The sequence below is a fragment of the Seongchinamella unica genome (genome assembly GCF_004354085.1).
In the GTDB taxonomy this organism is placed as follows: Bacteria; Pseudomonadota; Gammaproteobacteria; order Pseudomonadales; family Halieaceae; genus Halioglobus; species Halioglobus unicus.
In genome coordinates this window covers 344,651-402,321 of sequence record NZ_SMSE01000004.1, presented here as the reverse complement: position 1 = coordinate 402,321, position 57,671 = coordinate 344,651, and the positions used below count along the sequence as shown (strand labels likewise).

Here is a 57,671-nt window from a genome sequence, read left to right as displayed (position 1 = left end):
GGGCAATGATGTGAGTATTCTGTCGATGATCGGGATGATTGGATTGACCGGTATTGTGGTAAATGACAGCCTGGTGCTGGTAGATCACATTAACCATCGCCTGGAGAAAGGGCGCGAAGCCTGGCAGCAGGCGGTGGTCAATGGCGCGGCAAGGCGATTCAGGCCGGTTGTGCTCACCTCTATCACGACATTCATAGGCCTGGTGCCAATTCAGCTGGAGACGGCGATCCAGGCCCAGTTCGTCAAGCCGATGGCAATTTCCGTGGCCTTTGGCGTCCTGTTCGCCACCTTCGTCACCCTGGTCCTGGTGCCGGTGTTGTATTTTGTCGGACGTGATATCAAAGCTTTGTTCGTCAGGGAGGCTCCAGCATGTTGACCCCATTCCACATAGCCGTAGCGGTGCGTGACATCGAGGAAGCCAGGGCATTTTACGGGGCGGGGCTGGGGTTCGCCGAGGGCCGCAGTAGTGAGCAGTGGATTGACTTCAACATGTTCGGACACCAGTTTGTGACTCACCTGAATCCCCGGTTGGGCGCACGAGGCTCGGTCGCATCCATTTCCAATGCGGTAGACGGGCATGGCGTACCGGTGCCACATTGTGGCGTGGTCCTGGAATTCGAGCCCTGGCTGGCGTTCGCCGAGCGGGTGCGGGGTGTAATCAGCGAGTTTATTATCGAGCCCTACATCCGCTTCGAAGGACAACCGGGTGAGCAGGGCACCATGTTCTTTGCCGACCCTTCGGGAAATGCCCTGGAATTCAAGGCTTTTCGTAACATCGCTGCACAACTGTTCGCGCGCTAGCGCGACACGCTATAGACAAAAGGCGCCTGCTGGATATAGGTGGGATCTGCTACCTGGTCTAAGAGGAAATCCGCCAGCTCTCCGGCATTCAGGCTAAACCTTGCCGGCGTCTGCAGCGATGACCGGGCTTTTCCGCCCGCAAACCCCGACCCGATGAGCGGACAACGCACGACGGTCCAGTCGATCCCAGTCGCTGCAAGTAGCGAATATTCTTTCTGCCGGTCCCGCAGCAAGGTTGGATAACGCAGTCGCGCCAGTTGCCGAGTGGCCCAGCCGACGACATTTCTCCGGTCCTGCGGCGTCACCACGCCGGCACCAGAGACCACCAGATAGCGCTGTATTCCCTGATCATGCATTGCCGCCACCACGTTACGGCTGACCGAAGTGGTCAGGTCCGCCGGCGCGTTGGCGCCAGGCCCGATGGCGCTGATGACCACATCGCTTCCCCGCAGCAGGGTATTGATGACTTGCGGATCCCTGGCGTCGCCCACAACAACGGTAATCCTGTTATTCAGGTAGTCGAGCTTTTCCGGCGAGCGTGACAGGACACGCAGGGGATATCCCCGCGCTATCGCCCGCTGAAGAATGTGGCCACCGACCATACCCGTGCCACCCAGCAGGGCGATCGTGGTGGGTTGCGAAACGGGTGCAAGCCCGCTGGCGATTTGCTCCGGTGCAAGCTTTTGCTGACTGCTGCAGGCAAGCAGCTGCAGGATTAGCAGGAAGGCCGCGGCCCGTTGTAGCCGCTTTTTCATGCGGGCTGGGCGGTCAGCTCCCGCCAGAACATGCTCGCCGCCTGTTCACAGACGGGATCCATTGCCCCCGACTCAAGATAGATGCCGTCTATCAGCAGCCGGCTGAGGCCGTGCAGCGTGCTCCAGGTCACCTGGGCGTAACGCAGCGGGTCCAGATCGGGATTGACAAAGTCCTGGCCCAGCCATCCCCGGGCCTGGTCGAGATAAAAGCGAAAGGCGCCATGGGCCTCCTTTTGCAGGGTCCCGGTGATGTGTGATGATTTCCACAGGTGGCTGCCGAACATCAGGTCATAATACTCGGTATTCTCAATCGCAAATTGCAGGTAGTCGCGGATAAACCGTGCCAGCCTGTCCCTGGACAGCTCCCTGCCGTCGAGGGTCAGGACACCCACGAAGCGACGAAAGCCCTCCTCGGCGATGGCGCAGAGCAGGTCCTGCTTGTCCTTGAAGTGGTGGTAGGGCGCTGTGCGGGAGACCCCGGCTCTTGCCGCCAGGCGGCGCATGGACAGCCCCTGTTCACCTTCTTCGCGCAGCAGCAATGCCGCTTCATCCAGCAGCGCACGGCGCAGGTCGCCGTGGTGATAGCTGTTTCTTGAGTTCATGACCGCAAGCTAGCAAGGTATCTTGACACTGTCAAAATACATCTGTACATTCCCCTTCTAACTTGACACCGTCTAGATAGCCCTGGAGCCAGCCATGAGTCAATACCCGAACCTGTTACAGCCCCTGGATCTCGGTTTTACCACCTTGAAAAACCGGGTCCTGATGGGGTCCATGCACACCGGCCTGGAGGAGGCCCCTGACGGCCACCAGCGCATGGCGGCTTTTTTTGCCGAGCGCGCCCGTGGTGGTGTCGGCCTGATAGTGACCGGCGGCTTTGGTCCCAACCAACGGGCTGCGACCCACGAACATACCAAAATGCTGTGGAGTGAGGCGGACTGTGCAGATCACCGGGTGATCACCGATGCAGTGCACGCGGAAGGGGGCAAAATCTGCATGCAAATCCTCCACACGGGACGCTATGCGTTCAACGAAAATCCCATCGCCCCGTCGGCGATCCAGGCGCCGATCAACATGTTCAAACCCAGCGCGGCGACCGAGGAAGAGATCGAAGAACAGATCGAGGACTTTGTTCGCACCTCGATGCTGGCGCAAAAGGCCGGTTACGACGGTGTCGAAATCATGGGTTCAGAGGGTTACTTCCTGAACCAGTTCCTGGCCCGGCGCACCAACCATCGAGATGACGCCTGGGGCGGCAGCTATGACAACCGGATGCGCCTCCCGGTGGAAGTCGTGAGGCGGGTTCGCCAGGCCGTGGGTGAAAAATTTATCATCATCTACCGCCTTTCCATGTTGGACCTGGTCGAAGGGGGCAGCAGTACGGAAGAAATCATCAGGCTGGGCAAGGCGGTAGAGGAGGCCGGCGCGACCATTATCAATACCGGTATCGGTTGGCATGAGGCGCGTATTCCGACCATTGCCACCAAGGTCCCCCGGGCGGCCTTTACCTGGGTCACTGGCCGCTTCCGCAAAGAGCTCTCGGTGCCCGTGGTCACTTCCAACCGTATCAATACGCCGGAGGTTGCCGAGGACGTCCTGCGGCGTGGAGAGGCGGACATGGTATCGATGGCCCGCCCGTTCCTGGCGGACCCGGATTTTGTGGTCAAGGCCAGTGAGGGTCGTGCAGACGAAATCAACACCTGCATCGGTTGTAACCAGGCCTGCCTGGACCATGTGTTTACCGGCAGGATGACCAGCTGCCTGGTAAACCCCCGCGCCTGCCATGAAACCGAACTGGTGATCGAGCCGGCCGCGAAACGCAAAAGGCTGGCAGTCGTGGGAGCCGGTCCCGCCGGCCTGGCGTTTGCAACCACCGCGGCCGGTCGAGGTCATGCGGTTACGCTGTTTGACGCCGCCGACGAAATCGGGGGGCAGTTCAATATTGCCAAGCAAATTCCAGGCAAGGAGGAGTTTTACGAGACCCTGCGCTACTTCGCTCGCCAGATCGAGTTAACCGGGGTGGAGCTGCATTTGGGCAAGCGGGTATCCGCAACGGAGCTGGTCGATGCCGGTTTCGATGAGGTGATACTGGCCACAGGTATCGTTCCGCGGACGCCGGATATCGAGGGTGTAGATCACCCCAGCGTGTTGAGTTACCTGGACGTGCTGCAGAACAAAGTGCCGGTGGGCGATAAGGTGGCGATCATTGGCGCCGGGGGCATTGGCTTCGACGTCGCCGAATACCTGACCCACGGTGACGAATCACCCTCCACCGACATTGTCCAGTTTATGGCCGCGTGGGGTGTGGACATGACCCTGCGGGCGCGCGGCGGTATCGAGGGCGTGGAAGCCCGATTTCCTCCCTCTCCACGAGAGGTCAGTCTGCTGCAGCGTAAATCAAGCAAGGTGGGAGGCGGACTGGGTAAAACAACCGGTTGGATTCACCGGGCGGGACTGGAGAAGAAAGGAGTCCAGATGATTCCCGGTTGTGAGTACCGTCGAATTGATGACGCCGGATTGCATATCGTGGTGGGCTCAGAGGAGAAACTGCTGGCGGTGGATAACGTGGTGCTGTGCGCAGGCCAGGACCCGCGGCGCGAGCTGGCTGACGCGCTGGGTGATTTGCCCGTGCACCTGATAGGGGGCGCCGATGTGGCGGCGGAACTGGATGCCAAGCGGGCCATCGATCAGGGCACCCGATTGGCCGCGGCCATCTGACAGCAGGCCGCTCCTGCCTGTGCCGTGATGCAACTTTTTGCAACAACGGCGACAGGGTCTATGCTGTTATGACTTGATAACACTGGAACAGGCCATGGCACTTGCCCAGGCAATCATGACGTCGCTGCTCGACGCCGACCTTTCCGGCTCAGAGCTGGCACGTGATTTCGAAAAGTCCATGGGCTTCTTCTGGCAGGCCTCACACCAGCAGATCTACCAGGAACTGCGCAAGCTGGCGGCGAAGGGCTGGCTCAACAAGCGCGAGGTCAACCAGTCGGGTAAGCCCAACAAGATTGTGTACGGCCTCACCCTGGCGGGCCGGGAGTCTCTCGCCGAATGGGTGTACGGCCCGACCCGGGTGCAGCCCACCAAGGACGAATTGCTCCTCAAGCTTTACAACCTGAACGAAGACAATGTGGAGCACATCGTTGGCGAGATCACGGCCCGTCGGGAAGAGGTGATGAAGCGCCTGTATCTCTACGAGGCCGTCCGCCGTCGGCACTATGACGACCCGGCGTCCCTGCCGGTGCGCCACAAGGGGGTATACCTTGCCCTTGAATCCGGCATACACCAGGGTGAACAGTTCCTGGCCTGGTGTGATGAGGCGCTGTCCCTGTTGGCTTCTGTGGAGAAACGGAAAGCCTGAGGCGGATCAGGTGGCCAGAAACTCCAGCGCTTCCTCCTCCATATTCCGCACCGGCGCACAGTGGCGTGGGATGCCGAATAGCAACCGCGCCATTGCGGCCAGGTGGTTACCGAGCACCGGCTTGCCGCTGTTGAGAATGGCCACCGAAATATCCCGCTGCGGATCTGCCCAGACAAACACATTCGATAACCCGATGTGGCCGTAGGCGTAATGACTGTCGCTGCCGTAGATGCCCGCGGGGCTGCCGCCGAGCATAAACCCCGGGCTGTAACGCATCGGAATTTTGAGCGACGCATCAATGCTCGCCTTGCCCGCTTCCTGAATGGCCCGATGAACAGTCAGCGGTTGCATAATACGCGCGTCTTTATAGCGACCATAATCCAGCAGCATCTGAAAGAATCTGCCCGCTTCTTCCGCAGTCGCGTAAATATTACCCGCCGGCAGGATGGCCTGCTTGAAGTCATCGCTGTTGGTGATATCCATCACCGCCATGTAATCGATCCCCAGCGCGTTTTTCAGTGTGGCACCCACAACTTTCCCCGGAACCAGACCAGTGAAACGGTTAACCGCTGCTCGCTTCATGTCCCTTTTGCCAAGGCCATAGCGAAAGTAGCGCATGCCCATGGGCTTGCGAATATGTCGATCGAGGAACTGCTGGACGGTGAGGCCCGTGGTGCGGCGTATCAGCTCGTCGATAAGAAAGCCACCGGTGATGGCGTGATAGGCGGAGGTGCGGCCCAGGCGATCGATGGGTTTGGCCGCGCAGATTCGTGCGACTGCCTGTTCGCGGTCGAAGAGCACCTTCGGATCCACGTCGTCGCCCAGCCCGGGAACACCAGCCCGGTGAGCGAGCAACTGGTAAATAGTGATATAGCCTTTGCCGTGGGCGGCAAACTCGGGAATGTAATAGCTCAGCGGATCCATCAGGTGAATTTTTCCCTGTTCGGCCAGCAAGTGAACCAGCATGGCGCTGATCGCCTTGGAGGCAGAAAACAGGCAGACCGGCGTGTTCAGGTCAGCAACAACGGCCTGCTCACTGGCGGCATCGCCGTGCTGGTAGCCTATCGTGCGATTGAGCAGCAGCTGTCCACCCCGCCTGATGCAGAGACCTAGCATGGGGTGCATACCCGTGCGGTAGAGATCGAGAGTGGCGCCCCAGATGGCGTCTACAGAGCGCTCGGTCAGTCCGAGGTCCCCGGGTGACACTTCGGCAGGATCGATGTGGATAATCCTGTCCAGGTCCCGCGGGATCGCTATTCGGTTGAGTTTGTTATCGACCCTGTTGCGAACCATGCGTACGATCATTGCTTTTCTCCCGGGGCAGTGCCTGATGCGATCAGGAATACCGACAGTGTGAAGAATGCTGCCGCCGGCATCAACTGCAATGCTACCCGGTTCAGCGAGGTGAAGCGGACGGCACCGTGGGCATTGTCGGTAACGAGATACAGGGTGAGGTAAAGGCATATCGCCGCGATCACCACCGCCGCCAGCGGGATCATTGCCCTCGCTTTCATCGGCACCAGCAGCAGGGCGATCAGCAACAGGTAAACAAGCAGGTGCCAGTTGGCGTGGACCAGGGTGCTGAGGTAGATCGATAGCCAGCTCTCGGGCCGGTAGCCGAATTCCATCGATGCCAGGCTGTGTCCGGCAATGGCAAAATCTCCCGGTAGCCAGTAAAGCGTTAACAGCAGGGCAAGCGCCGCTGCTGCCAGTACCGTGAGGCCCCTGCGCAGCCCGGCAACCGCCAGCAGCAGACCGGGGCCCAGGCTCAGCAGCCAGTAAAAGCCCTCGTTCTTGACCAGCAGGCAGCCGGCGCCGCTGGCCAGCGCCAGTATCATCTGCCAGCTCGCCCTTGACTGCAGCCAGTTACCCAAGGCAGCCACTGCTCCGAGGTAGCTCAGGGCCAGCAACAGGTCGGCATAGCCGGCCAGGGCCACGTGTATGTTGAGGTAGGGCAGAGACAACACCATGTAACAGGCGGCCAGTGCCACAATGATGCTGGCACCGGCGAGTCGCGCCTGGGCAAAAAACACCAGCCCTATCCCCAGCCACATCAGCAGCCAGGGGGCATTGACCAGGCTGTTGTCCCAGTATCCCAGGGCAACGGCAATCCAGGCCTGTAGCAGGGGAGTGGCAATGGGGTAGTCCGGGTGCAGGTTGGTGTAAACACCGTCGCCTCCCAGTGCCAGCCATTGTTCGAGACTGACAAAAGGCGCCGTGCTTTTCAGGTCGAAGAATACCTTGGCCTGCCTGGCCCAGTGCTGCTTGGCGTCCCAGGCCGTGATCGGCCGGGTTCCGAGTTCCAGGCCCAGGGCGATAAGGCGACTGGCCAGCAGTGCCAGGCACAGGGCAACCAAAACCTGTTGCGGGCGTGACAGTTGTCGCCTGACCCGGCCTGGCACGGGATCGCCAACCCCATCCCCGCTGGCGGGACAGACAAAAGCGAGTAGCGCGATAACCAGGCTGACCAGAGCCATTCCCGGGAGCGACCAGGAGACGCCGAGCAGGCTGAACACGCGCATGATCAGCGTGGTTCCCAGTAAGCCGAGCAGGCAGGCGTATCCGCTGACCAGCGGGACTCGGGCGGGAATCCCGGCGGGAATTATTCGCCACAGCCAGGCGGCCGCAGGCAGCCAGCTGATAGCCAGGGCGAGCGCGAGCAACACCAGGTTCACCGCATCACCTCCAGCAACAGACCCGTGCGGTCCTGGTAGCGAATGGCGATCGGCAACGGGTTGCCACGGCCGTCAATAAGCAGGTTTTTTTCGACGTCCAGGCGCAGGGCTGAAGGTCGAAGCAGGAGAATAAAGTTGCCCGCCGCCAGCGTGTCAAGGTCGGGCAGTTCCGGGCCGTGGCGATGCCAGTAGACGTTCAGGGGGGCCAGGTAATAGGCAGTTTTCATGCCTGCTGAATCGGAGCGGGTGGCAATGAACACCTGTGCCTGCGGATTTCCGATGAACTCGCTTGCCTTCCTGGCCAGGTTGCTGAAAGCGGCATCATCCGCGCGTGCCAGTTTTTCATCATTGGACGCGCCGGAGAAGGTTGACCACGTGAGCTCAACCTGTTGCCAGAGGCGAACCTGCCAAAGGCCGTCAAGCATCAGCCAACCGCAGAATACAATCAGCCCGACGCCGGTCCAGCTGGCATTGCGCCGGGCCAGCAGCAGGTAAACCGCCACTGCGGCGAAAACCAGGGTGGCGAAAACGGGAGTAGGGAAGGGGCCGGAACTGAAATCACGTGTGCCGGTATAGACATTGATGTCTGCGGGTTTCCAGCCGCTGAAGGCACCCCAGTTCTGCCATAAATCCCGCAGGTGGTCGGCGAGTCCTGGCTGGTAAATCGCCATGTCGATAAAATGAATTTTCTGCCCCGGGGGTCCGCGGAACCCCAGTTGCAACAATTGCGCCTCGCCCTGCCAGTTCGCGTGGTCGGCCATATCGATGATGGGGGTCGGGTTATCCCTCGGCAGGTATTTGAACTGGTGTAAGGGGGCACCGTCGATGCTGTTGCGCCACAGCAGGTAGACCTGCAGCGGGGGAGGACCATCGAAACGCAGTCGCACCCGGGGGTTTGCTGCCAACGACAGCTGTTCGACTGGGAACTCCAGCAGCACCTGACCGGCTGCATTCGGCTGCAGGATAATGCCTTCTCCCTGGGGCGTCGCCGTGCCCATAAGCGGTTTCGCAAGCCCCGCTGGCCAGACCTCAGCGCGTGCGTCGAGAGTTGCCAGGCCGAAGGCGACAAGGACAAAGATTCGGGTAAATAAATGCAGCACGCGCCTGATCCAACAGCCCCGCTGGCTGATGAAGCGGGGCGCAACTTCTCCTGTGTTACGACGATGGTAACATTTGGACGCTGGTGCGGGTAGCGGCCGCTAGAACTTGTAACGGCCTATATCAATGCCGAAAGCACCGGGCTCCAGGCTTTTGGCAATGGAAATGGGCTTGTCCTGGTAGCGGCCCTGGGTGTCCTGCAGGTCGACCAGCTTGGGTTTGGGGTAGGCTTCCTTGCGGCGATTGAGCACCAGAATCACCTTGGGCAGCAGGCGACGGGTGCGGCTTTCCGCGACCACGATCCCTACCTCCCCGGAGGTCAGTTCGACAATGGTTCCGGCAGGATATATGCCCACGGCCTGGATAAAGGCTTCGACCAGTTCTGCCTGGAATTCCTTGTCACGGGCCTCATAGAGTACCTTGATCGCATCCGCGGGCGCCTTGGCGTCGGCGTAGGAGCGCTGCGAGGTGATGGCATCGTAAGTATCGACAATGGCAGCGATACGGGCGAAGGCAGGAATTTCATCACCGCGCAGGCCCCGGGGGTAGCCGCTTCCGTCATAGCGTTCGTGGTGAAAGGCCACCATGTCCAGTACGTCCTGGTTGATGATGCCGCTTTTTTTCACCAGGTGGACGCCATGGGCCACGTGGTGGCGCATTTCCCGGGTCTCCTCCTCGGTCAATTCCCGATTGGCTCGCAGCAGTTCCGGGTCCACCAGGATTTTGCCCACGTCCATCAGCATCCCGCCAATGGCCAGTGAGCGCAGGTCGCGTTTGTGCAGACCGATTTGCCGGCCCAGCGCGACACCCCAGATCGCCACGCTCAGGGAGTGCTGGTAACTGTAGGCGTCGTGCTGCTTGAGGCGTCCCAGCCAGAGGCAGGCATCGGGATTACGGCTGATACTGCCGATGATGGGATCAGCGGCGGTTTTCAGGCGCACCGCGTCCAACTTGCCGGAGTCGGCGACCCGGTCAAAAATATCGGTGATGTCGTCAAGCAGGGTATCCAGGGCGCGGCTCGCCCGGGGATGTTCTTCCTTCCACTCCGCTTCATCCGAGTAGGTGTTGAGCTCACGGCCCCGAAATATTTCGGGCAGCGGGATGCGCGCCCGCTCACCATTGGCATGGCGCGCGAGTTTAGCGCTGATGTAAACGCATTTATGGACATCAACCCAGACATGCTCACAGTAGTCGCGAACGCGCTGGATGTCCTCGTCGCTCTCCAGCAGGAAACCCTGGGTAACGAACGGTGTACCCAGCCAGTCCCGGTCCAGGCCGCTGATGAACATCCCCTTGGCGAGGTCCGTAGTCGGGACCTTCACTGTCTGGAGCATACAGCTCCCCCTGATTGTGTGACTACCTCTACTCAGAAAAATACTCTAATGCCCAGTCAACTGCTGCAAAAAACTGAACTTTTAGTGAGATTTTCCAGATTGAGACTTATTTCACAGTTTTGCTGTCCGCTGCCGCGTGAGCACGCCGTCCCCTGGCGGGGCCCTTGGCCAGGTAGACTGTGAGTATTCCACCCACGACGACCATCGCGCTGCCGGCTGCAGACCAGCCGTCGGGCACCTGTCCCCATAGCAGCCAGCCCCAGAATGCCCCCAGCACCACTGCCAGGTAATTGACCGGAGCAATGGCATGCGCCGGCGCGATTGCGTAGGCGCGGGTGTATAGACCCAGGGTGAGGTAGATGGCAACGCCGGTGTAGAGCATGGCCGCCCAGTCCTGCCAGTACAGACCGCCGAAGTCGGCGGCACTGAAAGGGGCAACACAGATGAGTGACAGGAGAAAGTAGTAGAAAAGAATTCGCGAGGCCGGTTCTGTCGTTGCCAGCTTATGTGTCGCCACCATGGAAATGGACAAACACAGCGCCGATACAAATCCCGCTGCGTGCCACCAACTGAGTCCCTCCGGACTCGGTCTCAGGATCATGAGGATGCCGGCAAAGCCGATAGCGAGTGGCCCCCAGGCATTGAGTGGAATGCGCTCGCTGCTCCAGGCCCAGGCGACCAGAGGAACCGTCAGCGGCGCACTCTGGCGGAGCAGCACGGCATCCACCATGGGAATCCGCGCCAGCGCTCCGTAGAACAGGTAAAAGCCCAGCACGCCTGCGCCGCCGCGAAAAAAATGCAGGCCGATGCGGCGTGTTTTCAGATTGCCGAATCCCCGGCGCAGGGTGATGGGCAGGCACAACAGCAGGCAGATCAGGTATTGCACGGTGACGATGGCTTCGATGCTGACCCGGGCCGAGGCGAAACGCGTGGCCACTGCGGCAGTGCTGGCTATGACCACCATCAGCAGTGAGAGCCACAGCGCCTGGCGCGTTCTGGCGGCCGCGGTCATCGGGGTGATGGGTAGCGCTCGCTGCGGACGTACTTGAGTTGTCGCGGCTGGTGCCCGGCGGTTGTTTCCTCAAGCCCGTTGATTGCCGCGGTGAATGCGGTTGACCAACTGCTGTTAACCCGACGCGACCAGTCAGCAAGTGATTCGCCCTGGTTGATGGTGGCAATTCTCAGGCGCAGGCCGCGGATATCGCCGGCCTGTTCCGGGGTCAGGGGCGCGATGCTCATGACCGAGTTGCGCAGGAGTCCCTGAAACGCCGCCTTGCCCATGGCCATAAACGTGAAGCTGTGGCTGCCGGAATCAAGGAACACGTAGTACAGGCTGACCCGTTGCGCATCGTTGGCGTCATCGTATCGCACCACGTGCGCCGGCCACTGGCCAATCCGGAAACCCTTACTGTCGCTGGGTTGCAGGCCGGTGCTGTCGCGCATGCGGGTGATCAGGGCGGCGGCATAGGCCTCGGGGCTGAACTCACCTTTATTGAGGCCCAGCGCCAGGTAGGCTTCCCCCGCCGGTTCCATGGCGCCGACAAAACGCGGTGTATTGACGGTGTCCCAGCCCGCGGGGAAGGTAACCGACAGTCCGAGGTCGGCACTGAGGAACAGGTTGTCATTAAAAATGCCCTGTTGCGGGTTCTGGGGGCCCCACCAGAGGCCATCCAGGTAAGCGTATAACTGGTCCCTGTCGGCGATGGGCTCGGTTGGCGCTGTATCCAGCGCCCGGGCCAGCCTGCCAATATCCGCAACGCGTTGTGGTGTGGTCGGGTGGGTGTCCAGATAGGTTGCCTCGTGCTGTTCTCCCGTGAGCAGCAAGAGACCCTTCTCAATGCCCTCCAGCGCGTCTGCGAGGGCCAGTGGATCGTAGCCCGCCGTACTTGCCAGGCGCATTCCATAGGCATCGGCCTCGCTTTCCTGGCTGCGGGAGTAGGAGGACAGGTAGAGCCTGCCCGCGTGTTCGATGGGAGCGTTGATCATGTTGCCCAGGTCCTTGCTGACGACACCCACCGCGCGCCCCGGCAGGGTGAGCAGGCCGGTGCCGAGGCTGCGACCAGCCTGGCGAACATGGTGCCTGCGGGTGACGTGGCTGATCTCGTGGGCCAGTACGCCAGCCAGTTCAGCCTCGTCGTTTATCTGCGCCATCAGTCCCCGGGAAACATAGATGAACCCACCGGGGGTGGCAAAGGCGTTGGGCTCCGCCTGGTCGACCAGGGCAAACTGAAACTGATAGGGCGTCTGCTCCAGCGAATCCACCAGGCGCTGGCCCACCGTGTCCAGATAGCGCTCCAGTTCCGGGTCCATGTACAGGCCTATCTGGTCCGCGACCTGTTGGGAAATCGAGCTGCCCGCCCGGGTTTCCTGTTCCGGGGTGACAACCGAGGTCACGCAGGCCGATAACGAAAGTACTGCGGCGGCAACTGTCAGCCGGGGTAAATGTGGCCTGCCTCCTTTTGACTGGGATAACTGATATTTGCTGAGAAACATGCTTGCCTGCTTTTACGTCTGTCGGGTGCCGGATCGTCGGGTATGGTCCGTTTCAGCGTTTCATCCGCAACGGATTGTTCAGGAACGACCAACTCAGGGACAGGTACACAGCGCCCTGTGAATTCTCGCTACGATCATAGGCAAGATACAGGGGTCCCACCGGGGAATCCACCGTCAGGTAAACATGGCGTCTGTACTGAGGCATCAGACAGCCTGCGCTGATATTGGACATGGCAAGTTAGCGTATAGACAGCTTGTGAACAATGTATTCCACCGGTCCTTGGTGCATAATGGCGCCCATGTACCACCAGTACTTTGGCCTTAACGAAGCACCGTTCTCGATTGCCGTCAATCCGCGCTACCTGTTTATGAGCGCACGGCACCGGGATGCGCTTGCACACCTGCTTTACGGCGTTGGGGCAGGCGGCGGCTTCATACTGCTGACCGGCGAGGTGGGCACCGGCAAGACGACCATCAATCGCTGTCTGCTGGAACAACTTCCCCACGACACCGACATCGCAATTATCCTGAACCCGGCCCTGAATGCGGTGGAATTGCTGGCCACTGCCTGTGATGAACTGGGTATCGAATACGACGAAGATCGACAGACCCTGAAGACGCTGACCGACGCCCTGCACAGCTACCTGCTGGACAACCATGCCCGCGGCCGTAAAACCGTGTTGATGATTGACGAGGCCCAGCACCTGGATTTCGAGGTGCTGGAGCAGATTCGCCTGTTGACCAACCTGGAGACCAACAGTGAAAAACTGTTGCAGATCATCCTGATCGGCCAGCCCGAACTGGCCCAGTTGCTGGCCCGCCCGGAGCTGCGCCAGCTCAACCAGCGGATCACCGCACGTTACAACCTCGGGCCGCTCAATCAGGCGGAGACCGCGGCCTACATCAATCATCGCCTGCAGGTCGCCGGCATGCCGGCGGACAGGGTTATTTTCCCACCATCGGTAGTACGGGGTATCTACCGGCGTACTCGCGGTATACCGCGGCTGATCAATGTGCTGTGCGACCGGGTAATGCTGGGCGCCTACGGGCGGAACAAGCACCGGGCCGACAGGGCTACCCTGCGCATTGCCGCCCGGGAGGTACTGGGGGAGGAGGGAATCAAGCAGGCTTCGCGCTGGCCCTGGGCCCTCGCTGCCCTGGTGTTAATGGGCGCCCTGGCCGCCTGGTGGGGCCTGCAGCCTGAGCAGCAGATTAACACCTTCGCAGAGCCTGGCACTTCGTCGATGGCACGACTGGCGGCAGCTCCCACCCCCGCTGAACCATCGACCGGGACGGCAACGGTGGCGCCCGGTCCTGTGCCATCTGCAGCGGCCAGTGTGGTTGCAGGGGCAGCAGAAGCGCCTGCCAGCGCAGACTGGTTACTGCCGCCGCAGGAGGGGGCTTCGCTGTTCTGGTCTCTGCACAGTGACCGCCCGCTGCCGGAAAAGATTTGCCAGGATCCCGCTGGCGAACTCGCCTGCGTGCAGTCTGAGGCAAGGACCTGGGACGAGCTTGTCTCGCAGGCGCGCCCCTTGCTGCTGGATGTGGTAACGCCCGAGCGCTTTGCCGCCGGGGTGATTTTGCTGGGCATTGAGGGTAATCACGCCTGGGTGGGTTGGGAAGCGGGGGCGGTTGCGGTTCCGCTGTCAGCGCTTGGCCCCCTGTGGACGGGTGGCTACCGGCTGCTCTGGCAGCCGCCCGCTGATTTTGATCGCCCGCTGTCCCTGGGCGACCGGAGTGCCGCTGTCGCCGAGGTAGCCCGGCTCTTTGCGCAACTGGACGGACAGCCACAGGCGCTCGCAGGCGATCGCTTTAACCAGGCACTGAAACAACGGGTCATGATTTTTCAGCGTGATAGTGGCCTGGAGGCAGACGGTGTGGTTGGCGTGCAAACACTGCTGAAACTGAACAGCGAGCTGGGCATCGATGTGTCCGCCAGCGATGCCCGCGCCGCGTTGCAGGCAAGGGGGGGCGAAGGATAATGGGGACTTGCAAGTGTCGTTGATTCTGGATGCGCTGAATCGGTCACGGACCGAGCAGGATGAGGTGCCGACCCTGGTGACTCGACATGAGTACGCCGACGGCGGTCGTCCCGGCCGCTCTCCGGGGCTGGTTGTGGCCCTGCTGCTGGCCCTGTCGGTCATTGCCTGGTTGCTGTGGGATCGTGTCGGACTTTCTGACCCTGCCGCGGTCGCCCCGGTTGATGAACCGGTGGTTGCCGCCGGCGTCGAGGCTACGCAACCGGCTGTAACACGGGCTCTGCCTGTGCCTGAGGCCGCCATGGCAAAACCTGTACCTGCACCGGTGGCGCCGGAGGCCAGCCCCGGGGAAAAACTGCCGGCTGAGGCCCCTGCGGAGATCCGGCCTGCGGCCCGTGGCAACAGCAGTGAGGACGTGTCCTCCCTCTATCGCCAGCCACCGGATGCATCGGTGCAGGCGGAGCCAGCGGCCCCGTCCCCAGCGGCGGCGGCCGAGAGTGGAACGATAGTCGAAGAGACCGGCGTGGATATCGGGACGCTGGTGCACCGGGCGGAGGATGAACTGGAGAACGCGAGACTGGCGGAGCATCCGGCGCCGTTTATTACCGAACTGTCGCAGCAGACCAAGGACGCCATTCCCAGCATATTCTACCAGCGGCACGACTTTTCAGGCCGGCCGGGCCAGTCCGTCGTGGTGCTCAATGGCAAGGAATTAAAGGTGGGAGGCAGCCCCGCCTCCGGTGTCAAGGTGGAGGAAATCCTGCCCGATTCGGTGGTCCTCGATTACCGCGGCACTGAGTTTCGATTGCGCGCCCTCAACAGCTGGGTCAACCTGTAGTCCCTACAGTTTCAGGTACGCTTTCATGATGTTGAAGATTTCCGGCTGGGTGACATAGCTCGGCACTTTGCCCTTGCCCGCTGAATTTGCGAACAGGGGGACCGCGGCCCCCGTATGTTCTTCCATCATGAAAGTGCTGGTGGCGTAGTTAACATCCATCACACCGCCTTCAGGGGTGGCGATGCGTGCCAGGTAACCAGGGGTGTAAATGGGGATCGGGTAGCGGGCAAACAGGCTGACGTGGGGAATTAACTGGGCCGCCTGGGAGTGGTCCGCGGTGACCAGAATCAGCGTGTTCCGGTGTCTACGGGCGAAGGCAAGGGCACTGTCCAGGGCTTCATCGAGTTGCTCCACTTCGCCAATGGATCCACAGGGCTTACGCTCGTGGGACTGCTTGTCGATCGACGCTGATTCCACCATCAGGAAAAAGCCCCGGCGATTGTCAGTGGACAGGTGCTCCAGCGCGGCGTCGGTCATTTCCCTGAGTGTCGGCATGGCGGAAAATTCGGGGTTGGGCTCGCAGGTCATGATGTCGGGCAGGGCAACCTCCCCAAGGTACTCGTGCACCCTGTTGAGCAGACTGGGCTCCGGCTGTTCCGCGGTCCGGCCGTTTTCTCCCTGCAAGCGCACCGGCATCGTACTGTCGGAGAATAGTCCCAACAGTCGCCCGCCGGAGGTCGCCGTTGCCAGCTCGGCAGGCGTTCTCACAATCTGGAAACCGTTGTCTTGAGCCAGGTCCAGCACGGTTTTGTCCTGCCCTTCCGCCATCACTGTGAAATGTTTGCTGCCGCCGCCGAGAATGACATGCAGGGGGGAATCGGCCAACTGCTCCGAGATAGCACCCGGACCGCCGTTCTTGCGCGCATCCTGTGGGCAGCCTCCCAGATATATTCCGTTGTACTCGATACGCTCGACAAGCTCAGGGTTTTCGCACATGCGATAGCTGATATGGGTGGCGAAGGCAGCCGTTGTGGCGTCGGTAACACTGGCGGAAGTGACCATACCGGCGCGGTAGCCAGCGCGAATTGCCAGTTCGGCTATCGTCGGAATGTCCTGGTCGCTGCCGGCAGTTGTCGCCAGTCTGCCCCGGCTGGTGACGACACCCGTGGCCATGCTGGTCGCGGTGTTGGCAGAATCGGCCACATAGATCGGGTTGCCGTTGATCTGGTCCTCAATGCTCAGTACCTGCGAAACACTGCGCAGTGGCAGTTTGTCCAGTGTCAGCTTCCCGGTGGCGCCTTTCAGGTAGTTGCGGGCAATGGTGATCTGGTGCTCGTCCATGCCGTCTCCGATGATGAGAATGACGTTCCTGCGCTGGTCATCGGCGGGGGTTCCTGACAGGGTGCCCGGCACCTGGGAACGCGCAATGCCGGCAATCAGCAGTGAACAGGCAATCAGCAGGTGAAAAAACGGCTTCATGAGGTGACCCGGAGTTGATACAGGGCGCTAGTGATACCACGATGTGCCGAGGGATGCACGTGCTGGCGCTGCTGGCCGGCACCGGGTCTGAAATGGCCTACCGCGAAACCCGCATGGTGCTCCGGTGCTTGCCCGCGCAAGAAAAGGGGACGGGTTATCTTAAAATCTGCTTCATCTTGTGGCAGGATTTGGCCTTCGTGTTCGGCCTGCGCCGATATCGATGAGCGCGGCAACGTGCTTGCCCACGAACGGACAATAATAAAACGAGGTGAAACCGATGAAGATGATGACCGCGATCATCAAGCCCTTCAAACTGGACGATGTCCGGGAGGCCCTGCAGGAGATGGGCATTGCCGGTATGACTGTGGACGAAGTCAAGGGATACGGGCGCCAGAAAGGTCACACCGAGCTTTATCGGGGGGCCGAATACCGGGTTGAGTTCCAGCCAAAGATCAAAATCCAGATTGCCCTGAGTGATGGGGAACTTGACGACGCCATAGATGCGGTGTGCAGGGCCGCCAGCACCGGCAAGATCGGCGATGGCAAAATATTTGTGACCCCCCTGCAGGAGGGGATCAGGATTCGTACCGGCGAAACCGGGGAAGACGCACTTTAGAAGAGGCAGAATAATGAAAAACCTTCAACGAGCGGGCCTGCTGGCGGTTGCCAGCCTGGTATCGACCCAGGCAAGTGCCCAGGAACTGAATCAGGCTGATACTGCCTGGATCCTGACAGCCACGGCTCTGGTGCTGTTTATGACGATACCGGGCCTGTCGCTGTTTTACAGCGGGCTGGTCAGAGCCAAGAACGTACTGTCGGTGCTGATGCAATGTTTTGCCCTGACTTGCCTGATGTCGCTGCTGTGGTTTGCGCTGGGCTATACCATCGCGTTTGGTTCTGACGGCGTGACCCAGGGCCCCTTTATTGGTGACTTTGGCAACGTATTTTTTGCCTCGATGACCATGGATAGCCTCAACGGCAGCATTCCCTCGACGTTATTTGCCATTTTCCAGATGACCTTTGCCATTATCACGCCCGCGCTGATCGTCGGCGCTTTCGCCGAGCGTATGCGCTTCTCGGCCATGCTGTTATTCAGTGCTGTGTGGCTGCTGCTTGTCTACGCGCCTGTCTGCCACTGGGTCTGGGGTGGCGGCTGGCTTGGCGCGATGGGATTGCAGGATTTCGCCGGTGGCACCGTGGTGCATATTACAGCCGCCGTCGCTGCGCTGGTCGCGGCGATGTTTATGGGGCCCCGTCGAGGCTTTGGCACTGTCGCCATGCCTCCGCACAATCTTACCCTCACTGTTGCCGGTGCTGGCATGCTGTGGGTGGGATGGTTTGGCTTCAATGCCGGCTCTGCGGTGGCGGCAGACAACAGTGCCGCCATGGCCATGCTGGTCACCCACCTGTCAGCCTCTGCCGGTTCCCTGGCGTGGATGACGATGGAGTGGATTCGTCACGGCAAGCCCTCGGTACTGGGTATCGTCACCGGCATGGTGGCCGGCCTGGGAACGATAACCCCGGCATCCGGTTCAGTGGGTCCGGCGGCGGCGGTGGTCATCGGCCTGAGCGCGGGTGTGGTCTGTTACTTCGCGACCAACTGGATCAAGAACACCCTCAAGATCGATGACAGCCTGGACGTGTTTCCCGTGCACGGTGTGGGTGGCATTCTCGGAACGCTGTTGGCGGGTATCTTCTGTTCGACCCAGTTGGGGATATTCAGCGGCAACGGGTTCTCCGACGGTATCGACAGCATTGGCGGGCAGTTGCTGGTCCAGGCGACAGGGGTTGCATCCACGTTCGCTTATACGGCGGTCGTGACCTGGGCCATCCTCAAGGTCGTGGATTTGCTGGTTGGCCTGCGGGTCGATGCAGATGAAGAGACCCAGGGTCTGGACCTGGTGCTGCACGACGAGCGCGGCTACGATTTGTGAGCCCGGTCGCGCCCCTGTCTCCCTCGATGTGGACCCCGGCTTGCGCCGCTGTGGCCGAGAGTGGCGACGGGGTGAGCAATCGAGCCTGCCTGTGATCATGGCGGGATGAACTGGACGCATCATACGGCTGCCATCAATGGTATCCGCGTGCACTACGTGGAGCAGGGTAGTGGTATGCCGGTGGTTCTGTGCCATGGCTTTCCCCATCTCTGGTTCAGCTGGCATCGCCAGATTAGCGCGCTGGCCAGTGCCGGCTATCGGGTGATAGCCCCGGACATGCGTGGCATGGGGCAGACTGACGCGCCCGGGGAGCCCGAGGCCTACGACATAGACCACATCACCGGTGATTTGCTCGGGCTTCTTGACCACCTGAAGATTGAACGGGCGGTGTTCGCCGGGCTGGATTTTGGCGCCTTTGCCATTTATGACCTGGCCCTCAGGCATCCACAGCGGGTGCGTGCTGTTATCGGTCTTGAAAACCCGGCGGCGCCCCACAATCCCGGGGAGTCACCGCTGACTGAATACCGGCGAATGGGAGAGCAACACTTTCTGCACATCGAATATTTTCGGGTGCCGCCGCGGGCGGACCGGGAACTGGCGGCCGAGCCACGGCGTTTCCTGCACAAGGTGTTTCATACCCTGAGCGGTGCCGGCAACTACTTCGACTGTTTCAAGCACCCTCCCGGTACCTCCTATATCGACGCCATGGAAGAGCCCCCTGCGCTGCCCTGGCCCTGGCTATCCGAGTTGGAACTGGAGTTCTTTGTCAGCGAATACAGTCGCAGTGGTTTTACCGGCGGTCTCAACTGGTATCGATCCATGGATATCAAATGGGCCCAGCGCAAACCCTACGAGGTCGTGCAAAGCGAAGTGCCGGCCTATTTCCTGGGGAGCGAGCATGATGTGGACCTCGAAGGCTTTCACGGCGACGACCCCATCAGCCAGATGCGGGCGATTTTCCCCGACCTGAGGCAGGTGCGGATGATTCCCGGTGCCGGCCACATGGTGCAACTGGAAGCCTCTGATGCGGTTAACCGGATTTTGCTGGAGTACCTTGAGGAAATCGCCGGCCTGAGCTCCTGAGATCAGGAGACATTGAGTTCAATGCCGATCCGGCCAAGGTATTCCTGCTGGTTCATTAACTCGCTGTGGGTCAGTGGGTGGGCTTCCAGCCAGTCTTCAGGGAAGCCCAGTGACAGCACGTCATCCTCTGCCTGCACACCAAACTCGGGCAGTTGCTCCAGCGTTTCGACGTGCTTGAAACAGACCGCCAGGCGGATGATCGTGAGCAGGTAGCGCAGGCGACCGCGAGTACTCTTGGGCAGCCCGACGAGCAGCTCAGGGGTGATCTTGCCACGCAGGCCCTCGGTCAGGATAGCCAGTTGTTCCTGTTCCTCCTGGGAGAAGCCCGGCAGGTCGGCATTGCGCAGCAGGTAGGCCGTGTGACGGTTAAAGTGCTTGTGGGAGATTGCCATGCCGATCTCGTGGGTGCGCGCCGCCCAGTGCAGTAGTTCCCAGTCTTCGTTTTCCAGCTCCCAACTGCCGCGGGTCGCGGAGAAAAACGTGGCGCAGCGCCGCTCGACGATGGCCGCCGTGGGCTCATCGGCAGCATAGCGTTGTACCAAAGCGTTGACCGTGCGTTCGCGTACGTCCTCATGACTCAGCCTGCCCATCAGGTCGTAGATGACGCCTTCCCGCAGAGCGCCCTTGGAAGTGCGCATCTGCTCAATACCGAGAATGTCGAACAGGGCACTGGTGATGGCAACACCGGCGACAATGACGTTGCGCCGGCTCTCGTTCAGGCCATTCAGCTTTATCTCGTCGAAGTGGCCGAATTTGAGCAGCTTTTTCTCCAGCTTGACCAGCGCCTTGCGGGTGATGCCGGTTTCGCTCCAGCCGTTTACCACGACGATCGACTCAATAGCGTTCAGGGTGCCGGAAGAGCCGACACATTCAGCCCAGTGTTCGGCACCGTATCGATAGCGAATCTGCGAGGTTTCCAGCCGGGCCCGGTTATAGGCCCGCTGGTAGTTACCGGCGCTGATGACGCCGTTGGCGAAACAGTCGCTGCTGAAGGACACGCAGCCTATTTGCAGGCTTTCCAGTTTCTGCGGTTCAAAGCGCTGGCCAATGATGAATTCTGTACTGCCGCCGCCGATATCGATAACCAGCCGGGAGTTGGCGTCGTCCGCCAGGGTGTGCGCCACGCCGAGGTACACCAGGCGGGCTTCCTCCCGTCCATAAATCACATCGACTCTTGTGCCGAGGATCTCCCTGGCAGGCAGGGTGAAGTCGAGTCGGTTTTCCGCCTGGCGCAGGGCATTGGTGCCCACCACGCGTATTCTCTGCGGTTCAACGCTACCCAGCAATTGGGCGAACCGCGAAAGACAGTCCAGGCCGCGGTCAATGGCTTCCTGAGTCAGCCGATCGTCTATCAGTCCGGCGCCGAGCTGAACTTTTTCCGCCAGTACTTCCACCGGGCGCATTTCTCCGTGCTCGGTCTTGGCAATAATGAGGTGAAAGGAGTTGCTGCCCAGATCGATAGCCGCCAGCAGGCTGCCATCGGGAAGAGGATCTTGTTGTTCGGCATCCAAGGTCGTTGGGGTCCATGTCCAGCGGTGCAAGTCGCTATGGTAATTGATTCCGTCCCGGCGTGCATTTGGCCACAGTACTACCGGGGGTAGTACCAGATGGGCGAGGTCCAGGCGCGCTCCTGGATCTTCCAGGGCAAGCCGGGATCCGTGCAACTGGCGGGCCGCTCTTCTTCCGCCATGCGAATGCAGTCCCATTGACTCCAGCGGCAAGCGGGATTTTCCAGTACCCGGCTGTAGTAGACGGCCGCTGTTTGCGGATCGAATTGCGGGTCGCGCCAGTTGGCGCACAGTTGAGTGAATCCGCTGCCGCTGACGGCACAGGTGGCGGGATCAACGCTGGCCCCATTGTCGGGATCTCCCGCGACATTATGAACCGCCTGATGGGTGTGACCGTCGGCATCAATCCAGACTTTGATAATCTGGATCCGTTGCAGCAGTCCGGCACCGGGATCTGCACTGGCGCTCACCAGGAATGCCGGTCCGTTGTCGGTACCCGGGCCGGTGAGCTCTCCCCCCATTGGAACACCGAGGGTATAGGCCTGGCGAATGACATCGGGTGACTGACAGTCCAGTTTCCCGAGGTTCCAGCCGGCGAACATCCGCGGCACGATACGGGGGCCGCTGGTACCGAAGGTCTCCCGGTTTTTCATCGCATCGAACAGGGCCCCGCGGCTGTTCTGGCTGGCATAGACGCCCGCCAGGCCGCCGGGATTGTAGCGTACCGGTGAGCCGGCCCCGATACCGCCAGGCACTTCAGTGCGGCCTTCCAGCCGTCTGCGCACCTGCCGGTCGGTGCCGTGGGAACCCAGGTAGCGGACTTCGCTCTGGGCAGCGGGTAGTCCGTTGTGGGTGTCGGTTGCGGCCACAATCCCGAGGGAGAAGGGATTGACGCCAAGCCTGGATCGCTCCCTGAGACCTGCTGCCAGTGCATAGCGGACGAAACTGTAGCGCGACGTGCAGCCGCTGAGCAGCATGCCGCCGCGGCCCACCGTCTCATTGCAATCCTCGATTTCTTCCGCTGTCGCGCGCAGTTTCTCGAAGTCACAAAACTCGTCAGTAGCGCCGATAACGCTGGCGATACCGTTGCGGCATTCGGAATCGCCCTTGGTTTGCATGACTTCAGCCAGAGGCTCAAGCTTTGCCCGGAGTTTGGCTTGTGCGCCCTGTTCAGCGGGTGGCAGCGCCCGGTTGCTGTACGGAAACCACATTCTCCCGTTGCTCCAGTTGCTGTTGTGGGGGATCGTCAGCACGTCGCATTCCGGGTCACCTTCGATACAGCGGCTATCCAGCCAGCGCCAGAGCGACTCAGGCGAGGGGGCTTCCCTGGCACTCAGCACGGCCTGGGGCACCCGGGCAGAGCGAAAAATCACGTTGCGGTGAAGGTTGGCGGACTCCTCGGCCAGGGTGTATTCGTAGCCATGCAGGGTGGTGAAGTCGCAAGCACCGGAGCGGTCGTGCCAGCGTTCGGTGCTGCGCTGATTTTCCAGCCAGGCCAGGGCGGCCTGCTTCCGGCACCGGCTGCCATCCTCGCCACAGACCCGGCGTGAGCGATCCTGGCCGAAAATTGCCAGGGTCGCCAGGCGCAGGACAGCTTGCATGTCATCCCCGGCCGGGACTTTCAGGTCACCCCGGTAGAGACGACACACCAGGGTCCCGTGTGCCGCACTGCCAGGGTCGTAGCACAGGCGGACTTCTCCCAGCGCCTCCGCGTGATCGGTGACAGCGATGAAATCCAGCGGGGAAGGCAGTTGCATGACCGGCGCAGTACTCCCCGGGGGGTCGCCGCGCAGCCGCAGCGGCAGGGATTCGCCCCTGGCGAAGCGGTAGGCATCATCCACCGTGGTTGTGGTGCCGAAAGCGCTGGCGTCATAGGACGCTGCGGTGTGGACATGCAGGGCGCCGAAAAATGCGCGCTTTTCGGGATAATGCTGATCACACTCCCGGGGGTGAGGCAGCGCCGGGTCTGCCCTGGCGACCGGCACCGACTGCCAGTAATCGGCAGCTGCGCCTTCGGTTCGAATACGAGAAAATTCCTGGCGTAGCCAGAACAGGGTGATCAGGCAACAGATCAGCAACAGCAGGAACAGGTAAAGCAGTGCTTTGAGAACAGGCTTTGTTTTTATCATCCCCGGATTTAATCACGGGCTGGCGATGCTGCAAAGCCGGGCCTCAGTCGATTACGACCCTAGGAGTGCGGGACGGCATGCGGGTGGTCAGCTCGTAACCGATGGTATTGGCGTGTGCCGCAACCTCGCCGACGGGGAGGTCTTCACCCCAGAGCACGACCTCGTCGCCGATGTTGACTTCGGGCAGGTCAGTGACATCCACGGTAATCATGTCCATGGAGACGCGTCCGGCCAGCGGTGCGCGGTGACCATTGACCAGCACTGGCGTGCCGTTGGCGGCCATGCGAGGATAGCCGTCGCCGTAACCGATGCTCACGGTGGCGATTCTGGACTGCCGCTGCGCACTCCAGCTTGCGCCATAGCCCACTGTCTCGCCGACGGCCACCTCCCGCAGGGATATGACTGAGCTGCAAAGCGTCATTACCGGTTTCAGCGCGTTCGTATTCGGGTGCGGTTCCTGGAAGGGCGTGTTGCCATAGAGCATATAGCCGGGTCGAATCCAGTCATAATGCGAGGCCGGCCAGCCCAGTACTCCGGGGGAGTTGGCGGCGCTGCGCAGTCCGCTGAGACCGGCCGTCGCCCGTTCGAACAGGGCCAGCTGTTCGTTGGTCTGGTTGCTGCCCAGGTCGTCGGCACTGGCAAAGTGGGTGCAGGTGACGATGTCGCCCTGGCAGTTATTGCTAACGGCCAGCCGCTGATGGTAGTCGGCGGTTTCCGCGGCGGGCACACCAAGCCTGTGCATCCCGGTGTCTACCTTCAACCAGCAGCGCAGCGGTGCCGGCAGGCGTGCCTCTTCCAGCCAACCGAGATGCTGTCGATTATCTATCGTCACCCAGAAGTTTTCCCGGGCTGCGATTGCCAGTTCGCTGGCTTCGAAAACACCTTCCAGCAGCAGCACGGGGGTTTCCAGCCCCGCGGCTCGCAGTTCCATTGCCTCCTCGATGCACGCTACAGCCAGCGCGTCTGACAGCGGCGCCAGCGCGCGCGCTACGGTGACCGCACCGTGCCCATAGCCGTTGGCCTTCACTACTGACATCACCCTGGACGCGGGGGCCAGTCTCCTGGCCAGGGCCAGGTTGTCACGAAGTGACTGGAGATTCAGCCGGGCCTGGTTTGCGCGCGCCATCAGAAATCGAACTTGTGCTCTGTGTAGAGGGTCTGGGCCGCCAGCCAGATATCGCCAATCCCGCCGTCGCCCACCGGCTTGCCGTCGATTTCTATTACCGGCGCAATCTCCTTGGAGGAGGAGGTAATCCATACCTCATCGGCGTCGTTCAACTCAGCCAGTTTTACGACCCGCTCCTGGACCGGGATGCTGCCATCCCTGCGCAGGATTTCCAGCAGCATCAGCCGGGTGATGCCGGGCAGCTTCTGGTGGTCCAGCAGGGGGGTGGCAACAATGCCGTTCTTGATCACGAAGACGTTACAGGCGGCAGCTTCGGTAATCTCCCCCTCCTGGTTGTACAGAATGGTCTCGGAATGTCCCCGGGAGTGGCCGTGCTGGTAGTGCATGACATTGCCCAGCAGGGCCGTCGACTTGATGTTGCAACGCCGCCAACGCAGGTCTTCCGCCGTCGATACGGTGTAGGGTGTAGCCGCACTTTTATCAGGTCTGGGAGCCGGCGGGATCTCGAAGGCAAAGGCGTAGAGCGTCGGCGTGATATTTAATGGATAGGCGTGATGCCGCTTGCTGTCCGCCCCACGGCTGACATGGAAGTAAATGCCCAGGTTGCCGCCACCGTTGCGCTCGATCAATTGCTCGGCGATGTTGCGCCAGGCCGTATGCTCCACCTTGAGATCGATCTCGATGGCGTCCAGGCCGTCCTGCATGCGCTCCAGGTGGGGTGTAAACCCCACCAGTTTCCCGTCGTAGGACGGGACCACTTCATAGATCCCGTCGCCGAACAGGAAACCCCGGTCCATGGGGGAAATCCGCGCCTCCGCCATCGGCATGTAGTCGCCGTTCAAATACACAATGCTCATCTTGGTTACCTTTGAGTTGGCCCTCTCCGACGGGCAGTCACTGATTGATCCCAGATTGCAGAAACCCGGTGAGTATCCGCAGCTCATCGATGACCTGCTGACCTTCGGCGGCGTCCAGGCCGTCTTCGGTCAGGGTGTTTTCGCGGGTGACGCCATCCACGCTACCGTGTGCGGAAAGATAGTGGAGAATCTCCAGCGGAAAAACTTCCGCCAGCAGGTCGCGCTGTCGCCACAAGCCGAGAAGAGCGATGAGGCCGTAGGCGCCCCAATTGGAAACGTCGGCTACCAGTAATTCGTCGCAGCCGGTCTCAGCGACATTGATATCCAGGCTCGCTATCGCCGCGCGAATATTGCCCATGCCAATTTCGTTACCACCGTCCCCAATAGCGATGGTGGGGCACTCGGCGGCTGTGATGTAAGGGTCAAAAATGGCGCTGCGGGAGCTGATATCCTCGCCGCGCATATTGTAGTAGCAGCCATCGGCGCTAAGTCCCGGCCGCTCGATCGAAATCACCGCCGAGGGCTGTAACTGTTCCAGCCTGTTCGTTGCCTCCACAGCGGCAGCCTCCATGGAGCGGGCGCGCAGTTCAATCAGGCGATAATCGTCCAGCAGGCATTGGGACAGTGGGGGACCACAGGCCAGCCAGGGTTCTGCACCGAGTTTTTCCAGTGCGTCATAGAGGGCGATTGCTCCCACCGGGCCATCGGTTTCAAAGGTGCCGTTGACGGGAAAGCCGGTACCGATGATGACCGGCCCCCTGATGTCCCGGAGCATTTGCGCCGCGCGCAGGTAGTAGCCAGGTGCCAGCGCGTCCCGGGCAACCTGCATGTTTCGCAGGTTGCGGGCGACAAGGGCAGCTTCAATTGCAGCACTGAGTGCCATCTCGTTCAATTGGTTCGCTCCATGAGTGGCCGTCGCCGCACAAAACTGTCTGCCAGGTGCAGTGCGTTGTGGGCGCCGTGGGGGCTGATTGGCGCAAAGTGCACCTTGCCGCCGGGACGTAACTGCGCCAGGTGTGCGCAGTCCAGCGAGAGGGCAGAACCAATTTTGGGATAGCCGCCAATGGTCTGCCGGTCATTCAGCAAGACGATGGGCTGGCCATCGGCGGGCACCTGGATGGCGCCAAAGCAGATTCCCTCGGACAGAATGCCTTCGATGTCGCATTCGATGGCAGGACCTTCCAACCGGTAACCCATGCGGTCACAGCGATCGGACACGGTGTAGGCGTGGCTGAAAAAGCGCCGCTGCTGGTAACGGCTGAAGTGCTTTTGCTGGTAACCGGGAATAACTCTAACTGTGACTTCATTCTGGTAGCGGGGTCGATGATCCTCACGCAGATAGAGTCGCTTGCGTGAAGCTACCCTGGCGCATGACAACTCGTCATTTACGTGCAGTTTGTCACCGGCCAGGCCGCCGATCTTTTCCCTGACCACCGTGGCAGTGCTGCCGAAGGAGGGCGCTATGTCGAAGCCGTCCGCCACCCCGAGGTAGGCGCGACAGCCTTGTTCCGCGAAGTCCACCGAAATCCGGTCGCCCGCGCTGACCGGCAGCACTTCCCACTGGGGTTGCACCTTGTTGTTGATGCGCAGAGGCATTACGGCCCCGGTCAGGCAGATAAAAGTGTCGACAGTGGCTTCCAGCAGCAGGCCACCGAAACTGATCTCCACCGCGGTACTGCCTGGCGCGTTCTGCAGCAGTCGATTGCAGTAGTTGAACGCCTCCGGATCCAGGGGGCCGCCATTGGTGAGGCCAATGCGATGCTGTCCCATGCGGCCACTGTCCTGCAGCAGGCTGAGAATACCGGGCTGTATGACCTTGAGGCTCACAGTTCACCGCCCAGTGCCAGGAAACGGCTGCGGTCAATGGGCTCAAAGCGCACCCGATCGCCCACACTCACCGGCATGGTGGGCGTGGCTTGCGGGTCAAACATACGCACCGGGCAACGCCCGATCAGGTTCCAGCCGCCCGGCGATTCCGCCGGATAAACGGCGGTCTGGCGATCGGCGATGGCCACGGCGCCGCGGGGTACCTTCTGCCGTGGTGTGGCGAGACGAGGTGCAGCAATTTGTTCGTCCACCTGCCCGAGATAGGCAAAACCGGGAGCAAAGCCGATAGCATAGACGCGATATTCGCCGCCGCTATGCAGAGAAATGACCTCGTCGACACTCATCGACGCCCTGTCTGCCAGCGCTTCCAGGTCCTCGCCGGCCTCCGGGTGATAATACACCGGTAGCACCACCTCATTGCCGTCATCGGCCATGGTCCCGTCAATCTGGTCCAGGCTCTGGCGAATCCGGTGAGCCACGGAAAGATGGTCAGTCGTCATCGGGTTGTAAATAATCAGCAGCGAAGCGTAGGAGGGCACCAGGTCGAGTAGATCGTCTCCGAGGCAGGCCTCCACCGCCAGGCCCGCAGACTGTACGCGGGCAGCTATTTCCGGGGATGTTGTCTCGCCAAGGTACAGCATCATGGCGTTCTCGCCGGCGAAGTGCAGTTCCACGATTGCTCAGCTCCCCTGGATCAGTGCGCGAATTTCGCGGATAGCCTGAACCCCTTCCGGGTTGTCGCCGTGCACGCACAGAGTGTCGACCGACAGTTCCAGCGTCTTTCCACTGACGGTGGTTACCGTGCCCTGTGCCTTAAGCTGGGCGACCTGGGCCAGCATGTTCTCGCGGTTGTGCACCGCACCCGGCCTACGTCTGGACAGGAGTCTGCCATCGTCGTCGTAACAGCGGTCGGCAAACGCCTCAAACAGCAGTTCAAGGCCGAAATCCGCGGCTTCGGCCCGGTGGGTGTCGGCTTCCGGTGTCGCCTGCAGCATCAGCAGCAGTTCGCTATGATACGCCGCCATCGCCCGCATGATGGCGTGGCGAACCTCTTCCCTGGCCATCATGTCGTTGTACAGCGCGCCGTGAGGCTTGACGTAGGCCAGGGTCAGTCCTGCCGTGCGGGCCATGCCCTCCAGGGCTGCAATCTGGTAGTGCATGCTGGAGATGATTTCTTCCGCGCTCAGTGCCATTGAGCGGCGGCCGAATCCGACCAGGTCCGGGTAGGCTGGATGAGCGCCCACCTGGACACCGTGTTCGGCTGCCATGGCCAGGGTGTTGCCTATGGTCAAAGGGTCGCCACCGTGGAAGCCGCAGGCAATATTGGCCTGGTCGATATGGGGCATCACCTCGGCGTCCAGACCCATGGCCCAGCTACCGTAGCTCTCGCCCAGATCACAATTCAAAAGCATGCTTGTCTCACCTGTTTTACAGGACCGCCAGTTGACTGTTGCGCAAATCTGTCACCAGCATGTGTCCGGGACTGTGGGTAATGGCAAAGGGAGGCCGGGCCTTCTCCAGTGCCACCTGCGGCGTGACCCCGCAGGCCCAGAATACGGGCAGCTCGTTTTCCCCCATGGTGACAGCATCGCCGTAATCCGGTAGATCCAGATTATCGATTCCGATCAGGCCAGGATCGCCCAAGTGAACGGGCGCACCGTGCACCGAGGGGAAGCGGGTGCAGATCTGCACAGCGCGTATTGCGTCAGCAGCCTTGAACGGCCGCATGCTGACCACCATCTTGCCCTGGAAAGGGCCTGCCGCCGCACAATCAATGTTGGTGCGGTACATGGGGACATTCACTCCCTCGCTGATGTTGCGCACGTCGAGGCCGTCGGCCAGCAGCGCTTCTTCGAACGAGAAGGAACACCCCAGGGCGAATACCACAAGGTCATCACGCCAGTGGCTGCGGATATCAGCGACCTCCTCGACGAATACACCGTCGCGGAACACTCTGTAGCTTGGCACATCGGTTCTGATGTCAATATCCCCCAAAAGTGGTAAGCCAGTGTCACCCGGTTTGTTCGAACTGGCGATGAGCGGGCAGGGCCGGGGGTTGGACTGGCAGAAGCGCAGGAAATCACTGGCCCAGTCAGCGGGGAGTATGGTCAGGTTGCACTGGACAAAGCCCGGCGAGTAGCCGGAGGTGTTGCCGCTGAATTCTCCGCTGCGAATAGCCCTGCGCAAGGCCGCCGGGGTGATGTGTTTGTCCATGAGTGATCCTGCTGAAAATGTTTGCTTGTCAAGTTTGGCACAGAATCAGATTTCTGGATAATGGCCGCTCACCAAATTTTCGCTTTGGACCCGTATTATGTTGCAACAGTTACTGGACGTGCTCACCCTGGAAGATACAGGCAACGATGGCTTCCTGGGGCATAACATGCACCCGCAGGGATTCAGGGTCTACGGGGGACAGGTGCTTGCCCAGGCCCTGGCAGCGGCTCAGTACACCGTTGATTCCGAACGGGCGGTGCACTCCCAGCACGCCTATTTTCTTCGCGAGGGCAAGACCGACCGGCCCATACAGTACCAGGTTGAGCGCGCCCGGGATGGGGGCAGCTTCAGTTCGCGGCGGGTGGTCGCCTCGCAGGATAACAGGCCCATTTTGGTGTGCTCTCTCTCCTTTCAGTTACCGGACGACAGTTTTGACTTCCAGGAGCCGCTTCCGGGGGTCCGTGGTCCGGAAGAGCTGCTCTCAGAACGTGAACGCGCCCTGGCGAGTGGGCGCCTGAACGAGGACTTCATGATCACCACCGGGGAAGACCTGGACGTGCGCATGGTGGTTCCTGTCGACTGGCGGAACCCGGAGCCGCGATCGGGAACGCTTTTCAGCTGGATGAAAACCACTGACGCGCTCGCCGACGATCCGGCATTGCACCGCAGCCTGCTCACCTACTTTTCGGACACGATGTTGCTTGACGCGGGTTTGGTCCAGCACGGACGATCCTACTGGGACAGGGAACTGCAGACGGCCAGCCTGGACCACGCCATCTGGTTTCATGCCGACTTCCGCGCCGACCAGTGGTTGCTCCACAGCGCCGACCTGGAACGCAATAGCGGCGGCAGGACCCTGATTCGCGGCCGCTTCTATACCCGCGAAGGTAAACATGTGGCTACGGTCATGCAACAGGGCCTGATGCGCAAGCGCTGAGCCGGTTGCTTTGGCCGCCAAGACGCATTAGTGTCGGAGTGATAATCACAGCTTCAGGACACCCCCAATGCCGCACCCCAGAATGACCGCCGAAACCTATCCCCACAAGCCCGCTATCATCATGGGCGGCAGTGGGGAAATGGTCACCTACCGACAGCTTGACGAGCGCTCCAACCAGGGTGCCCAGTTGTTCCGTTCCCTCGGTCTGCAGGCCGGTGATCACATCGCGATGATGATGGAGAACAACGCCCGCTTCATGGAGATCTGCTGGGCCGCCCAGCGTGCAGGTATCATTTTTACGCCCATCGCTACCCATCTCAAACGGGAGGAGATCAGTTATGTGCTGGCCAATTGTGGCGCAAGGCTGTTTATAGGCTCCCACAAGCTGCTGGACAGTGCCGTCGAGGCTCGCGAGGATGACGCCGGAGTTGAGCATTTCTTCATGGTCGGCGGCATTGCAGACGGCTATGAGTCCTGGGAAGAAGCGGTGCTTGCCCAGCCCGAGACGCCAATCAGCGATGAGAAAAACGGCGTTCCCATGCTGTACTCTTCCGGCACTACCGGCCAACCCAAAGGCGTACTGGTGCCACCGGCGGACGACGACGTGAACACGCCGCCGATGGCCAGTGGCCTGGGTCAGCTGTTCGGGTTCAGTGAGGAAACGGTTTACCTGTCGCCGGCACCGCTCTATCACGCGGCGCCCCTGCACTACAACATGATGACCCTGTACCAGGGTGGCACCAGCGTGGTTATGGAGAAATTCGATCCCGAGGCTGCCCTGGCACTGATCGAGGAGCATCGGGTCACGCACAGCCAGTGGGTGCCGATCATGTTTATCCGCATGCTCAAGCTGCCCCGTGAGGTCCGCGAGCGTTACGACGTCAGTTCCATGCAATTTGCGATTCACGCAGCGGCGCCCTGTCCGATTGAGGTGAAGCAGCAAATGATTGACTGGTGGGGGCCGGTGATCGTCGAGTACTACGCGGCCAGTGAGGGCATCGGCGCCACCATGATAGATTCCGTCGCCTGGTTGTCGCACCAGGGCTCCGTTGGTCAGGCGGTTTCCGGCGAAGTTCATATTCTCGACGAGGACGGCGAGGAACTGCCCCCGGGAGAAACGGGCACGGTGTATTTCAGCGGTCCACAGGCAAAGTTTCGCTACCATGGCGAGGAGGAGAAAACCGCAAGCGCCTATAACGCCCGGGGATGGGCGACCACCGGCGATGTGGGCTACCTGGACGAGGATGGTTTTCTTTACCTCACTGACCGCAAGCATTTCATGATCATCTCCGGAGGGGTCAATATTTATCCGCAGGAGATCGAAAACCTGCTGATCACCCACGACAAGGTGGCAGACGTGGCGGTTTTTGGCCTGCCCTGTGAAGAGTTCGGGGAAGAGGTGCAGGCCGTGGTGCAGCCGATGAACTGGGCGGATGCCACCGACGAAACCGCAATTGAGATTATGGAATGGCTCCGGGAGCGATTGTCGCACGTCAAACTTCCCAAGGCCCTGCATTTTCATCCCAGCCTGCCGCGGGCGGATAATGGCAAGCTCTACAAGCGCAACCTGATGGATGAATACAAAGGCGGCACGCGCTCCGACGACAGCCCTGAGTAATCAGGCCGGGAGCTTACCCGTGTTCGCGGCGCTGCTCTGTGTTGCCGCGCGATTCTTGCCCGCGCGGGTAAACGGCAGGTAAAAGACCGGCACGACGAACAGGGTGAACAGGGTGCCAACCAGCATGCCGGCGGTGATCATCAGGCCGATACTGAAATGACTTTCGGCGCCCGCGCCACTGGCTATCACCAGTGGCCAGACGCCGAGAACGGTGGCAAAGGTTGTCATCAGAATGGGACGCAGGCGTTTTGATGCGCCCTGCAGTACCGCCTCCCGTCGCTCCATGCCTTTATCCACCAGTTTGTTGGAAAACTCCACGATGAGAATACCGTGCTTGCTGATCAGCCCGATGAGCGTGAGCAGACCCACCTGGGTGTAAATGTTCAGGGTGGCGAACCCCAGGGCGATAGGAACCACGGCGCCGAAAATTGACAGGGGGACGGTGACCAGCACGACCAGCGGGTCCCGGAAGCTGTTGAACTGGGCCGCCAGCACCAGAAAAATCAGGGTCAGTGACAGTGCGAACAGCGTGGGGAAGGAGGCCGATTCCTGGACAAAACGCCGGGAGGTGCCGGTGTAACCGACCCGGAAACCGGCGGGCGCGATCTCACTGAGCGTTTGCTCGAGGAATTCCAGCCCGGCACCGAGGCTGTTGGGCGGCATCATCAGGCCCTGGACAGTGGTACTGTTCAACTGCTGGTACTGGGACAGGGTGTTGGGTTCGATCCTGGAATCCAGGGTAACCACTGCCGACAGGGGCACCAGTTGATTGCTGTCGGTGCGCAGATAATAGCGCTCCAGCTCGTCGCGGGTGAGTCGGAAATTGCTGCCAGCCTGGGGTATCACCTTGTACGAACGCCCCTCGAGGGTAAAGCGGTTGACCTCTGCCTCTCCCAGCATCACGGCCAGGGTTTCGCCCACGGCCTGCATGGAAATCCCCAGCCGGGATGCTCTGTCCCGATCGACCTCGACGGTAATCTCCGGCCGGTCGAAATCCAGAGTCTGCATGACAAAGGCGAACTTTCCGGAGTCGCGGGCGGCGGCCAGCAACTCTTCGCCCACCCGCATGACCTCCCGGTAATCTGCGGTAGAAGCGACCACAAAACTGACCGGCAGGCCCGCATCCGACCCCGGCAGTGCCGGATCACCAAAGGCAAACAGTTCCATGCCGGTGATCTGGCCCAGTTTGTTCTGCAGTTCCAGCAGCAGGTCCTGCTGTTTGCGCTCGCGTTCATCCCAGTGGTACAGGCTGATGCCGCCAAAATTACTGCTGGGCTGGATGACTTGCCAGGAGTGACTGAACTCGGGAATTTCTTTCCACAGGTCGACAAGTTGCTTCAGGTAATAGGTGCTGTAATCGAGGTTGGCATAGCGGGGCGCGTCCCCTGTGACGTAAACGCCACCGGTGTCTTCTTCCGGTGCCAGTTCTTCCTGGCCCAGGGAAAACAGCACAGGCAGGCTCAGCAGCAGGACCCCTGCCAGCAATAACACGGCGCCGCGATTGTCGAGACACGCTCCCAGCACTTTCTGGTAGCGACTGATCAGTGCTTCGAACTGGCGGTCCAGCCAGCTGGCGAAGCGTCCCTGGTGATCGACATCGGACAGTACCCGCGAGCACATCATCGGGCTCAGGGTCAGTGCAACGATACCTGAAACGATAACCGCCCCCGCCAGGGCCAGGGCGAATTCGCTGAACAGGGCCCCGGTCAGGCCACCGATGAAACTGATAGGCGCATACACTGCCGCCAGGGTCAGGGTCATGGCGACTACTGGCCAGGCCACTTCCCTGGCGCCTTCGACGGCTGCCTCGTAGGGGGTGGCACCCTCCTCGATGTGACGATGGACATTTTCCACCACCACGATGGCGTCATCGACCACCAGGCCAATGGCGATCACCATGGCCAGTAGCGTCAGCAGATTGAGGCTGAAACCCATGGCAAAGATGAGCAGTATCACACCGATCAGTGACAGGGGAATGGCGATCAGGGGAATCAGTACCACGCGCAGCGAGCCGAGGAACAGGTAGATCACCAGAATAACGATCAGGGCCGCCTCCAGCAGGGTGGTCACCACCTGGCTGATGGCCTCGTCAATGACGATACTCGCGTCCCAGTCAAGGAGCATCTCCATGTCGGCGGGTAGAATTGCCTCGATCTTTGGCAAGGTCTCATGCACCACGCGGGAAACGCTCAGGGGATTGGCGTCGGGTGTGGTGGCAATGGATAGAAACACGGTTTCGCGGCCACTGGACAGGGTCTTTTTCTGGTCGGTCTCTGGGCCCAGTTCAATCTCCGCCACGTCGCCCAGCAGGATGCGTTCATCCCCGGACTGGCGAACAACCAGGTTGCTGAACTCTTCCTCGGTTTGCAGGGTGGTGTGGGCATCCACCGTAACCCGCACCAGGTTGCCCTCGGTGGCGCCGGCGGCGGAGATGAAATTATCCCGTTGAATCGCGCTGTTGATGTCTGTAGCGGTGACACCCAGGGCGGCCATCCTCACCGGATCCAGCCAGATGCGCATGGACAACCGGTAGCCGTATACCTGGGCCTTTCCTACTCCGGGTAGTGTGGCGATCTCGGGCTGCACATTGCGCATGAGAAAATCAGTAACCTGGTACAGCGTCATCTGTTCGCTGTTGAAACCCAGCCATATCAGGTTGTCGCCGCCCGCACTGGCGGTAATAATGGGTTCCTCGATGTCGCGGGGCAACTCCTGTCTCGCCTCGCTGACCTTGGCGATGACTTCATTGAGAACATCTGTGCTGTTTTCCCCCAATCGCACGTGCACGGTGATGTTTGACACGCCAGGGTTGCTGTCCGATGTCATGTATTCCACCCCTCGCGCGCCGGCAATGCGGCTCTGCAGGGGGGTGGTGACGAAGCCCTGCACCGTGCGTGCACTGGCGCCGGGATAATAGGTATTGATGTAGATCACGCTACGCTCAAGTGCCGGGAACTGGCGTAAGCCCACCTTGGACAGGGACGCTCCGCCGAGCAGCAACAACAGGGAACTGACGACAATCGCCAGCACTGGCCGTTGGATGAAAACGTCGGTAAACCTCACTGGGTGAACTCCGGCGGGTTGTCTTCAAGCACCACGGCGGCGCCCCGGTAGAGCTTGTTCTGGCCCACGCTGACGACCTGTTCTCCCGCGGCGAGGCCGGAAACAACGGCAATCCGGCTGTCTCTGACTGGCCCGGTTTTCACTACCCGCGGATTGACCCTGAGGCCGTCGGCGCTCTCTTCGAGCACATACACTGTATTGCCTTGCAGCGAGTAGGTGACGGCGGTTTCGGGCAGTGTGACGAGTTCCCGGGGTCGGTCCAGGTCGATAGTGAGCTGGGCGAACATGCCCGGTAACAGGCCTTCGCTCCGGTGGATCCTCGCCCGCAGTGCAAGATTGCGTGTGTTCTGGTCTACCGCCGCATCGACGGCCTCAAGGGTGGCCGGAAACGATTGACGGGTGGCCGCGGTTTTCACACTGATGTCGAGACCCCGGCGTAACTCGGGGAAATAGCGCGCGGGAACGGAGAAATCCACCTCCAGTTCGCTCAGGTCCTGCAGGGTGGTAATCGCTGTCCCGGATTCGATGTAATCGCCGGTTTTTACCGCGATAATGCCCAGGGTGCCGGCGAAGGGCGCGACGATCCGCTTCTGATCCAGCCGCGCTTCGGTCTCCGCCAGGGTTGCGATGGCGGCGTCGAGGTTTGCCCGCGACTGGTCATACTGGCTCTGCGGAATGGATTTCTGCCTGATCAGGCTGGCATCGCGCTCATACAGCTGGCGGGCCAGGACCAGATTGGCCTGCTGGCGCCTCAGGCTGGCCTGTTCGACGCGGTCATTGAGGGTCAGCAACAGTTGCCCCTTGGCGACCTCATCGCCCGAGTTGACCGGGATCGCGATGATCTCTCCGCTGGTTTCCGCAGCCAGGTTAACGCCTCTCGCGGCCCGTATGGTGCCCACGGCTTCCAGTGTGGAGGGCCAGGTTTCTTGTTGCGCACGGGTCGCAGAGACGAGGATGGGCGGCGGTGTAAAGTCCGTATTGGCCAGGGTCTGGAATTTATTGAACAGATAGCCGGCGATTGCGCCGAACAGGACTACCAGAATGACTGCGACGATCAGGTATGCGCGCAAGTTGGCCTCGTTTTTGCTCTTGTTTGACGGAAATGGCTCCATTCTAGGCTAATTTCGCGGGTAGTTCACAGTGGTTTGCCGATCAGTGGCCATTGTGATGACAGCGGGGCGGTGGCGGTCAATGGCGCCGCTATTGACGGTGATCAAATTCCAATGTGTTCGCTGCCCACAAATTGCTTTATCCTAGTGTAATACGCACTGTGTTAACGCGGTACCAGAGAGGTAAGTCCGTGAGAAAATCCAGAAAGCTCAAACAGCTGCAGAAGCAGATGGACAACGCACAAAGCTACGCCGAGTGGAAGAGTGCTGCGATTGAGCATGACGAGGTGAGTGGCGCCAGGCGCTGGCGGGAGATCGACCAGTCCCGTCAATACGATTACGCGCAGATTCGTCTGCGTCTCGACCGGCTGCGCAGCCTGCGGGCCCGGCACGATTACCAGGGACTGTTGTTCACCCTCAATGAAGGTATCCACGGTAATATGGGTGGGATGGGGCGCTCTACCCTCTACCGCAAAGCCAACTTTGGCACCAAGCGGTTGATCGAGCAGTATATTGACGAGGTAGACGACTCCCTGCGCTACCTGGCTGAACTTCCCGCCGACGTCATCGACGTGCAGGATAAACTGGATTTCTTCTATCGGGCCAATATCTGTTTCGGGCGTTCTGCGCTGATGTTGAGCGGTGGAGGGGTGCTCGGTTTTTATCACCTCGGGGTGGTCAAGACCCTGCTCGAACAGGAGCTGTTGCCCCGGGTTATTTCCGGTTCCAGCGCCGGCTCCCTGGTTGCGGGTGTTATTGGCACGCACTCCGACAAGGAACTGGAGCATTTTTACGAACCTGCCAACGTGCACTTTGAAGCCGAGCGTGAAGCCAGTGTCCTCTCCCGCATGTTCTTCGGTTCCAACCCGCAGATTGATGTCGGTGACCTGGAGAGCCTGATTGCCAGGATGATTCCGGAAATGACCTTCCAGGAAGCCTACGAGAAAACCGGGCGGCAGATCAGTATTACCGTGGCCCCGGCCGAACCCCACCAGCGTTCACGTTTGCTCAACGCAATCACCTCGCCCAATGTCTTTGTGCGTTCGGCGGTAATGGCGTCCTGCGCTGTTCCCGGTGTTTTTCCGCCGGTGATGCTGATGGCCAAAAACGTGCATGGCGAGTCGCAGCCCTACCTGCCCACCCGCAAATGGGTAGACGGCTCTATTGCCGATGACCTGCCGGCGAAGCGCCTGTCGCGCCTGTACAGCACCAACCACTATATCGTCAGTATGGTCAATCCCATTGTCACGCCATTTATCGATACCGAAGGTGAGCGCGGTGCGCTGGCACGCTCTCTCAGCGGTTTCGGGGTGGGCGTTGGCCGGGAGGTGCTGAATTTATATCGCGGTATGGTGCAAAAGCAGGGGGACAACTGGCCCCGCTTTAACCTGGCCATGAATACGGTCCACGCCCTGATTGACCAGGAATACAGTGGCGATATCAATATCGTACCCAATTTCCGCTGGTACAACCCGGCCAAGCTGTTGTCGCACCTGTCGGAAAACGACCTGGTGGAACTGATGGAGGAGGGCGAGCGCACCACCTATCCCCAGGTGGAAACCATTCGTCTTTGCACCCGGATCAGTCGCACCATGGAAGAGATCCTGCAGCGCTTTGAAACCGGGGACCTAAGGCCCGATACCACGGAATTCAAACGTCCCAGGTCATCCAGGCGCCGGCCGCCACCCACCCGTTCGGATCGCCAGGCCCTGCGCGAAAACCGGGTGGAATCAGGCACTGCCCGCAAAACCACCCCCCGCAAAAAGGCACCGCGCAAGAAGTCATCGGGACGCGGTAGCAGCGCCAGCAAGCCCGGCTCCAGTCCGAGCAAGGCCGCCTGACGACCAGTTGCCGGCGGGCCTGTTTTGTCTGCCGGTTCAGGGAGGGCAACACCGGTCGCGAGTCTGTTATAGTTGGCGCAGGCAGCAACAACAGGAGCCCATGCTATGCCAGCACCCAACATGATCAGCGACTGCATGCGTCGCAATCCGTTGACGATCCACATGGATGCCAACCTGGTCCAGGCGATTGAAACGATTGTGGAATACAAGCTCACCGGGCTGACGGTAACCGATGACGATGGCAATGCGGTGGGTATTCTGTCCGAACTGGATTGTATCCAGGGAGTGTTGACGGCCCTGTATAACGAGGGTGATCCCGAGCATGCCCTGGTCCGGGATTTCATGAGCACAGACCTCACAACCTGCGCGCCTACCGATGGCATTGTTGAAGTGGCCCAGTCTATGCTGGACACGCGACAGCGCCGCCGCCCGGTGCTGGAAAATGGCAAGCTGGTGGGGCAGGTCAGTTCCAGTAATATTCTCTGGGCGCTGATGGAACACTCCAGGCGCAAGCTGTTCAACGCCCGCAAGTAGCCCGCGGACCTTGTAGCATCCCAGCCGGGATGGCGCAGAAAGTCGCCTGGATGACCATGAAGTCTATTGCCGCTGACGTTGAAGATTCCCTCGCCAGGATGGCCGACAGGGTGCGGGAATCCATGGCCAATCGCGGGCGGGCGATCGACGCCTATTTTTACCGTTCGCACCTGGTTTACCAGCGGGAGCTGGACAACCTGATTTTCCGCAGCTGGCTGTATGCCTGCCATGTCTCAGAAATCCCCGAGCCGGGGGACTATGTATTACTTGAGGTCGGGGAAGACTCGATCATTATCAGCCGCGACGACACGGGCGACATCCACGCGTTGATGAATATCTGCCGCCATCGCGGAGCACGCCTGTGTGAAGAGCGCAGCGGTAACCGCAGGACATTCGTCTGCCCATACCATGGCTGGGTCTACGAGACCAGTGGCGAGTTGCGTGCCGCCCGCCATATGGAAATGAAGGAGGGCTTCGATAAGGCCAATTACGGGCTCAGGGAGGCCCTCTGTGTTGTTTACCAGGGCCTGGTATTTATCAACTGCGACCCCAGCGCCGGTGATTTTCTCGGCCCCCTGCGCAATCTGGAGCGGCAGCTTGGCGCCTACGACCTGCCCAACGCCAGGGTTGCCCACAAGCAGACCTACAGAGTCGATGCCAACTGGAAGCTGGTGCTGGAAAACTACCTCGAGTGTTATCACTGTGCAACGTCCCACCGCGCCTACGCGCGTATGCACACGCTCAAGGATCTCGAATGCAATACCCGGGAGCGTGTCCACCAGATGCTGGACCGGAGCGATGCTATGACCGGTATTGCGGGCATGTCAGCGGAGTATCGCGCCATCTACGGCGACGCCGAAAGTTTCGGTGCCTGTGTCCAGGCCAGCCGCTATGGGCTTTATGATGGCTATCTCACCGGCAGTGAGGACGGCCAGCCGGTAGCCCCGCTGATGGGACAGATAAAAGGGTACGACGGCGGATGTGGCGACCACCAGCTGGGCCCCCTGGGCTTTATGCTCAACTACCCCGATCATTGTGTCCTCTACCGTTTTTTGCCGCGGGGGCTGACCGCTACCGATATGGAAATTGTCTGGTTCGTGAATGGCGATGCCGTGGAAGGCATTGACTATGAGCTCGACAGGTTGATCTGGCTTTGGCACAACACCACGCTGGAAGATGAGTACATTATCAGGCGCAACAGTGAAGGGGTTAATTCCCGCTTTTTTACGCCGGGCCCTTATCATCCCGAGTTCGAGCGCACCCTGCAGCACTTTATCGACTGGTACCTGAACTGCATGCAGGACAGCCTGGCTTCCTAGTGCGGCCCGGGGACAGCGGCGCTTTACGCTTGGCTTGCATTTACTGAGGTGGCATGATCGGGTGAGTGGCACAGCGCGTCGATCTGCCAGGCCGCTGCCGGCTGCCAATCCGAGATTGTTGTTATCCCACCAGGAAGTCACATGAGTGAAACTCCCAGTAAATCCAGCCTGACCCTGATTGTGTCCTGCCCGGACGACGTCGGCATTGTCGCCGCCGTCTGCCAGTTTATCGCCGAGCGCGGTGGCTCGTTGCTCGAATCCAACCAGCACACAGATATCGATCAGGGGTGGTTTTTCCTGCGCAATGTTATCGACGGCAACACCCTCTCAGTTGACCAGCAAACATTTTGCGAGGAGTTTGCTCCGCTGGCTGCGCGCTTTACCATGGATTGGTACCTGCGCGACAACAGTACTCCACGCAGCGTTGTCATCATGGCCAGCCAGGCCTCGCACTGCCTCGCCGACCTGCTGCATCGCTGGAAGAGCGAGGAACTCAACTGCACCATTCCCTGCGTGATTTCCAATCACGAAAATTTGCGTAGCATGGTCGAATGGCATGACATTCCCTTTCACCACGTGCCTGTCCCCCGCGAGGGTAAGAGCGAGGCGTTCGCCAGAACGTCCGAGCTCATTGAGCACTACCAGGCCGATACCATCGTCCTGGCCCGCTATATGCAAATCATCCCTCCCAGCCTGTGCCAGGCCTATGCAGGGCGGCTGATCAATATTCATCACAGCTTCCTGCCTTCGTTCATTGGCGCCAATCCTTATCAAAAGGCCTATGATCGCGGGGTCAAATTGATTGGCGCTACCTGCCACTACGTGACCGAGGACCTGGACGAAGGACCCATCATCGAGCAGGACGTGATTCGTGTCAGCCACAGCTGCGACAAGGATGACATGGTGCGCCTGGGGCGCGATGTCGAGCGCTCGGCGCTGTCCCGTGGCCTGCGCTACCATCTGGAGGACAGAGTGATTGTTCGCGGCAACAAGACGGTGGTGTTTACGCCATGAGAAACCGCCCGCCAGCTCATTCCCGTTCCAGAACGTGAGGGCACCAATATGAACCGACCTCAACCTGCCCGGCATACGGCTGACGCTGTTTGCCCACTGGATTGCGCCGATACCTGCAGCCTGTCGGTGGAGGTGGCCGAGGGCAGGGTGGTAAAAGTTCGCGGCAGCAGGGCGAACCCGTTTACCCGTGGCAGAATCTGCAGCAAGGTCGCCAGCGCCTTGCCGCAGCAGGTGCACGGTCCGGACCGACTACGAACGCCCCTGCTACGGGACGGTCCCAAGGGTGCGGGGTCCTACCGCCAGGTGAGTTGGTCCGCGGCCCTGGACGTCATCCACGAGCGTTTCAGCGCCATCATTGAACAGTGCGGCCCCCAGGCGATTGCCGGGCTCACTTACGGCGGGCCGATGGGATTACTCTCGTCCGGATCAATGGACCGGCGCTTCTTTAACCGGCTTGGCAGTAGCAGGGTGGATACCACGCCACTGTGTACCGCGGTTTCCAGTGCGGCCTGGGACAGTGTGTACGGCGATACCAGCGGTATCTCCTTCGAGGAACTGGATCATTCGAAACTGATCGTGGTCTGGGGTAACAACATTACTGCCTGCAACCTGCACCTGATTAAGCGACTCCGTGATGCCCGCAAGCGTGGTGCAAGACTGGTGGTGATTGACCCGAGGAAAATCCGCATTGCCGACGAGGCGGACCTGCACCTGGGACTGATGCCCGGTACCGACGTGGTGCTGGCTTATGCGGTGGCGGCCGAGATGCAGCGGCTGGGTGGACTGGACCAGGCATTTATCGACCGGCATGTTGCCGGCGCCGATGAATTTCTGCGAGAGGCCGCCAGGTACCCACTGGCGAAAGCCGCCGCTATTTGCGGGCTGGAAGCGGCGGTTATCGGCGAATTTGCCCGCATGTGGTGCGAGTTGAGTCCAGCGGCCATTTCCCTCGGCGTTGCACCGGAGCGAAATCGCAATGGCGGCTCCGGTATCCGTGCCGCGCTGGCTCTGCCGGCACTCAGTGGCAATATTGGTGTACCGGGTGCCGGTGTCTGTGACGTGTCGGGGTACTTCCCGATCAATCGCCAGCGACTGCAGCGCCCTGATCTGGCCGCGACTGCGGTTCGCCAGTTCAACACGCTGGACCTGGCGGAGCACATTCTCGATCCCGGGGAGGCATTGCCGCTCAAGGCCCTGTTTATTTATAACCATAACCCGGTGGCGGTGAATCCCGAGCAGGGCAAATTGCGCACTGCGCTGGGCAGTGAGGCCCTGTTTGTGGTTGGCTCGGACATCAGTATGACAGACACCATGGCCCTGGCGGATGTCATTCTCCCGGCGGCCAGCCACCTGGAAATTGGCGATTTGTACAAGTCCTACGGACATCAGTTTCTGCAGCGCTCGCAGCCCGTGTTGCAGCCGCAGGGTGAGGCTATCCCCAATACTGAACTCTTTCGCCGCCTCGCGGCCCGATTTGGCTTTGACGAGCCCTGCTTCAGTGACACCGATGCGCAACTGATGGACCAGGCGATTGACCCCGATGTTCTGGGTCCCGGCATAGGGTCAGCCAGCACCATCCCGACCGGAACGGCGGTTGATATGGCTGTATCCCGGCCAGCCAGCCTGTTGCGCGGCCAACGCCCCTCCACTGCCAGTGGCAGGATAGAGTTGTTCAGCGAGCGACTGGAGCAGGAATGCGGTATGGGGCTGCCACGCTACCAGCCGTTGCAAAAGGAGCGAGACTTTGTGCTGGTGACGCCGGCGTCGGAAAAACGTATCAACTCTACCTTCGGCGGTGTCCAGGGGCACGATTCGGACCTGCAGGTGGCAATGAATCCCGCCGATGCCAGCGCCCGGGGCCTGGACAATGGCCAGCAGGTTCGCCTGCTCAACGACCAGGGGACACTGGAACTGCCACTGTCGATCAGTGAGCGGATTCGCAGCGGCACCCTTTACCTTCCCAAGGGGGCCTGGCTGCGCGACAGCAGTACCGGAATCACGGCCAATGGCCTGATACCCGGGCACAAAGCAGACCTGGCGGGTGGCGCCTGCTACTACGACTGTACCGTTGATATCGAGGCGGTTGACGCCTGAGCGGCTGAACAATCAGGCGCCCAGGGATGGGTCAGCGGGAAACCCAGCCGCGCTTGTTGGCCGCCATCTCTGCTTGCTTGCGCTGGAACTCCTGGCGCAATTTCTCGAGCTTTTCAGGATAACGGGCTGATACGTCATAGGACTCCCCCGGGTCGGCCTGCAGGTCGAACAACCATTCCTTCTGGGAGACGGCGAAGGCAACCGGCATCTGGTCTGTGGCGTAATGCACCCCGGCGGCTGCGCGGTACTTGAAGCGCTGATCCCGCACTGCGAACAATGTTTCACCGTCGTAATAGTGCAGGTACCGGTCAGGGGCGGCAGTGCCCTGCTGCAGAACAGGCAGCATACTGCGCCCGTCCAGGACTCGATCATTGGGGGCCGGCAATGCCAGGATCTCCAGCACTGTTGGCAGCAGATCGGTCCCCATTGCCATTGCTGTGGAATGCTCGCCGCCGTCGATAGCTGCCGGCCAGTGGGCGATAAAGGGCACCCGCATTCCGCCTTCGAAGGTGTTGCCTTTGCGGCCCCGCTGGCCGCCCGCATTGCCCTGGTACCAGGGTCCGTTATCCGAGCTGACAATGATCAGGGTGTTGTCGAGTCGCCCCGACTGCCTGAGGGCTGCTATCAGAGCGCCTATTCCCTCATCGATTTCTTCCAATACGTCACCGTAGAGGCCGCCGTCGGAGCTGCCGAGGCGCTCGTTCCTGGCACTCAGCGGGTCGTGAGGGAAGTTGTGGGCGAAGTAGAGGAAAAAGCGCTGCGCTCCCGCCTGTTCAAGAAAGCCCAGTGCCGCGTCGATGTAACGCTCACTGAGGTAACGCTGGTCAACCGGGGCGGGTACGTCAATTTTGCGATTGCGGTAGAGTTCAAAGGGCGCCATGTCATTGCTGTACAGGGCGCCATAATAATAGTCGAACCCGAAGTCGTTGGGCAGCGACGGGCTGTGGTCGCCCAGGTGCCATTTGCCCACCATCCCGGTATGGTAGCCGGCTGCCTGCAGCACTTCGGCAAGGGTAATTTCTTCAGCGGGCAGCCGGATATTGCTGTCAGAGCCGGTCATGGTGTGAAGGAAAAATGCCTTCCGACTGTCCGAAGGGAAGATGACATGGGGCAGTCCCGCTCTCGGTGGCAATCTCCCGGTGAGATATCCCGCCCGGGAAGGTGTGCAGGTGGGTGCCGGGGAGTGAAAGTCGCTGAGTACCATGCCGTTCTCAGCGAGCGCATCCAGATGGGGTGTAGCGATGGGACCGGGGCGGGTGGCGCCGGCACCGATATCGCCATAGCCCATATCGTCGTAAAGAATAAAAATAATGTCTGGCGCGTCGTTGAGATTGGCGCCGAGGGTTTCGATGTGTTCCAGGTAGTCCCGCTTGCCCTTTAAACGGGTCTCGTCGTCCCGTTGCTCAAAGCTGAAGTAGTGATAGGCGCCCCAGCCAATCACGGCGATGAGCAGTGTCAGGGCAACCGTGACAAATGATTTGAGAAGCTGTCCGATCAAGAATCCAGGGCCTGCTGAATAAGGCCGGCCACCATAGCAGGGTCCTGCATGGGTATAAAGTGGTTCATATCAGGCAGGTAGATGTCGGTGCAATCGGGCAGCATCGAGGCGAGTTCTGGCCAGGTCGGTGAACCGGTAAAGTCGCCCGGAACAATGCCGGAGTATCTGGCCCGCAGCAGGGTAACCGGCTTGCGCAGTCGCGGCAGCTCATCGAGTATGTCATCACTGTAGCCCTGGCTGGCGTAGATCGACGCCTCGTTGAGCGGGTCGCACAGCAACTGGCGGAAACCCTCCTCGTTGCTTGGATGTAACGCGTAGTCGCAGTAATCCTTGAGGACCTCCGGTTGCCAGCTGTCGAAGGGGCTGCGGTCCCTGAAATGCTCAAACATCTCCTCGGCATCCTGCCACTTGTTCTTGCGTCGAGCCACAGGGTGGTCTGCCGCATCAATATCGGCAAAAGCCTGACGGGAAAGTTGGTAACTTTCCCGGGAGGTAATGACGGGGTCTATGAGTAGGGCGTGCCTGAACCGATCCAGGCGGGCCACAGCTGCCCGGGCCAGAAGATAGCCACCGATGGAGTGACCGGCTGCAACGATGTTGCGCAAATCCAGTTTGTCTATCAGCAGGCAGATGTCCCTGCTCAGGATCTGCCAGTCCACCTCGCCGATACTGTCACTCTTGCCGTGGTAGCGGAGATCGACCGCGTAGATCTGGCGTCCCGGAAGCCGCGACACGACCTGGTTCCAGCAGCGGCTGTGGAAGCCGGTGGCGTGCAGTAGCAAGACCGGGTCACCTTCACCCGGCCACTCCACGACCGCCAGTTCCACGTCTCCGATATCGAGATGATATTCCCTCGTTTCGCTCACTGTGCGGATCAAATTCGCTCGATGATGATGGCCGGGGCCATGCCTCCGGCGGCACACATGGTTACCAGACCAAACTGCTTGTCCTGGCGTTCCAGTTCATCCAGCGCGGTGTTGATCAGCAGCGAACCAGTGGCGCCGATGGGGTGTCCCAGGGCCATGGCGCCGCCATTGATGTTGACCTTGTCCCGGTCCATGCCCAGATCGCGCATGAACTTTTCGGACACCACCGCGAAGGCTTCATTGATTTCCCAGACGTCGATGTCATCAATACTCAGGCCAGCCTTGGCGAGCACTTTACGCGCTGCCGGCACCGGGGCGTTCAGCATCAGCGTGGGGCAGTCACCCTGGTTGGCCATGGCAACGATGCGGGCGCGGGGTTTCCAGCCCTGTGCTCTGGCGTACTCGGGAGACGACAGCAGGATCGCGCCGGCGCCGTCCACCACGCCGGACGAGTTGCCCGCATGGTGCATATGCTGGATTTCAACATCCGGGTACTTCTGGTTGAGCAGCTTGCGGAAGGTGAGGCCGCTTTCGTCCAGCGGGTAGTCGGCGACGGCTGCGAAGGAGGGCTGCAACTCGCTGAGGGCTTCCAGCGTGGTCTGCGGGCGAGGGAACTCTTCCTTGTCCAGCACCACGTTGCCGTCAACGTCTTTCACCGCCACCAGGCTCTTGTCAAAGCGTCCTTCGGCAATGGCCCTGGCTGCCTTTTGCTGGGTTTCGAAGGCCTGCGCGTCCAGTTCTTCCCGGGTAATCCCTTCCATGGTGGCAATGGCATCGGCGCACACACCCTGGTGGGGCTGGGGATGCATGGCGCGCAGTTTCAGGTTGCCGTTGTCCATCAGCATCGAAGGCATGGCACCCTCTTCACCGTAGGTAGACATCATTTCCGCGCCGCCGCCAATCACCACATCCTCGCTGCCGGACATGATGTTCATGGCCGCCAGGTTGACCGAGGTAATGCCCGAGCCACAGAAACGGTCCAGCGTCATGCCCGAGGACGTGATGTCGTAGCCTGCCTCCAGCGCCGCCATACGCGCCAGGTCGCCGGACTGGCGACCGCGCTGGGAGCTGGTACCGAAAATGATGTCGCCCACATCTGCGGTATTGAGGTCATTACGCTCACGCAGGGCTTCCAGCACCACCGCCCCGAGGTGCTGCGGGTGCTGGTCCGCCAGTGCGCCCTTGCCTTTCTTGCCGATGCCGCGGGGTGTGCGGCAGGCGTCAATAATCCATGCTTCTTTCATTGTCATGTCCCTACCTGCCTTTCCACTGGGGTGCGCGTTTTTCGGCGAAGGCGGTGGCGCCTTCGATGGCGTCTTCGCTGGTAAACACGGGATTGACCAGTGCCTGCTGTTTGGCCCACATCTCGGTGGTGGACCAGTCTTCCTGCTCCATCATCACCTGCTTGGTCACGCGCACCGCAAGGGGACCGTTGGCCGCGATCTTTGTCGCCAGTTCACGGGCGCCTTCCAGGGCCTCGCCGGCGGGTACCACGCGGTTGATCAAACCCATTTCCAGTGCCCGTTGGGCACCGGAAAAATCGCCCAGTAGCGCCATCTCCATGGCCAGGCGCGGTGGGATCTGGCGGGGCAGTTTCATCAGGCCGCCAGCGCCGGCGACCAGGCCTCGCTTCACTTCGGTAATGCCGAACTGGGCATCCTCGGCGGCCACGATCAGGTCGCAGGAAATCATCAGTTCCAGACCGCCTGCCAGGGCGTAGCCTTCCACGGCGGCGATCAGCGGTTTCTCCGGGGATCTCTCCGCCAGGCCACCGAAACCGCGACCCGGGATAACGGGCAATTCACCGGTGACAAAGGCTTTCAGGTCCATACCCGCGCAGAAGGTGCCGCCGGCGCCGGTGAGGATGGCCACGCGAATGTCGTCGTTGCTGTCCAGTTCTTCGAGGGCGGCCGCGACTCCCTTGGCAAGGGCCAGGTTGACGGCGTTTTTAGCCTTGGGACGATTGAGGGTGATGGTCATGACGCCCTCGTTAACGTCTACCAGTACAGATTGTTCATCAGTCATATTGCTATCTCCGTAGAGGTCTTGCCCAGCTGCGGGGCTTGAGTGAAAGTCTGCTCAGTCGATCAGCGCTACCGCTGTCTCGGCCAGGGGCACGACCATTTCGCCGCGAGCCTTTGCCTCGGGGCTTGACGCATTGCCCAATTCTGCCCGCTTGGCGACGCCCTGGAGAATTGCGGCAAGGCGGAACATGGAAAAAATAATGTAGAAGTTCCAGTTATCGATACCTTGCCGGCCGGTGCGTTCACAGTAACGTGCAATGTATTCTTCATCGCTGGGAATGCCCAGTGACTTGCGGTCCACGCCCTGCATGCCGGCGATACCGCCGCCGCCGGGAAGCATCCAGGCCATGCACTGGTTGGCCAGGTCCGCCAGGGGGTTCCCGAGTGTGGAGAGCTCCCAGTCGAGCAGGGCGATGGCCCGCGGTTCGGTCGGGTGGAACATCAGGTTGTCCAGGCGATAGTCACCGTGCACCAGTCTCACCTGGCCGTCGTCCTCTGGCATATTGGCGACCAGGTAGTCCATCAGCCGCTCCATCTCGGGAATATCCTGGGTTTGCGAGGCCCGGTACTGCTTGCTCCAGCGATTCACCTGGCGCTCAAAGTAGTTACCCGGTTTGCCGTAGTCCGCGAGTCCCACTTCATCAACATTGACATTGTGCAGGGCGGCCATGGTGGCGTTCATGCTGTCGAAGATGGCGGCGCGCTCCGCATTGTTCTGAGCCTCGGGTAATTTCGGGTCCCAGAAAATTCTTCCCTCGAGATACTCCATCACGTAAAACATGGAACCGATAACTGACTCGTCCTCGCACAGTACATAGGTTCGGGGTACGGGCACTGGCGTATCCTGAAGGGCGGAGATGACCCGGTATTCCCGGTCCACCGCGTGGGCAGATTTGAGCAGTTCCCCGGGGGGTTTGCGGCGCAGCACCCAGTGCTGGTCTCCGGCACTCAGCCTGAATGTCGGGTTGGACTGGCCGCCGGCGAACTTTTCCGCGGTAATGGGGCCGTTGAGCCCCGGTAGGTATGCTGCCAGGTAGTCACCCAGCCTGGCGGTATCGAGATCTTGTGTGCTCATGGTTTCTCTTTACTTGGTTGGGGTTGACCCCGGACGTCTAGGACCGGGGCAAAGTCTGTGGCCTGTCCGATTGGCTGCCAATGACGCCGAACAACAAAAAAGTAGACCATAGGTGACAGCCTGTCAGCGTTTGCTCTGTTATGATCGGCCCATGTCCGGTTGTCAGTATTTTTTGCGGTGATTGAGCCCATAGACGAAAGCCAGTGCCAGCAGGTACTGGAGCGCACAGAGTACTACATCGCCCAGGCGGAAGAAGTGCTGGAACGGCCATTTGAACGAATTCCCGTGCTGTTCGACCTGAGCGGAACGACCGCCGGCATGTTCCGTGCCCAGGGGCGGCAACGGGAGATTCGCTTCAATCCCTGGATATTCGCCAAGTACTGGCGGGTCAATCTGGAGGGCACAGTACCCCATGAGGTGGCCCATTACATCGTGCACGAGATACACGGACTGGGGAAGGTCAGGCCCCATGGGGAGGAATGGCAGGCGCTGATGCATTTTTTCGGTGCCGCCCCCGAGGTGACCTTCAAGGCAGACCTGGAGGGCATACCCCAGCGACGACAGCGAACGCACCCCTACCGCTGCGACTGCCGCCAACACCAGGTGTCAACCACGCGTCACAACCGGATACTCAGGGGAACCGGCACCTACCTGTGTCGTTACTGTAACGGCAGGCTGGTCTACAACGTCTGCTGACTGTCAGATGTCCAGTTCCAGTTCGACGCCGCTGTAGGTGTGACTTTCGGCGTTAAACCGGGCCTGCTGGTTGATCACTGCGCGATCCGCCGAGATACCGGCCTGATTCACAAGGTAGTCTTTCACCGCGACTCCCCGGTCCCGGGCCAGCTGCAGAAGCTGTTCATCAGTCACTGGCATGGTGTCGCGTACAGCCGCCAGTTGCCCGGAGAAACTGTTGTCCTCGCCTGACGCCCCAAGGGCGCGGTAGCGCTCTTCGATGGCCGCAATGTAATCGGGGCCCCGTCGGGCAATTTCTTCCGCCGCCAGCCCCTCCGCCACAAGTTGTGCTTCCAGCGCCGCTCGTTGCAGTCGCTCGCGGTCCAGGTCGGGATGGGCGCGACCACTGATCACCAGGCTGAGGTTGGGCCGCTGGGCCAGGGCCTGGCCCAGTTGGTCCAGCTTGGTGGCGGCTGTGGCGTTGAGATCGCTGCTGCCGGCGGGGAAGGCAATCCGCTGCAGGTCCTCATCGGAGCCCACCAGGCTGGCGAGCAGGTTGAAGGGCGCGGTCACCGCCTTGGTCAGCAGGTTGATAAAGGCACCGGCGATCACGCTGCCGAGACTGAATTCCGGATCGTTCACATCGCCTTCAATCGGCACCTTGAGGTCTATTATCCCGTTGAGGTCGGTCAGCAGGGCAAGGGCCAGTTCCAGCGGCAGATCCAGCGCCTTGTCGCTCTCCACTTTGTCGCCCAGCTTGAGCTGGTCCACGATAACGTCGTTCTTACCCCTGAGGTAGCCATCCTCCAGGCTGTAATGAAGATCGAGGTTGAGCAGGCCCTGTTCGATGTTGTACCCCGCATAGGTGCCGGAGTAGGGTGTTAGCAGCACCAGGTCGACACCGGTGAAAGTCAGGCCGAGGTCGAGAAAGGGAGGCGCGCGAAAAGGCGCCGCCGAGCCTTTTAGCTGCACCGGTGCATAGCCGTCCACCGTGCCCCCTATTTCCACCGCGGCGACTGAATCCTGGTCGGTGCTGAGATTGAGCACCTCGCCATTGACGTCGCCAATAACGGTGCGGAAAGGGATGGGTAGCGACTCGTCCATGAAATCGATGGCACTGTCGGAAATGAATATCTCCGGCAGGTCCAGCTGCCAGGGCTCATTCAGGTGCATGTCTTCGGCGATTTCCTCGGCGCGCTGCCCAACCTCCTGCTGCCAAACCTTCGATGCATTGATGCTGCCGTCCTCGGCGATATGCACCCGGCCTTCATAGTCGTGGATCAGCAGCTTCTCGAGCCGGACAGCGCGCTGCTGGAGATTTACCCGGAGATTTTCCCAGCGTACGCTTTCCCACCGGGTCAGGGCCTGTTCGCTACCTTCCATTGTCCCGGAAAAATCGCTGACCTGACCGTTGCTTTGCACCGCTACGGGGAGGAATTCATCCAGGGTCAGAACCCCGTCCAGGTCTACGTCACCGCTGCTTATGGTCGCTTTGAGGGCGCTGGGTAGATTGGGGTTGAACAGCGGAACCGACAGCTTGTCCAGCTGGTAGTTTATGTCTCCTGCACCCGACCCCAGGTCCAGGGCGCCGTCCAGCACCAAGCGGGTACGTTCATTGAGGGTTAAAGCCAGTTGCAGCGGCGAGCGGCCGGTCAGGGGCCAGCTGAGCGCCTGCACTCTGGCCGCAATGGGTGCAGCAACGACGGTTGCCGGCGCGGTAAAAGGGGAGCGCCAGGTGATGTTGCCGTCGTCGAGGCGGATATCCGCTACCCGCGCCGTCCAGCCGGCTTCCTGTTCGGCCGGCGGCTGCGGCCGCTCCGCCCCGGTTTCGGGCAGGTCGATGACAAACAGTTCCGGCAGGCTGATCCGGTCATCCTCCATCCATCCTTCGATCCCGGCACCCTCGACCCCTACCCGGGCAACTTCCACATGCTGTCGGTCACCGTCGATCTCGATACCGCTGATCTGCAGGCTGCCGAGGCCCGCACCCGTGTCCGGCAGGCTATTCGGGTCCAGCGCGTTAATGCGCAGCTTACTGACCTGAAACGAGCCCTGCTCCAGTCGGTAACTGAAGGCGTCAGCCCAGGACAACCGGTAATTGCCTGCCAATGAAGCCGTGCCATCATGCAGTTCGAAATTGAGCCAGGGTTCGGCAAATCGCCAGAAGGTATGCAGGCTCAGTCTGGACAGTGCCAGTTTGCCGCTGCTGCTGGCTTCCGGCAGGGAAATGTTGCCTTCCAGGTAGAGTTCCCCCCCGTCCTCGGCGAGGGCCCTGATCCGGTAGGGTTTACCCTCTGCGAGCACCGTGGAAAGGTCGGTAACGACAATATCGATCCCATGGTAATAGGTGCTGAAGGGTTTTTCTCGCGCCGCGTCGGTCAGCGTGATGAGTTCTGCACCGAATGCCAGTCGCCCGATCGTAAGGGCGGGTGATCCCCCGCCGGGCTCGGCGGCGTTCTGGTCATCAGCGGGAAGTAGGTCGGAAAAATTGAAAACCGAATCATGCAGGTGACGGATGTGGGCGTTCAGGCCAGCGATACTGATCTCGTCCATGACCAGCCCCTGGTCCCAGAGGCTGCTCAGCGACAGGTTGGCAATGGCCCCGTCGAAGCTGACAAAGTGCTCTCCGGTGACCTCGCGCAGTTGCGCTCCACGCACTTCGGCGCTGAGAGAAAAGGGATTGAACAGGATGATGTCGGTTTTCAGCTCCCGTCCGTATTCCCGATCGACATACCAGGGGGCGATGAAGTTGGCAGCGGGAATGATAATCAGTGTGACAAGGGCCACGTAGGCGATATAAATCGCCACCAGTATCCGGACCGCAATTTTCAACACCCGCATGCTCCTTTTGGCTCAATGGTTTCAATATAGCTGAAAATCATGATGCCAGAGGGCCGTAGATGAAAATCCCCTCACCCCGGGCGCCAACCGTGGCTGGCCGTTGTTACAGTCCTTTGCGGTAGGTGTAGGGGGTGACCCCGGTCCAGCCCTTGAACGCGCGAATAAACGCCGAGGATTCAGAGAATCCTGCCCGGTGGGCGATCTCCTCGATAGACAGGCCCTGTTTGCCGAGGAAATGCAGTGATGTGTCCCGTCGCACCTGGCTCTTGACCTCCTTGAACGTGGTGCCTTCCGCCGACAGCCTGCGGCGCAGGGTTTGTGGGTGGACCTCCAGCATCCCGGCAACGTCATTCAACTCGGGCATATTCACCAGGTTCTGGTGTACCAGTTCCCTGACCCGGGCAGTCCAGCTGTTCTGGTCGTAGGTCTGGGTCAGCATGATCAGCACCGGATGGCGAAGAAAGTGGCGCAGCGACTGTTCTGTCTGGTTTACCCGCTTGTCCAGCAGGGCAGGGGAAAGCACCAGCTGTGAATGGGTCTGCTCGAATGCTACCGGGTTACCCAGGAACATGGCCCGGTAGTCTTTAAGCTGGGCCGCCGGCGCATAAGCCAGCTCCACCTGCTGCACCGGCAGGTGTTCCTGCACCAGCCAGCTGAAGTAACGATGGGCGTTAAACAGCAGCAGCTCGATCATGTAGGGATCGGGTGCCACGGTTTTGTCCACATTGGTCACTCGCAGTGTTGCCTCGTTTTCTGTTACCCGCAGTTTCGGGTTTACCCCGAACTCGAACAACTGGTAGAAACGGCAGTAGCGGGCCATTGCCTGGCCCAGGGTTTCACAGCCCATCACCGCATGGCACATCATCGACCAGCAACCTACCGGCATGCGCCGGGAGGCGTAGCCCAGGGCTTCGTCGCCCATGGTCAGCATCGTCTCCACCTGCAGATCGGCGAACCGCTCCGCGGAGATCCTGGCGTCTTCCTCCAGCAGCAGGCGGGGCGAAATGCGGGTTTTGCGCAGCAGGCTGATGGGGTCCAGGCCCTGGGCCACGACGTTTTTCAGTACGGCCCTGGCAAAATAAACGGAGACGGAGATGTCGCGGCTGGGCATGCTTCAGGCCTCCGCGGCGGAATTGCTGAGATGCACCGGAGCGCTCTCTACCGAAGCGACCCGGTTGCGTCCGCTGCGTTTGGCCAGGTACATGGCCTGGTCGGCCTCCTGGGTCAATGCATCGAGGTCAACTTCGCCCACGGTCGCCGCCACCCCCAGACTGACGGTGACCGGGATCCGCTGCTGGTCAACCAGCAGGGGGCGTTCGCCGATGGCATGACAGATACGTTCTGCCAGTGAGCGTGCTGCTACCTGGTCGGTGTCGGTAAGAATCACCAGGAATTCCTCGCCGCCGGTGCGAGCCAGCACGTCACTGGCGCGGCACATGCGCTCTATCATGGCAGCCACGCGGCGGATGACCTGGTCACCCGTGTCGTGGCCAAAGCTGTCGTTGACTTGCTTGAAGTGGTCCACGTCGATGACGATGGCGGCGGTGGGCAGGTCATGCCGGCTGGCATGGGCCATGCTGACACGCATGGCGTCCTCAAGGCCACGGCGATTGAGCAGTCGGGTGAGCGGGTCTTCGGTGGCCAGGTGCGACAGGTGTTGCTGGTATTCAATCAATACGCTGGCCAAAAACCCGACCGCCACCAGCACATAAGCCCAGCTGTGGGCGCCGAAGGCAATGACCTGGCCCAGCAGACGATTGTCGAGCCCGATGAACTGGTACATGGACAGCGACGTGCCGATGAACATTATCACGGCAGCGACGGCGATGATCAGGTCGCCCACATTTTTTTCCTGCACGCAGCGCACGGCGCTGACCACTCCCGCAGCGACAAAAAAAACAGTGGCCAGCAACACCTGGGTCACAAACAATTGGCCCGTGCCGAGGAAAAAGGCGCTGAGGCAGCCCAGCAGGCAGGCCAGGCCAAGCAGCACCCGGCCAGCGTGGATAGCAGCCCGCTGGCCCGCGGCGATAAAGAGAATATAACTGTTGAGTATTGCGGCTACTGCCGGCACATCGACCGCCAGGGGAGTGGAAGCGCCCTGTTGCAGGGTGAAGGCTATCCAGCCCAGCAGGGCGGCCATGAAATAGACCGTAAACAGGCCCAGCCCCGCTGGCGGATTGCTGGAATCACTCAGCACATAGACCACCAGCATCTGCGCCAGGGTGACGGCAAAAATCAGTCCCAGGTGCAATACGGCCCAATTCTCGGGGAAAATCTGTTCCATGCCTGTGTCAGCTCAAGTCGCTGTCAGTTCCAGTCAATTAATTTGTCGGGGGCGGTCATTGTTGCCCATGGGGCGTCTAACCATACTGTCCGCCGATTACCGTTGCTATACCCAGAGGTACACCAGAATGCTCCCCAGAGACTTCACCGAAGAGCAGAATATGTTTCGCGATGCCTATCGCAAATTCCTGGCAGCGGAGATTGTGCCACATATGGAACAATGGCGTGAGGCTGGAATTGTGGATCGTGAGGCGTTTCGCAAGGCGGGAGAGCAGGGATTTCTGATGATCTGGCCCGAGGAGCGCTATGGCGGCATGGGCGACGATGATTTTCGCTTTGAACAAATCATTATCGAGGAGACCACCTACGCCCGGGTGGCCGACTGGTTCAATACTCTGCACAGCCGGCTGGTGGGCCCTTACCTGACCCGCTTTGGCAACGAGGAGCAGTGTGCCCGCTTCCTGCCCCAATGCGCCAGTGGCGAGTGTATCCTGGCGGTGGCCATGACAGAACCCGATGCCGGCTCCGATCTGGCAGGTATTCGTTCTGCGGCGGTGGAGCGGGACGATCACTGGGTACTCAACGGTTCCAAGACATTTATTTCCAACGGCATCAATGCCGACCTGGTGATCGTTGCCGCCAAGACTGACCCGGAGAACAACCCCTACCACATGACCCTGTTCCTGGTGGAGCGCGGCATGCAAGGGTTTGAACGGGGCCGCAACCTGAAAAAGATGGGCCTCAAGGCGCAGGATACCGCTGAGCTGTTTTTCAACGATGTGAAGGTGCCACGGGAAAATGTGCTGGGTGAGCCAGGCAAGGGCTTTTACTACCTGATGGAAGGGCTTGCCGAGGAACGTCTGCTGGGCGCAGTCGGCTACCTGGCCGGGGCGCAGCTGTCCTGGGACCTGACCGCGGACTATGTCAAGGAGCGCAAGGCTTTCGGGAAACCCGTGGCGGCATTCCAGAACACCCAGTTCAAACTTGCGGAAATGCGCACTGAACTTGATATCAGCCAGGTGTACATCGATCAATGCGTGCGGGCCTTCAACGCCGGCAGCTTTACTGCCGTTGATGCCGCCAAGGCCAAGCTGTACACCAGTGAACTGCAGGTCAGGATGGCGGAGCTCGGCGTACAGTTGCACGGAGGTCACGGCTACATGGACGAGTACCCGATCAGTCGCCAGTATACCGACGCCAAGATATCCACCATTTATGCGGGTAGTTCCGAGATCATGAAACTGATCATCGGCCGCGACTGCCTCGGGGACGATTACGTCCCCTTTAACACCCGAAATTTTTAATCCCCGAAACAACCCAAGGAGAACTCTCATGGATTTGCAAGGCAAAGTAGCAATCGTCACCGGCGGTGCCTCTGGTCTCGGTCAGGCTACCGTGGAAGCCTACGTCGCCAAGGGCGTCAAGGTCGCCATTTTCGACCTTAACGCGGAACGGGCTCAGGCAGTCATCGATGACCTGGGCGCTGACAAGGTCGCGTTCTGGAGCGTGAATGTCGCCGACGAGGACAGCGTAAAAAATGCCGTGGCCGAGGTGGTTGAGAAATTTGGTGCCCTGCACATCGTCAATAATTTTGCCGGTATCGGTAGCGCCGCCAAAACCTACGGCAAAAAGGGCGTTTTCCCCCTGGAACAGTGGGATCCCGTCATTGCCATTAACCTGACCGGTACCTTCAATGTTTCCCGCTATGGAGCCGAACAGATGGCCAGGAACGATCCTATCAATGACGATGGTGGCCGTGGCGTGATCATCAACACGGCCTCCGTTGCCGGCTACGAGGGCCAGGTAGGCCAGGTTGCCTACTCGGCCACCAAGGGCGGGGTCATCGGCATGACGGTACCCATGGCGCGCGACCTGGCCAGCTATGGCATCCGCGTCAATACCATCGTACCCGGCCTGATCCACACGCCTTTGTTTGAGGCGCTGCCCGAGCCGGCGTACAAGTCCCTGGAGGCATCCGTATGCTATCCGCAGCGACTGGGCAAGCCGGCGGAAATCGCGCACCTGTCAGTATTTATCGCCGAAAATGATTATCTCAATGCGGAATGTATCCGCCTGGATGGTGCGATTCGGATGCAACCTCGCTAAGGAGCTTTGTCATGGGACCTTTGAACGGTTACACAGTGCTGGAACTGGCGGGCATCGGTCCCGCTCCCATGGGCGGGATGATTCTGGCGGACATGGGTGCCGAGGTGATCCGTATCGATCGTACCGGCGGTGCACCGGGGCTGCATATGAAGGATGTCAGCAGTCGCGGTAAAAAGTCCGTGGCCCTGAACCTGAAAGACCCTGGGGGCATTGAAACGCTATTGCGCATGGTCGAGAACGCCGACGTCATTATCGACCCGTTCCGCCCCGGGGTTTGTGAAAAACTGGGTATTGGCCCCGAAGTCTGTTTCGATCGTAACCCCAAGATTATCTTCGCTCGCATGACCGGTTGGGGACAGGAGGGGCCGCTGGCCCACGCGGCCGGCCATGACATCAACTACATTTCCATTACCGGTGCGCTTTATGCCATGGGGCGCAGTGGCCAGAAGCCCGTGCCCCCTCTCAACCTGGTGGGAGACATGGGTGGCGGCGGAATGTTGCTGGTGAATGGTATTCTCGCGGGTTTGCTGGAAACGGCGAATTCAGGCAAGGGCCAGGTGATCGATGCCGCTATGGTCGATGGTGCCGCCCAACTGATGTGGATGTTTCACGGCTTTGAAGCCATGGGTATGTGGGACGCATCGAAGCGCGAGGCCAATCTGCTGGACGGCGGTGCCCATTTTTACGATACCTACGAATGCGCCGATGGTGAATATGTTTCCATCGGCTCTATCGAACCACAGTTCTATGCGCTGCTGAAAGAGAAAGCGGGTCTGTCAGACGACGAATTTGGTGACCAGAATAACGCCAGCCTGTGGCCGCAGATGAAGCAGCGGCTGACTGAAATTTTCAAACAGAAAACACAGGCACAATGGTGCGAACTCATGGAGGGAACGGACGTTTGCTTTGCACCCGTGCTGAGTTTCACCCAGGCACCCGCGCACCCGGCCAATGTCGCCCGGGCTACCTATATCGAGGTTGACGGAGTGACCCAGCCTGCGCCTGCGCCGCGGTTCTCACGCACACCCTCAGAGGTCACTAGCGGTGGTTCGCAAGCGGGTGCCGACACCCGGCAGGTGCTTTCAGATATGGGTTTTGCTGCCCGGGAACTGGAAGAACTGCAGGGTGCCGGTGTTATCGACTGAGGAAAGAGTGATGGCCGACTACCAGAGTATCGAGATAACGCGGCACGATTCGGTCGCGGTCGTTACCATGAACCGCCCCGAAGCCCTGAACTCATTCGATGCCACCTTGCGCCGGGAAATACTGCTGGCTGCAAGGGAAGTCAATGACGATGACAGCATCCGCGTGGTCGTGCTGACCGGGGCGGGGCGAGG

50 protein-coding genes (2 of these 50 running past the window's edge) are annotated in these 57,671 nt (G+C 60.4%); 22 read left to right on the top strand and 28 right to left on the bottom strand.

All coding sequences use genetic code 11. From position 1 onward, the window contains the following. Together E2F43_RS17415 and E2F43_RS17410 are read left to right on the top strand one after the other, a co-directional pair. Positions 1–376, top strand: the final stretch of a protein-coding gene (locus tag E2F43_RS17415) for an efflux RND transporter permease subunit (RefSeq protein ID WP_133215049.1). It extends 2,750 nt beyond the left edge of the window; 376 of the gene's 3,126 nt are visible here — the last part of the coding sequence; its start codon lies beyond the left edge, outside the window; it ends in the stop codon at positions 374–376. Continuing rightward, complete coding sequence (locus E2F43_RS17410) at positions 370–801, top strand: VOC family protein (protein WP_133215047.1); 432 nt, start codon at positions 370–372, stop codon at positions 799–801. Before E2F43_RS17415 ends, E2F43_RS17410 begins: the two co-directional genes overlap by 7 nt. On the opposite strand, the gene E2F43_RS17405 is transcribed toward E2F43_RS17410, so the two are convergent. Both E2F43_RS17405 and E2F43_RS17400 read right to left on the bottom strand, forming a co-directional pair. Beyond that, complete coding sequence (locus tag E2F43_RS17405) at positions 798–1,556, bottom strand: NAD(P)-dependent oxidoreductase (protein WP_133215045.1); 759 nt, start codon at positions 1,554–1,556, stop codon at positions 798–800. The two genes, E2F43_RS17410 and E2F43_RS17405, sit on opposite strands and share 4 nt — an antisense overlap. Then, on the bottom strand, positions 1,553–2,158 hold the full coding sequence (locus E2F43_RS17400) for a TetR/AcrR family transcriptional regulator (protein ID WP_133215043.1): 606 nt from the start codon (positions 2,156–2,158) through the stop codon (positions 1,553–1,555). The genes E2F43_RS17405 and E2F43_RS17400 overlap by 4 nt, the downstream gene beginning before the upstream one ends. A gap of 94 nt (positions 2,159–2,252) precedes the next feature. On the opposite strand from E2F43_RS17400, the gene E2F43_RS17395 reads away from it, so the two are divergent. Continuing rightward, complete coding sequence (locus tag E2F43_RS17395; RefSeq protein ID WP_133215041.1) at positions 2,253–4,274, top strand: NADPH-dependent 2,4-dienoyl-CoA reductase; 2,022 nt, start codon at positions 2,253–2,255, stop codon at positions 4,272–4,274. A gap of 94 nt (positions 4,275–4,368) precedes the next feature. Beyond that, a complete protein-coding gene (locus tag E2F43_RS17390) occupies positions 4,369–4,920 on the top strand; it encodes a PadR family transcriptional regulator (protein ID WP_165954382.1) in 552 nt (183 codons plus the stop codon). 6 nt (positions 4,921–4,926) lie between these two features. On the opposite strand, the gene E2F43_RS17385 is transcribed toward E2F43_RS17390, so the two are convergent. The 6 genes from E2F43_RS17385 to E2F43_RS17365 all read right to left on the bottom strand — a co-directional run bounded on the left by E2F43_RS17385 (position 4,927) and on the right by E2F43_RS17365 (position 12,520). Next, a complete protein-coding gene (locus E2F43_RS17385) occupies positions 4,927–6,225 on the bottom strand; it encodes a serine hydrolase domain-containing protein (RefSeq protein ID WP_165954381.1) in 1,299 nt (432 codons plus the stop codon). Then, complete coding sequence (locus E2F43_RS19125) at positions 6,222–7,595, bottom strand: hypothetical protein (RefSeq protein WP_165954380.1); 1,374 nt, start codon at positions 7,593–7,595, stop codon at positions 6,222–6,224. The genes E2F43_RS17385 and E2F43_RS19125 overlap by 4 nt, the downstream gene beginning before the upstream one ends. Further along, positions 7,592–8,695, bottom strand: a complete 1,104-nt coding sequence (locus E2F43_RS17380; RefSeq protein WP_133215037.1) for a hypothetical protein — start codon at positions 8,693–8,695, stop codon at positions 7,592–7,594. Before E2F43_RS17380 ends, E2F43_RS19125 begins: the two co-directional genes overlap by 4 nt. Before the next feature lie 99 nt (positions 8,696–8,794). Continuing rightward, positions 8,795–10,027: an HD-GYP domain-containing protein gene (locus E2F43_RS17375; RefSeq protein ID WP_133215035.1), complete on the bottom strand. Its 1,233-nt coding sequence runs from the start codon at positions 10,025–10,027 to the stop codon at positions 8,795–8,797. Between the two features lie 106 nt (positions 10,028–10,133). Then, entirely contained in the window at positions 10,134–11,039 is a 906-nt protein-coding gene (locus tag E2F43_RS17370; protein ID WP_133215033.1) for a DMT family transporter, read from the bottom strand. Beyond that, positions 11,036–12,520 carry a M48 family metalloprotease gene (locus E2F43_RS17365; RefSeq protein ID WP_133215031.1) on the bottom strand — a complete coding sequence of 495 codons (1,485 nt, stop codon included), beginning with the start codon at positions 12,518–12,520 and terminating at the stop codon, positions 11,036–11,038. The genes E2F43_RS17370 and E2F43_RS17365 overlap by 4 nt, the downstream gene beginning before the upstream one ends. A gap of 299 nt (positions 12,521–12,819) precedes the next feature. Here E2F43_RS17365 and E2F43_RS17360 point away from each other — a divergent pair, with 299 nt between their 5' ends. Beyond that, complete coding sequence (locus E2F43_RS17360) at positions 12,820–14,502, top strand: ExeA family protein (RefSeq protein WP_133215218.1); 1,683 nt, start codon at positions 12,820–12,822, stop codon at positions 14,500–14,502. 13 nt (positions 14,503–14,515) lie between these two features. Continuing rightward, a complete protein-coding gene (locus tag E2F43_RS17355) occupies positions 14,516–15,337 on the top strand; it encodes a general secretion pathway protein GspB (RefSeq protein ID WP_165954378.1) in 822 nt (273 codons plus the stop codon). 3 nt (positions 15,338–15,340) lie between these two features. On the opposite strand, the gene E2F43_RS17350 is transcribed toward E2F43_RS17355, so the two are convergent. Further along, positions 15,341–16,756 (bottom strand): alkaline phosphatase, encoded by a 1,416-nt coding sequence (locus E2F43_RS17350; protein WP_133215027.1) that lies wholly within the window; start codon positions 16,754–16,756, stop codon positions 15,341–15,343. A 59-nt stretch (positions 16,757–16,815) separates the two neighbouring features. On the opposite strand from E2F43_RS17350, the gene E2F43_RS19115 reads away from it, so the two are divergent. The 4 genes from E2F43_RS19115 (at position 16,816) to E2F43_RS17335 (ending at position 19,773) form a co-directional block, all read left to right on the top strand. After that, on the top strand, positions 16,816–16,980 hold the full coding sequence (locus E2F43_RS19115) for a hypothetical protein (protein ID WP_165954377.1): 165 nt from the start codon (positions 16,816–16,818) through the stop codon (positions 16,978–16,980). Between the two features lie 53 nt (positions 16,981–17,033). After that, a complete protein-coding gene (locus E2F43_RS17345) occupies positions 17,034–17,372 on the top strand; it encodes a P-II family nitrogen regulator (RefSeq protein ID WP_133215025.1) in 339 nt (112 codons plus the stop codon). 13 nt (positions 17,373–17,385) lie between these two features. Further along, positions 17,386–18,690 (top strand): ammonium transporter, encoded by a 1,305-nt coding sequence (locus tag E2F43_RS17340; RefSeq protein ID WP_133215023.1) that lies wholly within the window; start codon positions 17,386–17,388, stop codon positions 18,688–18,690. Between the two features lie 105 nt (positions 18,691–18,795). Continuing rightward, complete coding sequence (locus E2F43_RS17335) at positions 18,796–19,773, top strand: alpha/beta fold hydrolase (protein ID WP_133215021.1); 978 nt, start codon at positions 18,796–18,798, stop codon at positions 19,771–19,773. Positions 19,774–19,775: 2 nt separating this feature from the next. Here the strand turns inward: E2F43_RS17335 and E2F43_RS17330 are convergent, their stop codons facing one another. The 9 genes from E2F43_RS17330 to E2F43_RS17290 form a co-directional block, all read right to left on the bottom strand. Continuing rightward, positions 19,776–21,284: a Ppx/GppA phosphatase family protein gene (locus E2F43_RS17330; RefSeq protein ID WP_133215019.1), complete on the bottom strand. Its 1,509-nt coding sequence runs from the start codon at positions 21,282–21,284 to the stop codon at positions 19,776–19,778. A 77-nt stretch (positions 21,285–21,361) separates the two neighbouring features. Next, entirely contained in the window at positions 21,362–23,410 is a 2,049-nt protein-coding gene (locus E2F43_RS17325; protein ID WP_133215017.1) for a DUF3604 domain-containing protein, read from the bottom strand. A gap of 43 nt (positions 23,411–23,453) precedes the next feature. Continuing rightward, positions 23,454–24,536 carry an alanine racemase gene (alr, locus tag E2F43_RS17320; protein ID WP_133215015.1) on the bottom strand — a complete coding sequence of 361 codons (1,083 nt, stop codon included), beginning with the start codon at positions 24,534–24,536 and terminating at the stop codon, positions 23,454–23,456. Next, positions 24,536–25,393, bottom strand: coding sequence for an aminotransferase class IV (locus E2F43_RS17315; protein ID WP_133215013.1), 858 nt, complete (start codon positions 25,391–25,393; stop codon positions 24,536–24,538). Before E2F43_RS17315 ends, alr begins: the two co-directional genes overlap by 1 nt. 37 nt (positions 25,394–25,430) lie before the next feature. Further along, positions 25,431–26,276: a glutamate cyclase domain-containing protein gene (locus tag E2F43_RS17310; RefSeq protein WP_165954390.1), complete on the bottom strand. Its 846-nt coding sequence runs from the start codon at positions 26,274–26,276 to the stop codon at positions 25,431–25,433. Between the two features lie 5 nt (positions 26,277–26,281). Continuing rightward, on the bottom strand, positions 26,282–27,220 hold the full coding sequence (locus E2F43_RS17305; protein ID WP_133215009.1) for a 5-oxoprolinase subunit C family protein: 939 nt from the start codon (positions 27,218–27,220) through the stop codon (positions 26,282–26,284). Then, positions 27,217–27,894 (bottom strand): 5-oxoprolinase subunit PxpB, encoded by a 678-nt coding sequence (gene pxpB, locus E2F43_RS17300; RefSeq protein WP_133215007.1) that lies wholly within the window; start codon positions 27,892–27,894, stop codon positions 27,217–27,219. Before pxpB ends, E2F43_RS17305 begins: the two co-directional genes overlap by 4 nt. 6 nt (positions 27,895–27,900) lie before the next feature. After that, positions 27,901–28,632, bottom strand: a complete 732-nt coding sequence (locus E2F43_RS17295) for a 5-oxoprolinase subunit PxpA (protein WP_133215005.1) — start codon at positions 28,630–28,632, stop codon at positions 27,901–27,903. 16 nt (positions 28,633–28,648) lie between these two features. After that, positions 28,649–29,434 (bottom strand): putative hydro-lyase, encoded by a 786-nt coding sequence (locus E2F43_RS17290; RefSeq protein ID WP_133215003.1) that lies wholly within the window; start codon positions 29,432–29,434, stop codon positions 28,649–28,651. Positions 29,435–29,531: 97 nt separating this feature from the next. On the opposite strand from E2F43_RS17290, the gene E2F43_RS17285 reads away from it, so the two are divergent. Beyond that, positions 29,532–30,371, top strand: a complete 840-nt coding sequence (locus tag E2F43_RS17285) for an acyl-CoA thioesterase (protein ID WP_133215001.1) — start codon at positions 29,532–29,534, stop codon at positions 30,369–30,371. A gap of 67 nt (positions 30,372–30,438) precedes the next feature. Next, positions 30,439–31,989: an acyl-CoA synthetase gene (locus tag E2F43_RS17280; RefSeq protein WP_133214999.1), complete on the top strand. Its 1,551-nt coding sequence runs from the start codon at positions 30,439–30,441 to the stop codon at positions 31,987–31,989. Here the strand turns inward: E2F43_RS17280 and E2F43_RS17275 are convergent, their stop codons facing one another. Together E2F43_RS17275 and E2F43_RS17270 are read right to left on the bottom strand one after the other, a co-directional pair. Then, positions 31,990–35,052: an efflux RND transporter permease subunit gene (locus E2F43_RS17275; RefSeq protein ID WP_133214997.1), complete on the bottom strand. Its 3,063-nt coding sequence runs from the start codon at positions 35,050–35,052 to the stop codon at positions 31,990–31,992. Next, complete coding sequence (locus E2F43_RS17270) at positions 35,049–36,122, bottom strand: efflux RND transporter periplasmic adaptor subunit (protein WP_133214995.1); 1,074 nt, start codon at positions 36,120–36,122, stop codon at positions 35,049–35,051. Before E2F43_RS17270 ends, E2F43_RS17275 begins: the two co-directional genes overlap by 4 nt. A gap of 230 nt (positions 36,123–36,352) precedes the next feature. Here E2F43_RS17270 and E2F43_RS17265 point away from each other — a divergent pair, with 230 nt between their 5' ends. The 5 genes from E2F43_RS17265 (at position 36,353) to E2F43_RS17245 (ending at position 42,963) form a co-directional block, all read left to right on the top strand. After that, positions 36,353–38,002, top strand: a complete 1,650-nt coding sequence (locus E2F43_RS17265; RefSeq protein ID WP_133214993.1) for a DUF3336 domain-containing protein — start codon at positions 36,353–36,355, stop codon at positions 38,000–38,002. Between the two features lie 105 nt (positions 38,003–38,107). Beyond that, positions 38,108–38,536 carry a CBS domain-containing protein gene (locus E2F43_RS17260; RefSeq protein ID WP_238946997.1) on the top strand — a complete coding sequence of 143 codons (429 nt, stop codon included), beginning with the start codon at positions 38,108–38,110 and terminating at the stop codon, positions 38,534–38,536. A gap of 29 nt (positions 38,537–38,565) precedes the next feature. After that, positions 38,566–39,855 (top strand): aromatic ring-hydroxylating oxygenase subunit alpha, encoded by a 1,290-nt coding sequence (locus E2F43_RS17255; RefSeq protein ID WP_238946996.1) that lies wholly within the window; start codon positions 38,566–38,568, stop codon positions 39,853–39,855. Between the two features lie 141 nt (positions 39,856–39,996). Next, positions 39,997–40,869 (top strand): formyltetrahydrofolate deformylase, encoded by an 873-nt coding sequence (gene purU / locus E2F43_RS17250; protein ID WP_133214991.1) that lies wholly within the window; start codon positions 39,997–39,999, stop codon positions 40,867–40,869. A 48-nt stretch (positions 40,870–40,917) separates the two neighbouring features. Further along, entirely contained in the window at positions 40,918–42,963 is a 2,046-nt protein-coding gene (locus tag E2F43_RS17245) for a molybdopterin-containing oxidoreductase family protein (protein ID WP_133214989.1), read from the top strand. A 31-nt stretch (positions 42,964–42,994) separates the two neighbouring features. Here the strand turns inward: E2F43_RS17245 and E2F43_RS17240 are convergent, their stop codons facing one another. Genes E2F43_RS17240 through E2F43_RS17220 form a run of 5 tightly spaced genes read right to left on the bottom strand, consistent with a single transcriptional unit; the run spans position 42,995 to position 48,426 of the window. Further along, the gene (locus E2F43_RS17240) at positions 42,995–44,461 is read right to left on the bottom strand and encodes a sulfatase family protein (RefSeq protein WP_133214987.1); all 1,467 of its coding nucleotides are present in this window, start codon (positions 44,459–44,461) and stop codon (positions 42,995–42,997) included. Then, positions 44,458–45,327 carry an alpha/beta fold hydrolase gene (locus tag E2F43_RS17235; protein ID WP_165954376.1) on the bottom strand — a complete coding sequence of 290 codons (870 nt, stop codon included), beginning with the start codon at positions 45,325–45,327 and terminating at the stop codon, positions 44,458–44,460. Before E2F43_RS17235 ends, E2F43_RS17240 begins: the two co-directional genes overlap by 4 nt. Positions 45,328–45,335: 8 nt before the next feature. Further along, complete coding sequence (locus E2F43_RS17230; protein WP_133214983.1) at positions 45,336–46,571, bottom strand: acetyl-CoA C-acetyltransferase; 1,236 nt, start codon at positions 46,569–46,571, stop codon at positions 45,336–45,338. A 10-nt stretch (positions 46,572–46,581) separates the two neighbouring features. Then, a complete protein-coding gene (locus E2F43_RS17225) occupies positions 46,582–47,352 on the bottom strand; it encodes a crotonase/enoyl-CoA hydratase family protein (RefSeq protein ID WP_133214981.1) in 771 nt (256 codons plus the stop codon). A gap of 54 nt (positions 47,353–47,406) precedes the next feature. Beyond that, positions 47,407–48,426: a phosphotransferase family protein gene (locus E2F43_RS17220; protein ID WP_133214979.1), complete on the bottom strand. Its 1,020-nt coding sequence runs from the start codon at positions 48,424–48,426 to the stop codon at positions 47,407–47,409. A 177-nt stretch (positions 48,427–48,603) separates the two neighbouring features. Here E2F43_RS17220 and E2F43_RS17215 point away from each other — a divergent pair, with 177 nt between their 5' ends. Further along, complete coding sequence (locus E2F43_RS17215) at positions 48,604–49,122, top strand: SprT family zinc-dependent metalloprotease (RefSeq protein ID WP_133215212.1); 519 nt, start codon at positions 48,604–48,606, stop codon at positions 49,120–49,122. Positions 49,123–49,125: 3 nt separating this feature from the next. On the opposite strand, the gene E2F43_RS17210 is transcribed toward E2F43_RS17215, so the two are convergent. From E2F43_RS17210 to E2F43_RS17200, 3 genes are all read right to left on the bottom strand, one after another. Beyond that, positions 49,126–51,942, bottom strand: a complete 2,817-nt coding sequence (locus tag E2F43_RS17210; RefSeq protein ID WP_133214977.1) for a DUF748 domain-containing protein — start codon at positions 51,940–51,942, stop codon at positions 49,126–49,128. 103 nt (positions 51,943–52,045) lie between these two features. Continuing rightward, positions 52,046–53,053, bottom strand: a complete 1,008-nt coding sequence (locus E2F43_RS17205; protein WP_133214975.1) for an AraC family transcriptional regulator — start codon at positions 53,051–53,053, stop codon at positions 52,046–52,048. Positions 53,054–53,056: 3 nt separating this feature from the next. Further along, positions 53,057–54,229, bottom strand: a complete 1,173-nt coding sequence (locus E2F43_RS17200) for a GGDEF domain-containing protein (protein WP_133214973.1) — start codon at positions 54,227–54,229, stop codon at positions 53,057–53,059. A 127-nt stretch (positions 54,230–54,356) separates the two neighbouring features. On the opposite strand from E2F43_RS17200, the gene E2F43_RS17195 reads away from it, so the two are divergent. The 4 genes in view from E2F43_RS17195 to E2F43_RS17180 are tightly spaced (at most 28 nt apart) and all read left to right on the top strand, a layout consistent with a single transcriptional unit that may run on beyond the window. Further along, positions 54,357–55,532 (top strand): acyl-CoA dehydrogenase family protein, encoded by a 1,176-nt coding sequence (locus E2F43_RS17195; RefSeq protein WP_133214971.1) that lies wholly within the window; start codon positions 54,357–54,359, stop codon positions 55,530–55,532. A 28-nt stretch (positions 55,533–55,560) separates the two neighbouring features. Beyond that, positions 55,561–56,334 carry an SDR family NAD(P)-dependent oxidoreductase gene (locus tag E2F43_RS17190; RefSeq protein WP_133214969.1) on the top strand — a complete coding sequence of 258 codons (774 nt, stop codon included), beginning with the start codon at positions 55,561–55,563 and terminating at the stop codon, positions 56,332–56,334. 11 nt (positions 56,335–56,345) lie between these two features. Then, positions 56,346–57,479 (top strand): CaiB/BaiF CoA transferase family protein, encoded by a 1,134-nt coding sequence (locus tag E2F43_RS17185; protein ID WP_133214967.1) that lies wholly within the window; start codon positions 56,346–56,348, stop codon positions 57,477–57,479. Positions 57,480–57,489: 10 nt separating this feature from the next. Beyond that, a protein-coding gene (locus tag E2F43_RS17180; protein WP_133214965.1) for an enoyl-CoA hydratase/isomerase family protein crosses the window boundary here: on the top strand, positions 57,490–57,671 show its 5' end (the start). 607 nt of this gene lie beyond the right edge of the window; only the first 182 of its 789 coding nucleotides appear in the window; its start codon is at positions 57,490–57,492; its stop codon lies off the right edge, out of view.

Coding starts and splice junctions, on each gene's coding strand:
- E2F43_RS17325 (WP_133215017.1), bottom strand. CDS start 23,410: ATGATAAAAACAAAGCCTGTTCTCAAAGCACTGCTTTACCTGTTCCTG.
- E2F43_RS17335 (WP_133215021.1), top strand. CDS start 18,796: ATGAACTGGACGCATCATACGGCTGCCATCAATGGTATCCGCGTGCAC.
- E2F43_RS17195 (WP_133214971.1), top strand. CDS start 54,357: ATGCTCCCCAGAGACTTCACCGAAGAGCAGAATATGTTTCGCGATGCC.
- E2F43_RS17410 (WP_133215047.1), top strand. CDS start 370: ATGTTGACCCCATTCCACATAGCCGTAGCGGTGCGTGACATCGAGGAA.
- purU (WP_133214991.1), top strand. CDS start 39,997: ATGAGTGAAACTCCCAGTAAATCCAGCCTGACCCTGATTGTGTCCTGC.
- E2F43_RS17345 (WP_133215025.1), top strand. CDS start 17,034: ATGAAGATGATGACCGCGATCATCAAGCCCTTCAAACTGGACGATGTC.
- E2F43_RS17220 (WP_133214979.1), bottom strand. CDS start 48,426: ATGAGCACACAAGATCTCGATACCGCCAGGCTGGGTGACTACCTGGCA.
- E2F43_RS17255 (WP_238946996.1), top strand. CDS start 38,566: ATGGCGCAGAAAGTCGCCTGGATGACCATGAAGTCTATTGCCGCTGAC.
- E2F43_RS17280 (WP_133214999.1), top strand. CDS start 30,439: ATGCCGCACCCCAGAATGACCGCCGAAACCTATCCCCACAAGCCCGCT.
- E2F43_RS17405 (WP_133215045.1), bottom strand. CDS start 1,556: ATGAAAAAGCGGCTACAACGGGCCGCGGCCTTCCTGCTAATCCTGCAG.
- E2F43_RS17225 (WP_133214981.1), bottom strand. CDS start 47,352: ATGACTGATGAACAATCTGTACTGGTAGACGTTAACGAGGGCGTCATG.
- E2F43_RS17205 (WP_133214975.1), bottom strand. CDS start 53,053: ATGCCCAGCCGCGACATCTCCGTCTCCGTTTATTTTGCCAGGGCCGTA.
- E2F43_RS17190 (WP_133214969.1), top strand. CDS start 55,561: ATGGATTTGCAAGGCAAAGTAGCAATCGTCACCGGCGGTGCCTCTGGT.
- E2F43_RS17350 (WP_133215027.1), bottom strand. CDS start 16,756: ATGAAGCCGTTTTTTCACCTGCTGATTGCCTGTTCACTGCTGATTGCC.
- E2F43_RS17185 (WP_133214967.1), top strand. CDS start 56,346: ATGGGACCTTTGAACGGTTACACAGTGCTGGAACTGGCGGGCATCGGT.
- E2F43_RS17370 (WP_133215033.1), bottom strand. CDS start 11,039: ATGACCGCGGCCGCCAGAACGCGCCAGGCGCTGTGGCTCTCACTGCTG.
- E2F43_RS17290 (WP_133215003.1), bottom strand. CDS start 29,434: ATGGACAAACACATCACCCCGGCGGCCTTGCGCAGGGCTATTCGCAGC.
- E2F43_RS17285 (WP_133215001.1), top strand. CDS start 29,532: ATGTTGCAACAGTTACTGGACGTGCTCACCCTGGAAGATACAGGCAAC.
- E2F43_RS17365 (WP_133215031.1), bottom strand. CDS start 12,520: ATGTTTCTCAGCAAATATCAGTTATCCCAGTCAAAAGGAGGCAGGCCA.
- E2F43_RS17230 (WP_133214983.1), bottom strand. CDS start 46,571: ATGAAAGAAGCATGGATTATTGACGCCTGCCGCACACCCCGCGGCATC.
- E2F43_RS17360 (WP_133215218.1), top strand. CDS start 12,820: ATGTACCACCAGTACTTTGGCCTTAACGAAGCACCGTTCTCGATTGCC.
- alr (WP_133215015.1), bottom strand. CDS start 24,536: ATGGCGCGCGCAAACCAGGCCCGGCTGAATCTCCAGTCACTTCGTGAC.
- E2F43_RS17260 (WP_238946997.1), top strand. CDS start 38,108: ATGCCAGCACCCAACATGATCAGCGACTGCATGCGTCGCAATCCGTTG.
- E2F43_RS17245 (WP_133214989.1), top strand. CDS start 40,918: ATGAACCGACCTCAACCTGCCCGGCATACGGCTGACGCTGTTTGCCCA.
- E2F43_RS17315 (WP_133215013.1), bottom strand. CDS start 25,393: ATGAGCATTGTGTATTTGAACGGCGACTACATGCCGATGGCGGAGGCG.
- E2F43_RS17400 (WP_133215043.1), bottom strand. CDS start 2,158: ATGAACTCAAGAAACAGCTATCACCACGGCGACCTGCGCCGTGCGCTG.
- E2F43_RS17310 (WP_165954390.1), bottom strand. CDS start 26,276: ATGGCACTCAGTGCTGCAATTGAAGCTGCCCTTGTCGCCCGCAACCTG.
- E2F43_RS17295 (WP_133215005.1), bottom strand. CDS start 28,632: ATGCTTTTGAATTGTGATCTGGGCGAGAGCTACGGTAGCTGGGCCATG.
- E2F43_RS17385 (WP_165954381.1), bottom strand. CDS start 6,225: ATGATCGTACGCATGGTTCGCAACAGGGTCGATAACAAACTCAACCGA.
- E2F43_RS17395 (WP_133215041.1), top strand. CDS start 2,253: ATGAGTCAATACCCGAACCTGTTACAGCCCCTGGATCTCGGTTTTACC.
- E2F43_RS17200 (WP_133214973.1), bottom strand. CDS start 54,229: ATGGAACAGATTTTCCCCGAGAATTGGGCCGTATTGCACCTGGGACTG.
- E2F43_RS17210 (WP_133214977.1), bottom strand. CDS start 51,942: ATGCGGGTGTTGAAAATTGCGGTCCGGATACTGGTGGCGATTTATATC.
- E2F43_RS17375 (WP_133215035.1), bottom strand. CDS start 10,027: ATGCTCCAGACAGTGAAGGTCCCGACTACGGACCTCGCCAAGGGGATG.
- E2F43_RS17340 (WP_133215023.1), top strand. CDS start 17,386: ATGAAAAACCTTCAACGAGCGGGCCTGCTGGCGGTTGCCAGCCTGGTA.
- E2F43_RS17390 (WP_165954382.1), top strand. CDS start 4,369: ATGGCACTTGCCCAGGCAATCATGACGTCGCTGCTCGACGCCGACCTT.